The organism is Aquiflexum sp. TKW24L (genome assembly GCF_023502205.1).
GTDB lineage: Bacteria > Bacteroidota > Bacteroidia > Cytophagales > Cyclobacteriaceae > Cognataquiflexum.
This window is the reverse complement of the sequence record NZ_JAMFLG010000039.1, coordinates 1-40,703: the sequence shown is the minus strand read 5'-3', so window position 1 is coordinate 40,703 and position 40,703 is coordinate 1. Positions and strand designations below refer to the sequence as shown.

Annotated in this window: 40 protein-coding genes and 2 tRNA genes; 15 read left to right on the top strand and 27 right to left on the bottom strand. The window is 39.5% G+C overall.

Annotated elements, in window-relative coordinates; translation table 11 throughout:
* Positions 1 to 111: 111 nt before the first annotated feature.
* From lpxB to mutS, 16 genes are all read right to left on the bottom strand, one after another.
* On the bottom strand, positions 112 to 1,224 hold the full coding sequence (gene lpxB, locus M3O96_RS18740) for a lipid-A-disaccharide synthase (protein WP_249723072.1): 1,113 nt from the start codon (positions 1,222 to 1,224) through the stop codon (positions 112 to 114).
* 73 nt (positions 1,225 to 1,297) lie between these two features.
* A complete protein-coding gene (locus M3O96_RS18735; RefSeq protein ID WP_283774041.1) occupies positions 1,298 to 1,672 on the bottom strand; it encodes a four helix bundle protein in 375 nt (124 codons plus the stop codon).
* 146 nt (positions 1,673 to 1,818) lie between these two features.
* The gene (locus M3O96_RS18730) at positions 1,819 to 2,238 is read right to left on the bottom strand and encodes a 6-pyruvoyl trahydropterin synthase family protein (RefSeq protein WP_249723071.1); all 420 of its coding nucleotides are present in this window, start codon (positions 2,236 to 2,238) and stop codon (positions 1,819 to 1,821) included.
* A 110-nt stretch (positions 2,239 to 2,348) separates the two neighbouring features.
* Positions 2,349 to 3,017 carry a hypothetical protein gene (locus M3O96_RS18725; RefSeq protein WP_249723070.1) on the bottom strand — a complete coding sequence of 223 codons (669 nt, stop codon included), beginning with the start codon at positions 3,015 to 3,017 and terminating at the stop codon, positions 2,349 to 2,351.
* A 62-nt stretch (positions 3,018 to 3,079) separates the two neighbouring features.
* Positions 3,080 to 3,553, bottom strand: a complete 474-nt coding sequence (locus M3O96_RS18720; RefSeq protein WP_249723069.1) for a DUF4843 domain-containing protein — start codon at positions 3,551 to 3,553, stop codon at positions 3,080 to 3,082.
* Positions 3,554 to 3,566: 13 nt separating this feature from the next.
* Positions 3,567 to 5,087 (bottom strand): RagB/SusD family nutrient uptake outer membrane protein, encoded by a 1,521-nt coding sequence (locus M3O96_RS18715; protein ID WP_249723068.1) that lies wholly within the window; start codon positions 5,085 to 5,087, stop codon positions 3,567 to 3,569.
* Between the two features lie 13 nt (positions 5,088 to 5,100).
* Entirely contained in the window at positions 5,101 to 8,163 is a 3,063-nt protein-coding gene (locus M3O96_RS18710; protein WP_249723067.1) for a SusC/RagA family TonB-linked outer membrane protein, read from the bottom strand.
* Between the two features lie 549 nt (positions 8,164 to 8,712).
* A complete protein-coding gene (locus M3O96_RS18705) occupies positions 8,713 to 10,632 on the bottom strand; it encodes an OmpA family protein (protein ID WP_249723066.1) in 1,920 nt (639 codons plus the stop codon).
* A 3-nt stretch (positions 10,633 to 10,635) separates the two neighbouring features.
* Positions 10,636 to 11,265 carry a 7-carboxy-7-deazaguanine synthase QueE gene (locus tag M3O96_RS18700; RefSeq protein ID WP_249723064.1) on the bottom strand — a complete coding sequence of 210 codons (630 nt, stop codon included), beginning with the start codon at positions 11,263 to 11,265 and terminating at the stop codon, positions 10,636 to 10,638.
* 182 nt (positions 11,266 to 11,447) lie between these two features.
* On the bottom strand, positions 11,448 to 11,903 hold the full coding sequence (locus M3O96_RS18695; RefSeq protein ID WP_249723062.1) for a GNAT family N-acetyltransferase: 456 nt from the start codon (positions 11,901 to 11,903) through the stop codon (positions 11,448 to 11,450).
* Between the two features lie 130 nt (positions 11,904 to 12,033).
* Positions 12,034 to 12,519, bottom strand: a complete 486-nt coding sequence (locus tag M3O96_RS18690) for a methylated-DNA--[protein]-cysteine S-methyltransferase (protein ID WP_249723061.1) — start codon at positions 12,517 to 12,519, stop codon at positions 12,034 to 12,036.
* 198 nt (positions 12,520 to 12,717) lie between these two features.
* Positions 12,718 to 13,413, bottom strand: coding sequence for an XRE family transcriptional regulator (locus tag M3O96_RS18685; RefSeq protein WP_249723059.1), 696 nt, complete (start codon positions 13,411 to 13,413; stop codon positions 12,718 to 12,720).
* Between the two features lie 143 nt (positions 13,414 to 13,556).
* Positions 13,557 to 13,640, bottom strand: a tRNA-Leu gene (locus M3O96_RS18680).
* Between the two features lie 67 nt (positions 13,641 to 13,707).
* Positions 13,708 to 13,780: transfer RNA gene (locus tag M3O96_RS18675), tRNA-Gly, on the bottom strand.
* Between the two features lie 279 nt (positions 13,781 to 14,059).
* A complete protein-coding gene (locus tag M3O96_RS18670; RefSeq protein ID WP_249723057.1) occupies positions 14,060 to 14,860 on the bottom strand; it encodes a helix-turn-helix transcriptional regulator in 801 nt (266 codons plus the stop codon).
* Between the two features lie 65 nt (positions 14,861 to 14,925).
* Positions 14,926 to 17,538 carry a DNA mismatch repair protein MutS gene (gene mutS, locus M3O96_RS18665; protein WP_249723056.1) on the bottom strand — a complete coding sequence of 871 codons (2,613 nt, stop codon included), beginning with the start codon at positions 17,536 to 17,538 and terminating at the stop codon, positions 14,926 to 14,928.
* Between the two features lie 85 nt (positions 17,539 to 17,623).
* Here mutS and M3O96_RS18660 point away from each other — a divergent pair, with 85 nt between their 5' ends.
* Complete coding sequence (locus M3O96_RS18660) at positions 17,624 to 18,163, top strand: RNA methyltransferase (RefSeq protein ID WP_249723055.1); 540 nt, start codon at positions 17,624 to 17,626, stop codon at positions 18,161 to 18,163.
* Between the two features lie 60 nt (positions 18,164 to 18,223).
* Here the strand turns inward: M3O96_RS18660 and M3O96_RS18655 are convergent, their stop codons facing one another.
* The gene (locus M3O96_RS18655; protein WP_249723054.1) at positions 18,224 to 18,598 is read right to left on the bottom strand and encodes a hypothetical protein; all 375 of its coding nucleotides are present in this window, start codon (positions 18,596 to 18,598) and stop codon (positions 18,224 to 18,226) included.
* A 75-nt stretch (positions 18,599 to 18,673) separates the two neighbouring features.
* Here M3O96_RS18655 and M3O96_RS18650 point away from each other — a divergent pair, with 75 nt between their 5' ends.
* The gene (locus M3O96_RS18650; RefSeq protein ID WP_249723053.1) at positions 18,674 to 19,009 is read left to right on the top strand and encodes a tRNA-binding protein; all 336 of its coding nucleotides are present in this window, start codon (positions 18,674 to 18,676) and stop codon (positions 19,007 to 19,009) included.
* Positions 19,010 to 19,018: 9 nt separating this feature from the next.
* Here M3O96_RS18650 and M3O96_RS18645 read toward each other — a convergent pair whose 3' ends face one another.
* Positions 19,019 to 19,336: a Rieske (2Fe-2S) protein gene (locus tag M3O96_RS18645; protein ID WP_249723052.1), complete on the bottom strand. Its 318-nt coding sequence runs from the start codon at positions 19,334 to 19,336 to the stop codon at positions 19,019 to 19,021.
* A gap of 51 nt (positions 19,337 to 19,387) precedes the next feature.
* On the opposite strand from M3O96_RS18645, the gene M3O96_RS18640 reads away from it, so the two are divergent.
* A complete protein-coding gene (locus tag M3O96_RS18640) occupies positions 19,388 to 20,131 on the top strand; it encodes a DUF4488 domain-containing protein (RefSeq protein ID WP_249723051.1) in 744 nt (247 codons plus the stop codon).
* A gap of 102 nt (positions 20,132 to 20,233) precedes the next feature.
* Here M3O96_RS18640 and M3O96_RS18635 read toward each other — a convergent pair whose 3' ends face one another.
* The 3 genes from M3O96_RS18635 to M3O96_RS18625 are packed head-to-tail and all read right to left on the bottom strand — an operon-like array spanning position 20,234 to position 21,610.
* Entirely contained in the window at positions 20,234 to 20,830 is a 597-nt protein-coding gene (locus tag M3O96_RS18635) for a DNA-3-methyladenine glycosylase I (protein WP_249723050.1), read from the bottom strand.
* A 6-nt stretch (positions 20,831 to 20,836) separates the two neighbouring features.
* The gene (locus M3O96_RS18630; protein WP_249723048.1) at positions 20,837 to 21,301 is read right to left on the bottom strand and encodes a TspO/MBR family protein; all 465 of its coding nucleotides are present in this window, start codon (positions 21,299 to 21,301) and stop codon (positions 20,837 to 20,839) included.
* 3 nt (positions 21,302 to 21,304) lie between these two features.
* Positions 21,305 to 21,610, bottom strand: coding sequence for a DUF4286 family protein (locus M3O96_RS18625; protein WP_249723046.1), 306 nt, complete (start codon positions 21,608 to 21,610; stop codon positions 21,305 to 21,307).
* Between the two features lie 101 nt (positions 21,611 to 21,711).
* On the opposite strand from M3O96_RS18625, the gene M3O96_RS18620 reads away from it, so the two are divergent.
* The 9 genes from M3O96_RS18620 to M3O96_RS18580 all read left to right on the top strand — a co-directional run bounded on the left by M3O96_RS18620 (position 21,712) and on the right by M3O96_RS18580 (position 31,034).
* On the top strand, positions 21,712 to 22,404 hold the full coding sequence (locus M3O96_RS18620) for a carotenoid biosynthesis protein (protein ID WP_249723045.1): 693 nt from the start codon (positions 21,712 to 21,714) through the stop codon (positions 22,402 to 22,404).
* Positions 22,405 to 22,491: 87 nt separating this feature from the next.
* The gene (locus tag M3O96_RS18615) at positions 22,492 to 22,887 is read left to right on the top strand and encodes a sterol desaturase family protein (RefSeq protein WP_502798923.1); all 396 of its coding nucleotides are present in this window, start codon (positions 22,492 to 22,494) and stop codon (positions 22,885 to 22,887) included.
* Positions 22,888 to 22,893: 6 nt separating this feature from the next.
* Positions 22,894 to 23,790, top strand: a complete 897-nt coding sequence (locus tag M3O96_RS18610; protein WP_249723043.1) for a MerR family transcriptional regulator — start codon at positions 22,894 to 22,896, stop codon at positions 23,788 to 23,790.
* Positions 23,791 to 24,000: 210 nt separating this feature from the next.
* Positions 24,001 to 24,513, top strand: a complete 513-nt coding sequence (locus M3O96_RS18605) for an RNA polymerase sigma factor (protein ID WP_249723042.1) — start codon at positions 24,001 to 24,003, stop codon at positions 24,511 to 24,513.
* Positions 24,513 to 25,997 carry a bifunctional phytoene desaturase/3,4-desaturase gene (gene crtID / locus M3O96_RS18600; protein WP_283774040.1) on the top strand — a complete coding sequence of 495 codons (1,485 nt, stop codon included), beginning with the start codon at positions 24,513 to 24,515 and terminating at the stop codon, positions 25,995 to 25,997. The genes M3O96_RS18605 and crtID overlap by 1 nt, the downstream gene beginning before the upstream one ends.
* 24 nt (positions 25,998 to 26,021) lie before the next feature.
* Entirely contained in the window at positions 26,022 to 26,864 is an 843-nt protein-coding gene (locus tag M3O96_RS18595) for a phytoene/squalene synthase family protein (RefSeq protein WP_249723041.1), read from the top strand.
* A 102-nt stretch (positions 26,865 to 26,966) separates the two neighbouring features.
* Entirely contained in the window at positions 26,967 to 27,812 is an 846-nt protein-coding gene (locus M3O96_RS18590) for a 4-hydroxy-3-methylbut-2-enyl diphosphate reductase (RefSeq protein WP_249723040.1), read from the top strand.
* 23 nt (positions 27,813 to 27,835) lie between these two features.
* The gene (locus tag M3O96_RS18585) at positions 27,836 to 28,537 is read left to right on the top strand and encodes a fatty acid desaturase (RefSeq protein WP_249723039.1); all 702 of its coding nucleotides are present in this window, start codon (positions 27,836 to 27,838) and stop codon (positions 28,535 to 28,537) included.
* Positions 28,538 to 28,628: 91 nt separating this feature from the next.
* Positions 28,629 to 31,034, top strand: a complete 2,406-nt coding sequence (locus M3O96_RS18580; protein ID WP_249723038.1) for a TonB-dependent receptor — start codon at positions 28,629 to 28,631, stop codon at positions 31,032 to 31,034.
* Between the two features lie 73 nt (positions 31,035 to 31,107).
* Here M3O96_RS18580 and M3O96_RS18575 read toward each other — a convergent pair whose 3' ends face one another.
* The 6 genes from M3O96_RS18575 to panC all read right to left on the bottom strand — a co-directional run bounded on the left by M3O96_RS18575 (position 31,108) and on the right by panC (position 36,362).
* Positions 31,108 to 32,037: a helix-turn-helix domain-containing protein gene (locus tag M3O96_RS18575; RefSeq protein ID WP_249723037.1), complete on the bottom strand. Its 930-nt coding sequence runs from the start codon at positions 32,035 to 32,037 to the stop codon at positions 31,108 to 31,110.
* A 139-nt stretch (positions 32,038 to 32,176) separates the two neighbouring features.
* Positions 32,177 to 33,316, bottom strand: coding sequence for an acyl-CoA dehydrogenase (locus tag M3O96_RS18570; protein WP_249723035.1), 1,140 nt, complete (start codon positions 33,314 to 33,316; stop codon positions 32,177 to 32,179).
* Positions 33,317 to 33,420: 104 nt separating this feature from the next.
* Complete coding sequence (locus M3O96_RS18565; protein ID WP_249723033.1) at positions 33,421 to 34,107, bottom strand: zinc metallopeptidase; 687 nt, start codon at positions 34,105 to 34,107, stop codon at positions 33,421 to 33,423.
* A gap of 33 nt (positions 34,108 to 34,140) precedes the next feature.
* Positions 34,141 to 35,142: a lysylphosphatidylglycerol synthase transmembrane domain-containing protein gene (locus M3O96_RS18560; RefSeq protein WP_249723031.1), complete on the bottom strand. Its 1,002-nt coding sequence runs from the start codon at positions 35,140 to 35,142 to the stop codon at positions 34,141 to 34,143.
* A gap of 2 nt (positions 35,143 to 35,144) precedes the next feature.
* On the bottom strand, positions 35,145 to 35,492 hold the full coding sequence (gene panD / locus M3O96_RS18555; protein WP_249723029.1) for an aspartate 1-decarboxylase: 348 nt from the start codon (positions 35,490 to 35,492) through the stop codon (positions 35,145 to 35,147).
* 21 nt (positions 35,493 to 35,513) lie between these two features.
* Positions 35,514 to 36,362 (bottom strand): pantoate--beta-alanine ligase, encoded by an 849-nt coding sequence (gene panC / locus M3O96_RS18550; RefSeq protein ID WP_249723026.1) that lies wholly within the window; start codon positions 36,360 to 36,362, stop codon positions 35,514 to 35,516.
* Between the two features lie 126 nt (positions 36,363 to 36,488).
* Between panC and M3O96_RS18545 the strand changes: the two genes are divergently transcribed.
* The 3 genes from M3O96_RS18545 to glmS all read left to right on the top strand — a co-directional run bounded on the left by M3O96_RS18545 (position 36,489) and on the right by glmS (position 40,600).
* Positions 36,489 to 37,298: a glycogen/starch synthase gene (locus M3O96_RS18545; RefSeq protein ID WP_249723025.1), complete on the top strand. Its 810-nt coding sequence runs from the start codon at positions 36,489 to 36,491 to the stop codon at positions 37,296 to 37,298.
* Positions 37,282 to 38,637 carry a DUF4270 family protein gene (locus M3O96_RS18540; protein ID WP_249723024.1) on the top strand — a complete coding sequence of 452 codons (1,356 nt, stop codon included), beginning with the start codon at positions 37,282 to 37,284 and terminating at the stop codon, positions 38,635 to 38,637. Before M3O96_RS18545 ends, M3O96_RS18540 begins: the two co-directional genes overlap by 17 nt.
* A 121-nt stretch (positions 38,638 to 38,758) precedes the next feature.
* A complete protein-coding gene (gene glmS, locus M3O96_RS18535) occupies positions 38,759 to 40,600 on the top strand; it encodes a glutamine--fructose-6-phosphate transaminase (isomerizing) (RefSeq protein ID WP_249723023.1) in 1,842 nt (613 codons plus the stop codon).
* Positions 40,601 to 40,703: the final 103 nt, after the last annotated feature.

The following is a 40,703-nucleotide window of genomic DNA, read 5'->3' as shown; positions in this document are numbered from 1 at the left end:
CTTGGTCAGAGATTATTGATTTCAAAAATTAAATTGACCATATAAATCCTTTATTATTTTCTTCTAAAAATCTATGTGGGCTATGTGTCTATTTTGTAAGGTAAAATATCCTCAATGGTTAATCCCTAAACTGCCACAAATCATTTTCGCAGCTGTATCTGAAGCAGATTTGGTTCCTAATTTTTCTTTGATTTCGGTATAGCCATCCAAAATATCTGCCTTGTGAAGAATATTGGAAAGGATCAGGTTCAGTTCCTGACTGAGGTTATCAATGTTGTAATCATCTTGGATCAGTTCGGTTACCACTTTCCGGTCGGCGATCAAGTTCACCAAGGAGATAAACGGAACCCTGATAAGCCTTTTGGCGATGGCATAGCTGATACTAGAGGTCTTGTAAACGACCACTTGGGGAACTCGAAAAAGGGCTGTTTCCAAAGTGGCAGTCCCGGATGTAACAACAGCAGCATTGGCATGGTGAAGGAGGTCGTAAGTCTGATCGTATGTCACATTGATCCCGGCTTTGATCGCAGGTTCATAGAGCGCAGGGCCTAGATTGGTAACCCCTGCAATGACAAACTGCGCATTGGGAAACTTTTTGACTACCTGCAGCATGACCTGCATCATGTTGTCGAGTTCCTGTTTTCTACTGCCAGGAAGTAAGGCAATGATTGGACTGTAACTTAGGCTGTTCTTTTGATGGAAAAAGGGATGTGGTTCAAATTTGGCTATTTCATCCAACAAGGGATTTCCTACATATTCAATTTTAACTCCAAACTTCTCAAAAAATAACGGTTCAAATGGGAGAATTGAATATACCTGATCTGTGAACTCTTTTATTTTAAAAGCTCTTTTTTGGTTCCAGGCCCAGACTTTGGGTGGAATATAATAATGGACGGGGATGTTTTGCTTTTTCCCAAAAGCTGCCATTTTCATGTTGAAACCCCCATAATCCACTAGGATGAGGATGTCAGGTTTGGTGTCAAGAATATCTTTTTTGATCTGTGATAGGTATTTCAATACTTTTCTGAATCCAAACAATACCTCCACAAAACCCATGACTGCCACTTCATCATAATGGGCGCAGAGTGAAAGTCCTTCATTTTTGGAATAGTCTCCACCCATGCCACGAAAGGTAGCTTTAGGATCCAAGGCTTTGATGGCCCGGATAAGGTTGGAGGCATGGAGGTCGCCGGATCTTTCACCTGATATGAAGTAGTATTTCATTGTTGTGGTAAGAGGTGGGAGGTTAAAGGTGAGAGGTTAAAAGTTGAAGGTAAAAGGTGAGAGGTAAGGTAAGTTATTTGCAGAATTGGGAGGATTTATTGATAATTGAATTTAGCATTCTATTAATTGAAGCACAATCATTCAACACTTTGGTCAACTCTTCTTCTGATATCAGCTTAAGGTCGAATGCGATTTCGATCCAATGCTGTGTCTCCATGATTTCCGCATCAGCATCTGTCAACTTACTGATAAAATGTTTTTCATATCTTCTTTTGGCCCATGATTCTGCTATTTGAGCACCCACAGACCTTGACGACCTTCGGATTTGATCAGTAAGTGAATACATTTCCTCCTTTGGAAATTTTTTTGTTAACAAGAAAATATTCGAAGCCAAAGATCTTGACAAAATATAAACCTCCAGATTCTTGTAGTTGCTTACAAAGGTCATGAGCAAGTCTGTTAAATTAACTTATTAATTTAACAAAAAATAAAAGGATTCCAAATCAAAAAAAAATCTCAGATTCAGGGCTGACCCCACCTCTCACCTTTTACTTCTTACCACAAATAAAACTCAGCTTTTTACCAACCAAATTACTACTCCCCAAAGTACTCCACAAAATTTCTAGGGGTTTCGTAAAGAGTGAGTTTGTATAATTTTCCCCTAGGGACGATTAGGTTGACAGCGGGCTCAAGGATTTTCCAAAATTCCATGATGAGGTTTTCACAGCTTGCCATTTTGCCCAGCATAAAATCAACATCCACATTGAGGTTTTTGTGGTCCACTTTGTCTATGACCAATGTCCTGATCAAAGTGCTCAACTGCTTTAAATCCACCACAAAACCTGTCTCAGGATCGGGGAGACCTTTTACAGTGACTATTAGCTCAAAATTATGCCCATGCCAATTAACATTGGCACAAGGACCAAATACTGCTGTATTTTTTTCCTCCGACCAATTGGGATTCCAAAGCTTATGGGCTGCGTTGAAATGCTCTTTTCTACAAACGTGTACCATTCACAAATTCTAATGAGGTGCAAAAATACACAAAAAGTATAAGGATAGACAAATCTAATAAAGCATGAAAAAAACCCTTTCGGATCGAAAGGGTTTGATTTAAAAATTTATCAGGTATTGAGAAGTCTTACCAATCTGATGACATCTGATCTTTCTTTGATGTCCAAGGAATAATCCTTGATCAATTTGTTGACTTTCGGTGTGTCCGAACCAAAAGTTTCCTGTAGAAATTTCGGTTTGGTTTTCAACATGAGAGCATTACCATCTTTTACGACATATAGCTGCTCTACATTTTGGAATGCTTTGGACTTTTGGGAACCATACGCAGCATTGACGTCATCTCCCAAGGTTTTGAAATGGTGACTGATCAAAGTATATTCCCCATCTACCAAAATTTCAACAAATACATTCGATCCAATTTTAGGGATAGAATAACCCGATCTGAATTCCCGAGGTTTAGAACCTGTATTGAGAATAAATCCGGAAATTTTACTTGGAATAAATGCCAACAAGTTGCCGTCCATTTTCTGTTCTAAGGTGTTATCATACGCATTGAAGGCGATGATCATATTTTTTGCTGTATCCTTTTCCGAGAAAAGAATACTACCTACTTCAAAATCCAATAAGTAGGCAGACCCTTTGAATTCTGCATAAGGATTTGATGTTATAGGTCTCCCTCCTGAAGCATCATCTTTCAATAACTTCAACTGTGCCAATGCAGGATTACATAATCCAACAAAAAGCAATGCTATAATACTCTTTAAACTAAACTTCATCATTTTCAAAAGTAAAAAAAAAAGGCTGGTTCCCCAGCCTTTTTTCAAATTAATTTCAATTTTATTTAAGGTGCAGGATTAGGTCTTGTGATTCTAATCTGTACTCGTTTGTGATTCTCACTTGCAGGAATTTGAGCATTTCCCTCAAGTTCAAGCAATACGTCAACTGCTCCACCGATACGCCCTGTATTTGGGATGGTTACCACAGCGTTTGCAGTACTTGAACCGGCAGGTATTACAACAGATCCGGAAACTACAAAATCTGTTCCCGCAACACCGGTCGTTCCTTCAGGTACTATTTTATAAGTAATGGTTTCATCACTTGATTTATGCGCTGAAACTAGATTGACCTGAAGGTTGACAGTCCCTACTGTATTTGCTACAATAATCCTTGGATAGGTCACACCTGCCGCAGGAGCCCTAACTACGGCATCCTGAAATTCGACTACAGCTCCTGACCAAGTTGGGTAATTCTGCTCAATACAAGAGGAGAAGGCCAAAACCAAGGTAAATGATAATAATGCTAATATCTTTTTCATGTTCAATTCGATTTTAGTAGCCTCTGTTCTGGTTCAAATTAGGGTTACCATCAACTTCTCTTTGTGGGATAGGAGGAAGGATTTTGAAATCATCAAATGCCAAATTGACAACTGGCGTAGTTTTCACAACATCTCTACCATATCTTTTCAAATCAAACCATCTGTGGCCTTCAAATGCAAACTCTTTGAATCTCTCCAAAAGAATCTCATCCAATAATGCCTGACCTGTCAAAGCAACTGCAGGAAGACCTCTTAAACCTTTGAAAGCGTTTAATTCAGTCAATGCAGCTCCTTCGTTTCCAGGAATATGGTAGTTCGCTTCAGCCCTGTTCAAATGCATTTCAGATTTTCTGATCACAGGTACATTGTCTCCGTACGCAAATCCATTTTTGGAGGCAAATTTGATACTTTCGATCTGACGTCCTGCACCTCTTACAGTGTTTCCGGTGGTGTACAAGAAAGCCCTGATGTCTGAATTTCTAGTCACATCCCAGTTGTTATTATCAGTAGCAGGATTGCCAAGTTGAAGTTGAGTCAATCCAAAGAATCCTCTTACTCTTGCATTTGGGATAAAGTCACCCCAACCACCTTGAGAATTTTTGTTGGCAGTCAAGTTAAGAAGGGTTGTGTAGGAAGTTTGAAGAGACTCATTTACACCTATAGCTTCGGCAGGAATTGCAAACCTTACCTCAAACATAGACTCAGGATTTACTTCTGCTCTCCAGCCATTGATATAAGCTTGTCCAGACAAGACAGTTCCGACAGTACTTGCTAGCGCGGTAGTAGATTCAGCCACTGATTTTGCCCAATCACCTCTATATAAAGCTACCCTCGACAACAAAGCTGATGCTGCTGCAGATGAAGCAAAATAAGTACCTCTTGAAGTCAACAAAGTTTTAGCAGATTCAAGATCAGTATAGATCTGGGTATAAACCTGATCGATGGTTGCTCTTGAAGACTGACGGGACAATGCTGCATCAGAGGTAATTACTCCTTCTAATACCAAAGGAATACCGCCTTCGTCTGTTACCCCTGGGGTATAGATGGCAGTAGGGATGTAGGAATACACCTTAACCAAATCGAAGTAATACAAAGCTCTTAAGAACTTAGCTTCTCCTTCCCATCTTGCCAATTGTGCTGCAGATGCGCCTTGAACTGCCGGAAGAGCAGCAAGGATGAGATTGGCTTCATTGATTGCAAAATAACTGTTTGCCCAAAACCCTGCTCCAAAATGTGCATTGGGTTGGTTGTTATTTTCACCGATCAAACGACCAGAATTCGAAGTAGTCTGACCAACATCTGCTAAAGCATCTGAAAGCGCCAATAAGTCCCTACCATAATTAGAAACCGGTCTCAATCTCGCATAAACAGAGTTGAGTGCGGCTGATAGTGCATCGGGAGTATTCAATGCTCCGTTGGCATCGATAGATTGTCTTGGTTCAACTTGTAGTAGGTCATCGCAGGAAGTAAATAGGAAGGTTCCTGCAAAGACAAAGGATAAGACAATTTTATTTATAAATTTCATATTTTTCATTTCCTTAAGATGTTTAGAATCCGATTTGAACACCTATGGTATAGTTTTTAGTCATAGGAATCTGACCAGTACCTGCACCTACGAACTCAGGATCGTATCCCGGATAGTCTGTATAAGTCCAAAGGTTCAATCCCTGTGCATAAATTCTCGCTCTTGTCAATCCAAGATTTCTTACCAATGTCGGGCTGAAACTATAGGCAAATGTCAGCTGAGCTAATCTGATAAAGTCTGCTTTCAAAAGACCTGCAGAACCGGAATTTCGACCTGCACCTCTTGCCTCATTTCCTGCATTTGTAGTCAGGTTTCGAGGAATATCTGTGATCTGACCCGGAGTAGTCCATCTTCTGTCATGGACTTCTCTTAAAGCGTTCAAAGTAAGACGTGTACCATTTTCTCTTAAGAAAGAGTACTGACCGTCAGTGACTACAGCACCATATTCATAAGTAAAGAATGCAGTCAATTCAAATCCTTTATAGAAAAAGGTGTTGTTCAAACCTCCGAATGTGGTGGCCAAGTTAGAACCTTGATATTGTCTGTCAGCTGCCAATGGCAAATAGGTGATGTTTCCATTGATATCATACCACATTGGACGTCCTGTTGCAGGATTGACCCCGGCATAAGTCGCCGCAAAAAAGGAACCTGGTGCTGCAACGCCATCATTTTGAGGATTTCCAACAGGTTGCCCTACAGCAAGTCCCGGATTAGCAGGAAGGAATTGTAAATCATCATACAGGCTGATAATCTGGTTTTTGATATAGGTGAAGTTGAAGGAAGTGTTCCATCTGAAACCACCTTTGTCGATGTTGATGGTAGAAACTTCAAACTCAATACCTTTATTCTGCAATTCACCCACATTATTGGCTATGTCACTAAAACCATTGGTCCATATAATTGGCTGATCCAAAAGCAAATCTCTGGTTCTTCTGTCAAATACATCTAATGAACCTGTGATTCTGTTGCTTAAGAAACCATAATCAAGACCTAGGTTAAAAGTCACGTTAGATTCCCAACCGAGGTTAAGGTTAGCAAGTGAACTAGGTCTGATACCTGCCTGACCGGCATAGTTACCTCCACCACCGTAAAGTCCTCTAGCTGCGAAGTTTCCAATCTGATCATTACCGGTCTTTCCATAAGAAGCTCTCAATTTCAAGTCAGACACAGCCTCACTATTTTTCAGGAAGCTTTCCTCTACGATATTCCAACCTACTCTGATGGATGGGAACAAACCAAATTGGTTATTGGCACCAAATCTGGAAGATCCATCGTATCGGGCAGTAATTGTTGCCAAATATTTCTTCTTATAATCATAGCTTCCTGAGATGAAAGCACCAGCTCTTTTATAACCTGTCCAGAAACCCGAAATTGATTCCGGAGTGGCTGAGGATTGAATTGTTCTGAATTGGAATGTAGGAAAACCGATCCCTGCACCTGAAAGACCTTGTCTAGTCTCAGAAACATATTCCAAACCGAAGATCCCTGACACGTTGTGTACTGAATTGAAGGTTTTGTTCCAGTTCAAAGTCTGGGTAGTGATAAATCTTGTTCTCCAGTCAGACTGTTCAGAAGCTCTACCCACAACACCGGCACCATCAGGAGTCCTAGGATCCCTGTATGATTCACCCTGTAGCAACCTGTAATCCAGACCAAATAAGGACCTGAATACCAAGTTGTCTAGAATTTTGTAGTTAGCTACAATGTTACCAACCACAGTGTTGGTCCTTTGTAAACCTGAGTTATAAGCATTCACCAAAACAACATTTTGTCCCAAAACTCCACCTATTGCAGTGTTGAAAGTTCCGTCCTCGTTGTAGATTGGATTGTGAGGAAGCACAGCTGATGAGGAGAATGCAGGGTTACCTAAGAATGCACCACCTACGGCAAAAGGAATATTTTGTTGGAAAGTAGACAAGTTGATACTTGTTTCAATATTCAATCTTGGGGTGGCTTGATGTGACAATGCCAACCTTACTGTTCCTCTTTCAAAATCAACAGGCTTGAAAGATGATTCCTGGTAGTTGTATGAACCTGAAAGGAAGAAAGTAGTCTTGTCATCTCCACCTGAAACTGACAATTCATAATTTTGAATTTTTCCTGTTCCCATTACTTCTCTTTGCCAATCATAGGTTTGTAGTCCTTGACCAATAGCATCAAGATCAGCCGCAGTTAAGGTTTGCCAGTTTGCAGGCAAGCGGGCCATATTACTTAGGGTATTTGCTTCAGGAAGCGCATTACCTGAATTTATCCATGCTTCCTTCCTCATATTGTACCATTCGGAACCTCCCAAGACATCCAAATATTTCATCGGCTGTGTTTGGCCACCGAAGGCATTGAATTCAAATCTTGCTTTTCCCTGCTTTCCTCTTTTGGTTGTGATAATCACAACACCGTTGGCAGCCTGAGAGCCGTAGATAGCAGCAGAAGCAGCATCTTTCAGGATTTCCATTGACTCGATGTCATTAGGGTTTAAGAAAGCAAGCGGGTTGGATTGGGTAAATGAAGCATTAGACTGGTTGTTTAATTGAACACCATCTATAATAAACAATGGTTCATTACCAGCATTGATGGAGCCTACACCTCTGATACGGATATTGACCGCACCGCCCGGAAGACCATTTGCAGATCTTACCTGTACACCTGCCGCTCTACCTTGTAAGGCTCTGTCAAATGATTGCAAAGGAAGATTTGCAATCACATCTCCTTTTACAGAAGATACTGCACCTGTTACTTCCCTTTTTGGAGTGGTTCCATAACCGGTTACGATTACTTCTCCCAAACTCGAAATGTCGGGTTGCAATTCAATAACAATCTGAGTTCTATTGCCAAGGGAAATCTCTTGGTCAACAAAACCAGTGAAACTGATTACCAGGACATTTCTGCCATCTGGTACATTGAGTGAAAATTTACCATCCAAATCGGTGGCTGCACCGATTGTAGTACCTTTCACCAAAACTGAAGCACCTGGTAACGGCAGACGGTCTTCGCCGGATGTCACCGTTCCAGTCACTACACGACCTTGCGCAAATGCTGCTGCACCTACGAAAAGAAGCATTAGTCCTAGAAGTAAAACTTTCTTCATAATTTATTTTTTTGGTTTATAACGATTGTCCAATTTTATCCATTAACCTCGGATAATCCAAAATCATTTAAAAAATTTACATATGTGGCAACTGAACTATGGGTTAATAAAATTTTGATTTTTTACAAAAAATAAAATTTAAATTTATACAAATAGTATTTAACCCAATAGGTTAGGATATTTTGGGCTATTATCTGGGGGTTAACGAAATAAAATTATTTTTAACTTTTGTTAACATTATTTTCATAAGGATAAAAAAAGCATCGGTTCATTCTTTTATTTTCAATAATAATTAAAATGAGATAATATAAAATATAGTTTTGGTAATTAGGTAATAGATATACTTTTAATAATAAATTATAAAATTTTTCTAATTTTAACCTTTGTTTTAATAAAAGATTCTTTGTCAATATAAAATACCGAAAACTTACTCAAAACAGGTATTTATATCAAATTATCAAAAAATATCAAAATTTTAATAAGTCATTGAATCATTCTTAAAAATAATGTATAGACATATAACCTAAACATTACAAATCATATTAGTTATTATTTAATCGAGATGGTTACCCTCCTGTTGAGGGCCTTATTTTCAGCGGTATCGTTTGGACGTATCGGGATACGGTCTCCTTTTCCCTCCGTAGCCACCCGATTTTCGGGTACTCCTTTTTCAATCAAAAACCTTTTGACGCTTTCTGCTCTTCTTAAGCTTAGATTTTCATTATAAGCAGGGGTGCCTTGATTATCGGTATGACCGATGATGGTAATGACCACTTTAGGGTTTTCAAGCAAAAAATTATGAAGTCTTTTTAAAGAGCTGGAAGATTCAGGTTTGAGATCCGACTTGTCTAAATCAAAAAATATGTTTTCAAAAACGAATTCCTCTCCGGGAGCGATGGGCATCAAAGATACTTGAAGTTCTTTTTGGTTTTTGAGGTTATCTCTGTCCACGTTATAGATTTTTGGAAGGTATCCTTCTTTTTCTACATAAAGTCCGGAAAAAGATTTGTCAGGATAGAGCATCATAAATTCTCCTGTTTTGCCATCTGATCGGAATTCATAGAGGGTACTGTCATTGCTAAGGCTTACAAGCGATAGTCTAGCGTCTACCGGTTCGCCGGTTTTGCTGTTGAATACCTTTCCCTGGGTGACAATCAAGTTTTCACCGAGGGAAATTTCCTCAGGGAACTTGAATTTGTAGAGGTAGGAACGCTCCTCCTTACTTTCGTTGAAGGTGTTCTCTGTATAATAGGCATAATCTCTTTGGGCGGTAATAAAAAGTGAAAACTGATCCAAATGATCATTGATCGGATAGCCGAGGTTCTCGGGAGTGGTAAAAACTCCATTTTCCACCCTAGAAACAAAAATATCCTGTCCTCCAAAACCCCTGTGACCATTCGACGCAAAAAACAAGATTTCATTGTTGAAATATATAAAAGGAGAAACCTCATCTTTTGGAGTGTTAACCAAAGAACCAAGGTTTTTGGCTTCAGACCAACCCCCGTTTGGCATCCGTAGTGAATACCAAAGGTCCCTTCCTCCAAAACCTCCCCTTCTATTAGAGGAAAAAAACAGGATCCGTCCATCAGCAGATAAAGAGGGCTGTGAATCCCAAAATCGAGAATTCACTGATTTCCCCATATTTGAAGGTCTTTGCCAGGCATCATTGATCTTATAGGCGATATAGAGATCACAATCTCCCAATGAATCAGGCGTCTCGCAGGAAGAAAAAATCAGGATTTTCCCATCAGCAGATATGGTACAGGTTCCCTCATTGTAATTGGTATTGATGGTATTGGAAATACTTTCCGGTTCAGACCAAAGGCTGTCTTCTTCCGAAAACCGGCTGATGAATAAATCTTCGTGTTCGAAATTCTTCAGTCCGTCTCTCTTGACAAAAATAATTTTCTTGCTGTCGGCAGTCAGTACAGGAAAATACTGTAGTGAAAATTGATTTAAAGGTTCCGGAAGCTTTTCCTTTTTTATGGAAAGGGACTTTTCGAGTTGCTCTCCGATGAACCTCATCTGACTTTCTGTTTCCCTATAATCTATCCGCTGTTTGAAACTTTGGTCGAGCAGTGGATTTGCGCCCTCAAATTCTGCCAAAGCCTCTCCAAATCTTCCCATGGCAAGGTAGCAATGGACTTTGAGCCATTTGAATTCGCCTTTAATCTGGTTTTTTGCCTGACGGGCCCTAGCCTCTCCCTTTTCCGCCACTTCAATTGCTTCTTGGGGTTTTCCTTTGGTCAACAGGATTCTCCCCCATTTGATGTATGATTCCAAGAAACCAGCCTCCCTTTGGATGGAGGCTTTGTACTTTTCTAAAGCTTCGTCATACATCCGTTTCTGTACCAATTCATCGCCTTCCTGATGCATTTTGATCGCCTTATTGTCAATGATGGAATAGCCCTGACCAAATGATAGAGATATGAAAAAAAACAGAGCTAAACTAAGAAGGCTTATCTTCATGGGTTATGGGATATCCATAAATTTATGTGTTTGCAACGAGATTTTCCAATTTGGGTTGGTTTTTACATAGTCAATGACCCTATTTGTCATGGTTTCTCTTTTGCTCCACTCGGGTTGTAACAGTTTTTGACAGGTAGATTTTACCTTGGCAGCATGCTCCTCCGCAAATAAAAAATCCGAGTTATGATAGGCTATGACTTTCAATTCATCAGCTTTATCGTAAATACTTGGATGGGGTTTTTTGAATTTTTTTGGGGAAAAACAGACCCAATCAAATATTCCCGAAAAAGGATGTGCTCCCGATGTTTCTATGTGTATCCTGAATCCATTTTTCTTAAGCGTCGCAGTCAATGGACCGAGCTTATACATCAAAGGTTCTCCTCCTGTGATTACCACTGTTCGGCCGGGAAAGGTCATAGCTTGATTGACGATGGATTCCACAGAAAGTATAGGCCATTTTTCCGCTTCCCATGATTCTTTGACATCGCACCACACGCACCCTACATCACAGCCTCCGAGTCTGATAAAGTAAGAAGGACTTCCAGAAAACGTCCCTTCTCCCTGAATGGTGTAAAAAGCTTCCATTACAGGAAGCATCGTTCCTTCCGAAACTTGTAATTTGGTATTTTCCATAATTTTTGATGAAGCGGGTAATTGAACCGCTGGATTTATTATTGATTTTTGGTCTGCAAAGGTAGGGTAAAAAGGGAAGAATGCTAAGGATGAGAGAAATTGGAAGATTGGGGGATTGGAAGATTGGAAAATTGGAAAATTTTAGGTTTCTCTTAAATTGTCACCTCAAAGGATTTTTTCCATCACAAATCGATTTCCATTTTGATGTCGCACCTTCCATACTTTCCACATTCGGGAGGTGTTTCTTTGAATCCAAACTTCCGGTACAAGTTCAATGCAGCTTCCAATTTGGTATTGGAATAAAGGACGACCTTTTTGGCTCCCATAGTTTTAGCCTTATCCAAAATTGAGGTGGCTAGTAACTGGCCAACTTTTCTACCTTGGGCTTGAGGGATAACGGCCATTTTTATCATTTCAAATATTCCTTCTGCTGATTTGGAAAGCCCTACCGTACCTATTATTTCCTCTCCTTCCTTGGCAAAAATGATCGCTCCACCCTTATTTAAGATAATCTCTTGGGGGTTGAGGAGCTGTTCAATATCAAATGGTTCTAATGAAAAATACTTTTGAACCCATGCTTTATTGATTTTTTCAAAATAAGGCTGGAGGTCGGGGGAATAATCAATGATTTGGACCATGAATACTTGGCAATAGATTAGGAAGGATTAGAAAACTTAAGAATAGAATTATTGGGATAAAAATAAGAAAAGCCTGAAAGGTTTCCCAATCAGGCCTGAATGATACACTTCAATCTCAAAAACAAAATTATCAGAAATTGAGCTGTACTTGTTTTCCGATTTTATCTTTTTGTTCGAGTTCAAGTAATTTAGATTTTCTCCAAAGACCTCCTGCATATCCTGTAAGCTGACCAAACTGTCCAACGATCCTGTGACAAGGAAGCATAATCAAAATCGGATTTGCACCGACTGCAGTTCCTACTGCTCTTACTGCTTGTGGATTACCTAGGTTGTTTGCGATTTTTTGGTAAGAAACAGTCTGCCCAAAAGGTATTTTATTTACCTCCATCCAGACCTTATGTTGGAAGTCCGTTCCACCAAGTGCAACAGGAACGTCGAATGTCTTGAGCTTCCCTTGGAAATAAAGTCCAAGCTGAATCCAGACATCCATCAAAATCCCATCAAACGAATCGTCTGTGGGATCTTGATCAGAAAATTTTAAACTGACTAAATATCCGTCCCAGGCATCTGCCTTGACATTCCCAAGTGGGGTTTCAAATACCGCAAAGTCTCTCATATTTACTGATCGTTTAAGGTTATTACTCCATTAGTCAATAAACATTCCCGTAATCTTAGACATACAACGATTTAAATCCTGTTTTGTCTTACAAAATCCTCTTTTATTTAAAAAACAATTTAAAATTTGGGCGATATGAAATTTATAAAAAAAAGAAAATAAATGTGCACGTTTTTCAAAATAAAATCTTTAAAAGGTTCAGACAATCATCAGTCGGAACTTCCAGACCTCCCTAATTGACCTGAGATCGACCTCAAAAGGTTTGAATATCGGATTAGAAGAACAAAGTAATAATTTTTCATTTTCCTTAACAATATTGTAGGCAATTTTAAATGTTATGCCTTCAGAATCGGTCAAAACCACATATTTTTCTCCGTCCTTGATTCTCGTCCAGTCATCGACATATTCGCACACAATCCAAGCCCCATCAGGGATGGGAAGCATCGAATCCCCATCAATCTGAAAAACGCGGTATTTTTTATCCTGCGGCAAAAACGGTAATGTAAACCGTGGAAGCTCACCGATAAATTCCGGATCTGAAAATCCGGCGAGATAACTTGCTTTCACTTTTTGGGAAACCACTTCGATCAGTTCTTTTCCTTCAGCATCTACTGTTGTTGCTAATATTCTAAGGTTTTTACCTTTCAAAAAACGGTCGGTATCCAGCAATTCACGCAATTTAAATTCTGAAAGTTCTTCCAGATTTTTTCTCAAAAGCAAATCAATAGATACCCCAAGGTAATCCGCAATCATAAGAAGCGTTTCCAAAGGGGGGTTGATGTTCAGCTCATAGCCTGCAAGCTTGGACCTACTGATCCCGATAGATGCTGCCATCGTTTCCTGGGTAATGGATTTCTTCTTCCTCAGGATTTTTATGTTAGAGCTTAGATGCATCTTGATTTATTTTATCTGAAACCAAACATTGGGGTATATTTTCAAAAATACCCCTTTTGTTAAAATTATAAACACCTTAATGATGGTTATTTAAACAATTTGGAAAAAATGCAAAAAAAAAGCCCCGCTGAAAGCGAAGCTTGTACCAGGAGCGGGAATCGAACCCGCACGAGATTGCTCTCACAAGATTTTAAGTCTTGCGTGTCTACCTGTTCCACCATCCCGGCATTCTCTAACTTGTTAGAGATTTCAAAATTACCAAAAACAACAAAGCCCTTCTGCAAGGGCTTTTTGAGCGAGAGACGAGATTCGAACTCGCGACCCCGACCTTGGCAAGGTCGTGCTCTACCAGCTGAGCTACTCTCGCAATCAATATTTCAAATAAACGGTTTGTTCTCTACCTCCCGATAGCTATCGCGGATGAGCTACTCTCGCATTCAATTTTTCAAGTTAACGACCCATGTACTAGCTCGAAAAAGCTATCGGGTAAGCCACTCTCATTATTTCATTAAATCTGACAAAAACCTTACGCTTTTGTCTTTTGTGAGTGCAAATGTAAAGCAGTTTTCCAAAATAGCAAAAGTCCATCGTTAAAAAATTTTGTCTTTTACCTGTTATCATCTCATAAAAATTGATAATCAGGCATTTATTTCAATTTATTGGAGATGAGAATTTTCATCAAATCATTGGAGTTCTTCGCCCCCATTTTTTTCAATATTTTTTTTCTGTGGGTAAAGACCGTATTGATCGAAATGAACATCCTGTTGGCAATTTCCTGTGAATCAAGCCCCTCCAATAATAATAAGGCTACTTCTTTTTCTTTCTTTGATAGATCGAGGTCTTTTCTTTGGGGCGTATCCTTTTGATGCACCACTTTGGCACCATCATCCCTGACATAGGAATAGCTCCAATCGTATCCCTTCAGGTGCTCATTATTCGTGATCAAAAGTCCGATATGTAGGTCATAAATAAAGTTTCCCTTTTCATCAATCAGGTAAGGTTTGGCTTTGGTAAAAAACCAGATTTCCTTTTGACTGATCTTATGAATCCACCGAAGTGTATAGGACTGCTCAAAGGTTTTTTTCTCAGTAATGCTTGCCTGCTGGAAAACCTCCAAAAATAGATTATTAAATGCAACATGTTCTTTTGCATCTTCCGGGTGCAAGGCCGAAATCACTCCTGCAAGTCCATTTGCTCTCAAAAACTCTGCAGAATGTCCACTTAGATCCTCAATATTTTCAGTAAAAAACGGAAGACTCATATAGCGGTAATCAAAGCAGCCTATGATAATCCCCTCTTTCATTCCGATGCTGTTGCTGATTTTTTCCAAATCCCTTATAAGCCCATCCTCATCAGGGTGGGGGATGAATTCTCTGTCATTTTTATATGAAAAAAATTCCGATAACTTATTCTGATTTCTTAATTCTTCCAGTAAAGAAATATCCATAGTGCCCAAATCTAAAGCTATCTGTCTAATATTCGTATTTTAAATTACGCAAATCCATTTAAGTTTCAATTTCCTAACTTCTTCTTGATTTCATTCAGTTTGATCAATGCTTCAATAGGTGAAATGGTATTGATGTCAATAGCGGACAGCATTTCCTGTGCCTCCTTAAATTTAGGGTCAGCATCAAAAAGACTCAACTGGTAGTTGCTTTTGGGCATGTCTTTGATTCTGTCTTTGGGAGCATTCATTTCTTTGTCTTTTTCCAGATGCCCCATGATTTCGGACGCCCTCAATACAACAGGATTTGGCATACCAGCCATCTGTGCCACATGGATACCAAAGCTATGTTCGCTTCCTCCCTCCTTCAATTTCCGCATGAAGATCACCTTGTTCCCTACTTCTTTTACTGATACATTGAAGTTTTTGATCTTTGGGAAATCGTCTGCCAACTGATTCAATTCATGATAATGCGTTGCGAAAAGGGTTTTTGCTCTAAATTTTGGGTGATTATGCAAAAACTCAACTATCGACCAAGCGATAGAAATACCGTCGTAGGTGGATGTACCCCGGCCTATTTCATCCATCAATACGAGGCTTCTGTCGGAAAGGTTGTTGAGAATACTTGCTGTCTCAGTCATCTCCACCATGAAAGTGGATTCTCCCTTGGACAGATTATCCGAAGCACCCACACGCGTAAATACTTTGTCAATAATCCCAATCCTTGCATAGGAAGCAGGCACAAAGCTCCCCATCTGGGCCATCAACACAATCAATGCAGTCTGTCTTAAAAGAGCGGATTTGCCCGCCATGTTTGGGCCCGTAATGATAATGATCTGTTGGCTATCATTATCTAGGTAAATGTCATTTGGAACATATTCTTCCCCTATCGGTAGTTGGCTTTCTATCACCGGGTGTCTTCCATCTTTGATTTCCAAAGAATCAGTATCCGCGATTTTGGGCTTACAATAGTTGTTTCTTTTGGCGACTACAGAAAATGACAGCAAACAGTCCACCGAGGCTAATATTCTTGCATTCTGTTGAATCTGTGAGACATATTCAGAAGCATCCAATACTAGAGCAAGAAAATACCTTTGCTCAATCCCAAGCATGCGGTCCTCGGCATTGAGGATTTTTTCCTCATATTCTTTCAACTCCGGCGTGATATACCGCTCGGCATTTACCAATGTCTGTTTTCTGATCCATTCCTGTGGTACTTTGTCTTTATGTGAATTGGTGACTTCCAGGTAATACCCAAAAACTTTATTGAAGGCTACTTTGAGGGAAGATATACCAGTTCGTTGGGTTTCTCTCTGTTGAAGCGATACCAGGTAATCCTTTCCGGTATTTGCCAGGTTTCGGTATTCGTCCAATTCCTCGTCTACTCCCGACTTGATGATTCCTCCCTGATGGATCAGCATGGGAGCATCTTCCTGTAATTCCCTTTCAATTTTGTCCAATAGAAATTCGCAGGAACCGATCTGATCTGATAGTTTTTTGAGAGAATCGTTTTTGGAGTTTTTCAAAATCTCTTTGATAGGAAGCGTGTTTTTCAGCGCCCTCTTTAGCTGGTTCATTTCACGCGGATTGATTCTTCCCACGGCAACTTTTGAAATCAGCCTTTCCAAATCCCCTATATGCTTCAGATGTACCAAAATCTCCTCACACAAATCCGGTGATTCAAAAAAATATTCCACCACCTTCAATCTTTCCTCAATCGTTTCTCTCTCCTTAAGGGGCAGAACCATCCATTTTTTCATCATCCTTGAGCCCATCGGCGTTATCGTCTGATCAAGGATATTAATCAAGGGCACTCCTCCATCCTGTTGGGAATAAACGAGCTCAAGGTTACGGATGGTGAATTTATCCAACCATACATATTTTTCTTCTGCGATTCTGGAAATCGAAGAGATGTGTTTGACCTCTTTGTGTTCTGTTTCCTCCAGGTAATACAATATGGCTCCGGCGGAAATGATGCCATGTTCAAGATTTTCAATTCCAAAACCCTTTAGGTTAGCTGTAGCAAAATGCGCTGTAAGCTTTCCGTAAGTATAGTCTAACTGAAATACCCAATCTTCACAATGAAAGGTTGTAAACTGATCTTTGAGGATCTCAGCAGCCCTAGCTTTGGCTGCTTTAGAATAGATCACCTCGGAAGGACTGAAACTTTGCAGGAGCTTTTCAATGTAAGACTGAGACCCTTCAGAACACATAAATTCACCTGTAGAAAGGTCCAGAAAAGAGATACCCATGGTTTCTTTTCCGAAATAAACCGAAGCTAAGTAATTGTTCTTTCTTTTGTCAAGCACATTGTCATTGAAAGAAAGCCCCGGTGTCACAAGTTCGGTCACTCCCCTTTTGACAATTCCCTTTACATCTTTTGGGTCTTCGAGCTGATCACATATCGCAACTCTATTTCCTGCCCGTACCAATTTAGGCAGATAGGTATCCAAAGAGTGATGAGGAAATCCGGCCAATTCAATATGGGAAGCAGATCCATTTGCCCTTTTAGTAAGTACTATGTCCAGCACCTTGCTGGCTTTGATGGCATCTTCCCCAAAAGTCTCATAAAAATCCCCTACCCTGAAAAGAAGCAAAGCGCCAGGATGCTTTGCCTTGATGGCATTGTATTGTTTCATCAGAGGGGTTTCCTTCACTTCATTTTCCTTCTCCTTGGCCATATGGTCTCTGAATTGATTCTTTGTGTTAATTTTGAAATTATTAAAAGGTTGAAATTATAAGATATCAAAAGGGAAACAAAACCGCATGCGAAAATTAAACATGGAAGAGCTCAACCGGCTGACGGTTGAGGAATTTAAAGCTGAGGAAAAATCTCCGATTGTCATTGTTTTGGACAATGTAAGAAGTCTGAACAATGTGGGCTCTGCATTCAGAACCTCAGATGCCTTCCGTATAGAAAAAATCTATCTCTGCGGCATCACCGGGACGCCGCCACATAAGGATATCCAAAAAACAGCATTAGGGGCAACAGATTCTGTGATTTGGGAATATGCAGGATCGACATTGGATGCCATACAAAAACTAAAACAGGAAGGTTATACAATCTGTAGTTTGGAACAGGTAAGCAACAGTGTCATGCTGAACGAATTTGTGCCAAATCCAGATTCAAAGTTTGCCTTGGTTTTTGGGAATGAAGTTTTTGGGGTGGAAGATGAAGTAATCAAAGCGTCCGATTATATCATCGAAATCCCACAGCTTGGAACCAAGCATTCACTTAACATATCAGTAACGATGGGTATTGCTCTATGGGATTTTATGGTAAAAATGGGGGTTTTTAAAAAATAATGACAAAAAAAAAGAGACTAATCTAGTCTCTTTTTTTGTTTTAAAGTTTTGGTGTTTGCATTAATCTTCCTTAAATCTATCTACTATATAGAGGAACAGATTAAATGAGAGTGTAGATATTTCTTCTTTTTTAGAATCTTTTTCGCCTCCCTGCTTATACAAAAGGTTATCCTTTTTTAAGCCGTTGGCAGTTGTCGATTTTGTATCCTTGACAGGATTCAAATTGGTTTTTTGGGTGTTTTCCTGTTTAAATTCCATATTGGAAGATTCAGGACTTTCATATTGGGAAACAGCATCATTGTTTTTTGGCAAATCAGGGAAATTTCTTTCTCTGTCTGATTGTGCAAATGAAACAAAACTCATTAGTAAACCTAAAACAAAGGTCAGTTGAAGCTTTTTCATTCCCAGATTGGAGATTTTTGATACTTGCAACATTTATAATCGAGGTTTGAGTAGATTTAACTCTCCGTAATTGGAGAAAGTTTTCAAATATATAAAAATTCCTAATCAATGCAAACGATTGACATGACTGAATTTCAAAGTATTGATCTTAGAATTGGCACGATTGTACGAGCAGAAGATTTTGCTAAAACGAAAAAGCCGGCCTATAAGATTTGGGTAGATTTGGGAGATTTGGGAATCAAAAAATCTTCCGCTCAAATCACATTTCACTACCGACCAGAGGAATTGATCGGTAAGCAGGTGCTTTGCGTTTGCAACTTTGCGCCAAAACAAATTGCGGACTTCATGTCAGAAGTTTTGGTAACCGGATTTTCTGATATTGAGGGTCACATTGTCTTGGCCACGGGGGACAAACCCATCCCCAACGGTGCAAAACTACATTGAAATCTCAAATCACATCTGTATTTCAAGACCTTCGTCTGATAGTTGCACTTTGTATACTTTCAAGTCAGGGCATTGGCCCGAAAGTACGCTTCCCGTAACGAGGTCAAACCTGTAACTGTGCAATGGACATACTATTTCATTTCTGACAAGTGTCCCCTGATTCAAAGAAGCCATCCTGTGGGGGCAAAACTCTTCGAATGCAAAAAACAACTCCCCATTTCTGGAAATACAGATTTTTTCACTTCCTAGTTGCACAAGCTTTATACTTTTTTCAGGGATCATTTGGAATACCTGCTCTTTGCTTTGCCCAAGTGTAAAAGTTTTCATAAGCAAGTTTTTAATGGTAATTTGGAAGTCTAAACCTAATATAATCATACCATGAAAAAAATATTAATATTTCCCTTCCTCTTTCTCACCGGAGTGGTTTTTTCTCAAAATCTACAAGGAGCATGGAAAATGACCCATCAAAATGGGAAAGCCATGACCGATACCGAATACATCAAAATATATCAGGATGGTTATTTCTCATTTGGAGCTAAGGAAACTTCCACCAACAAATTTGTAAGTGCCGGAGGTGGGCCGTTTACGATCAAGGACAACTTATACCAGGAAATGATGGATTTCTATACTCTTAATCCTGAAATGGTGGGTAAAAAGACCGATTTCAGCTTGGATATGGTAGATGGAAAAATTGTGATATCTACAGAAATGGAGGGTAAACAATTGGTAGAAATATGGACAAAGGTGAGTGACTCAAAAGATGACCTGACCAATAATTGGGTAATCACAGGTAGAAAAAGTGACAATGAAACATCAAAAATCACTCCGGGAGCAAGAAGAACAATCAAAATCCTGAGTGGTGGAAGATTTCAATGGATTGCTTTCAATTCAGAAACCAAGGAATTTAGTGGCACAGGAGGTGGGACCTACACTGCAGAAAATGGCAAATACACTGAAAAAATTGAGTTTTTCTCAAGAGATGACAGCAGGGTTGGCGCAAGTCTTGAATTCACATATGAGGTCATTGATGGCGAGTGGCACCACAGCGGTCTAAGCTCTACAGGAAATCCGATCTATGAAATATGGTCTGCTTACAGCAAAGCGTATAACCCCGTCAAATAGGTTATAGATGATTGGATAGGAGTTTTTCACTTTCATTTAAAAACTCTATTGATAAAAAACACTAAAGCCAAGCAAATTGGAATCTCCCTATCCTTGGCTTTTTTATTTGCCCAAGGCTCTCACTTCTTGATACCTGAAACAATCGACCAAGTGGTCATTGACCAGACCGGTGGCCTGCATGTGGGCATATAATATGGTACTTCCCAAAAATTTGAAGCCTTTGGATTTCATGTCCTTGGCAAGTCTATCGGAGACGGCACTGGTAGCTGGAACCTCAGACATGGATTTCAATTGTTTTTGGATAGGCGTTCCATCCACGAAATCCCAGATGTAATTTCTAAAACTTCCATGTGACGCCTGGATCTCCATAAATCTTTTGGCATTGTTGATGGCTGCCCGGATTTTCATTTCATTCCTAATGATACCAGAATCCAACAATAACTCCTGTACATATCCATCCGGCAAATCTGCCACAACCTGGTAATCAAAGTCTGCAAAAGCTTTCCGATAACCTTCTCTTTTTTTCAAAATGGTGGACCAGCTTAATCCCGCTTGGGCACTTTCCAAAACCAAAAATTCAAACTGTTTTTGGTCATCGAAAACGGGAACTCCCCATTCTTCATCATGGTATTTCACATAATCTTCAAAACCCAGACACCACGGGCAGCGGAATTTACCGATTTCCTGTTCTATTGCCATAGCTTTTTAATTGAGATACCAAATACCGGCATTCAGTGCCGTCGCAAAACTTACCCAAAGCAAATAAGGAACCATCAGGTAAGAGGCAATTTTATTGATCGGGAAAAATACCCTGATGCAGACGACGATCATGATCCAAAGCGGAACAATAACCAATAATCCGAGGATGGGAGATTCCATACCAAAAAAAGCCGGAGACCAGATCCCGTTGAGGACAAGCTGGATTGCAAACAACCAAAGGGCCGTTTTCTTCATGGGATGGTTTGATTTCCAGATCAAAAACAAAGCAATCCCCATCATTAAATAGAGTGTCGTCCAAGCCGGTCCAAAAACCCAAGAAGGAGGTGTGAAAAATGGTTTGTTAATGGTCTGATACCAGCTTTGTACGGAGGAAATAGTGACCAAAGCGCCTAATCCTCCGACTCCCTGAGGAATTATTATTGAAATGATCAATTTGAATATATTGTTCATGGCTTATTCTACGGTTTCAAGTAAGGTTCTGAATACCACAAACCTATCTCTAAATTTCTGATTTACATCTTCCTGAAGCTTGGCAGCAAAACTTTGTTGGTATTCCATGATCTTTTCCATACTGTCGGTAAAATACTGCACCGAATAATTGGTCGATCCATCTTCATTGTCATGGAGGATTTTATAAAACCTGTTTTTCAAAAACATTCCTGTAGCCAAGACATCCGGAATGTGTGTTTCCTTCATCCAGCTCACCCATTCCATTTCAGATTCTTTATCAATATTGACTGTTACATTGTATAATATCATATTTCTCTACATTTATCTTTAATTTTGTGGCAATCCTTGCCCAACAAATATAAGTTCATGTTGTTAATCACCCGTGAATAATCCAAAATCATTTCGGCAGCATGCCCCCAAGTCTTTCAAATAAATCTGAATATTTACGCGTGATTGAGTCAATACAGGAAATCCAAAAGCATAGGATCAAACTTTTCAAAGGAGTGATTTCTGCATTTTATATCTTCGGAATAATCGGACTATCCATTCCTACGGTCAGTCCCTATTTTCAAATGGCAACACCATTTACCCTGATCCTGAGTTTGGGCATTTTGTTATTGTTTCATCAAGGTTGGAACAGCGCATTTGGAATTTTTGCTGTTTCGGCCATGGTTTTAGGATTTGCTTCAGAGGTAATGGGGATACATACCGGATTTCCATTTGGGAATTACACCTATGGAAAGACCTTGGGCCTACAACTATTTGAAGTTCCTTTGGTCATAGGAGTAAATTGGCTGCTTCTGGTTTACCTTACAGGAAATCTCTTTTCATCCAGAATACAAAACGATTGGTTGGCAGCAGTATTAGCTACTGCATTGATGGTGGCAATCGATGTCATCATAGAACCTGTGGCTATTAATCTCGATTTTTGGACTTGGGAAGGAGATGTGATCCCATTATCCAATTATATTGGTTGGTTTGGCGTTTCATTTGTCATCCAAATTGGATACAGAAAATCTGTTTTTTTCAAAGAAAATGCAATTTCTAGGTATCTTTTGTTCAATTTGGTGACATTCTTTACCATTTTGTATTTTATTGTCTAAATCCAAATTCATCTTAAACATTCTATTTCACTTAGAGTTATGACACTGATGTTTGCTGTAGTATTTATATTAGTTGGTTTCGCAATCATGGAATTTTCGGGGTGGTTTATCCATAAGTATGTCATGCATGGACCACTTTGGAATATCCACAAAACCCATCATCAGCCATCCAAATCATTTTTCGAACTCAATGATTTGTTTTCATTGCTCTTCGGAAGTGTTGCGATCATACTCATAATAATAGGAGTAGAAAATTTAGATTACAGATTTTGGATAGGAGTTGGGATCAGTTTATACGGATTACTCTATTTCATCATCCATGATGTGCTTGTACACCGAAGAGTAAAGTGGTTTGAAAGACCAAAAAATAATTTCCTTTTGGGAATATTCAGAGCGCATCAGGCACATCACGCCACAAACAAAAAAGAGGATGCCGTTTCCTTCGGCCTTTTCATAGTACCCAAGAAATACTTTAAACGCTAACCTACTGTGAGTACTTATTCAATCAAAGATCTGGAACAATTGTCGGGGATCAAAGCCCATACACTCCGAATTTGGGAACAACGATACAACCTGCTTCAACCGATGCGTACGGACACCAACATCAGATTTTATGATGATGCAAGCCTCAAACTGATTTTGAATGTAGCGTTATTGAACGACAATGGATTCAAAATCAGCAAAATTGCAAACATGACGGAGTCTGAAATGAGGGAGGAAGTAGTCAGGCTGACTGAAAAAACGCTCACCCATGATGATCAGATCCATGCATTGACGATTTGTATGATCGAGATGGATGAAGAAAGATTTGAAAAGGTACTTTCGGCCAATATTCTTAAGATTGGTTTTGAGCAAACCATGCTCAACATCATTTATCCTTTCATGTCAAAAATCGGAGTTTTGTGGCAAACTGGCGCAATCAATCCTGCCCAGGAACATTTTATGAGTAATCTGATCAGACAAAAATTAATCGTTGCCATCGACGGACAGATTTACAAGGGAGGGGGAAAGAAGTTTTTGCTTTACCTGCCGGAAGGGGAACTACATGAAATATCACTGCTTTTTGCAGCATACCTGATCAAGTTGAAAGGTCATAAGGTGGTTTATCTTGGACAAAATACTCCTGATGAGGACCTTCAGCTCGTTTATCGGTTGCACGAGCCTGAATATTTAATGACAGTCATTACCACCTCTCCGAGTAGCGAACAGATTCAAAATTATATTTTCAGCATTTCAGAAAGATTCCAAAAATCGGAGATCATTTTATCCGGTTACCAAATCGTAGGTCAAGATCTTGATTTTCCCAAAAATGTACGCGCAATGCATTATATCAAGCAAATGAAGGAATATATCGAAGAAATGGACCAAATGGCTCTAGAAAAATAGTTGATAGATAACAATAACTGCGTAAAGGGGAGGATGACCATTCGACCCTATTTTTTTTCTTCTAAATATAAATAATGCCAATAATCAGAATTACCAGTAGTCGTAAAGCTTCAATAATTTTTTTGTTTAACCTTTTTTAAAATATATTAGACAAAACACTTGCGGTTTGTTTAATAATTATTACCTTTGATTAAACAAAATCAAAAAGCCATGACAACTCTAGAATTCAGTTACTCGCTACAGAAGCTTTCAAGTTCTTTGAAGCCTTTTGCACTAAAGTTGACCCGAGACACAGATGATGCCAATGATCTTCTGCAGGACACTATGGTCAAAGCTTTTACAAATAGAGATAAATTTACCGAAGGTACTAACCTGAAGGCATGGCTTTATACGATTATGAAGAATACCTTTATCACCAATTACCAAAGGATGATAAGAAGGGGCACTTTTGTTGATACCACGGATAATTTACACTATCTTAATTCCGGGGATGTCTTGGTAGAAAATGGTGCTTATGGGGATTTTGCAATGAATGACATCCAATTGGCCATTGATAATCTCGAAGATGTGTATAAAATCCCTTTTATGATGCACTTCAGAGGTTTTAAATACCATGAAATAGCCGATAAATTAGAAATTCCGATCGGAACTGTAAAAAATAGAATACATATCGCAAGAAAACTTTTAAAAGACGACTTGCATATGTACAAACATAGAAATTAATGTCAATTAGCAAGAAAAATGTGGTTGTGATTGGGTCGGGCTTTGCCGGACTTTCAGCAGCCACACATCTGGCACAAGCCGGATACCAAGTAACAGTTTTAGAAAAAAATGATACCCCCGGGGGAAGAGCGAGAAAGTTCGAATCCGAGGGTTTTGTTTTTGATATGGGTCCCAGTTGGTATTGGATGCCGGATGTATTTGAATCTTATTTCGGGTTTTTTGGAAAAAAAGTCTCCGATTATTACCATCTGGAGCGACTTAGCCCTTCTTACACAGTAGTGTTCGGTGAAAATGATTTCATGGAAATCCCTGCCAACCTAAATGAATTCAAAGACTTATTAGAGTCATTGGAACCGGGTGTAGGTCCGAAAATAGATGAATTCCTGAAGCAGGCAGCCTACAAGTACAAAGTAGGGATAGAGGATTTGGTCTATAAGCCAAGCCGGTCTTTGACGGAATTCACCAGTCCAAAATTACTTATCGACGTCGTCAGGATGGACGTATTCCAGTCTATGTCCAAACATGTCAGGAAATTTTTCAAACATGAAAAAATCATCAGATTGATGGAATTTCCAGTTCTCTTTTTGGGAGGAACTGCGGACAATATTCCCGCACTTTACAGCTTGATGAATTATGCAGACATTGCTTTGGGCACTTGGTATCCTATGGGAGGCATGTTCAAAATCGTGGAGGGTATGATCAATTTGGCAGAAGAAAAAGGAGTAAAGTTCCAGTTGGGCGCTGAGGTAGACCATGTCAATGTCACCAATGGCATAGCCCGCAATGTGGTTTTGAAAAACGGTGAAAAAATCCAAATGGACATCTTAGTGGCAGGAGCAGATTATCACCACGTGGAGAGTGTTTTACTGGCTCCTGAATATAGAAATTACAACGAGTCCTATTGGGACAAACGAGTGATGGCACCTTCAAGCTTGCTATTTTATTTAGGTGTTGATAAAAAAATCGATAACATTACCCATCATTGTCTCTTTTTTGACGAGCCTATGGGACCACATGCGGATGCCATTTATACCAATCCAAGATGGCCGGAAAAGCCATTATTCTATCTTTCTGCTGCCTCCAAAACAGACCCAACCGTGGCACCTGAAGGACAGGAAAATCTAGTTATTCTCATTCCGCTTGCCCCTGATTTGGAGGATGGAGAAGAAATCCGGGAAAAATATTACCATATGGTGATGGACAGACTGGAAAAACTTACCGGCCAAGAAATTAGAAGCCATGTGATTTACAAACGCTCCTATGCCCACAGTGACTTCAAGGCCGATTACCATGCTTTCAAGGGAAATGCCTATGGATTGGCCAACACCCTATTGCAGACAGCCATATTGAAACCCTCCCTCAAAAACAAAAAAATCAAAAACATGTATTATACAGGTCAGCTTACCGTGCCGGGACCTGGAGTTCCTCCAAGTCTGATCTCTGGTCATGTTGTCGCTAAAGAAGTAATCAAGGAAAACAATTAGTAAATTAATTGGTATATTGAAGGTATGAATGCAAGGAGCCTTTTTGACAAGACCACTTTCGAATGCAGTAAATTGATCACGCAGCGGTACAGCACGAGCTTTACCATGGGCATAAAAACATTGGACAAAAAATTCCATTTGCCAATTTATGCCATCTACGGTTTTGTCAGGTATGCTGATGAAATAGTGGATACATTTCATGATAAAGATAAAAAGGCGCTGCTTGCAAGATTCAAAAGTGATGCATATGAAGCAATCGATGAAAAAATAAGCTTGAATCCTGTTCTCCATGCATTTCAGCTGATAGTTAATCAATATAATATCGACAAAGATCTTATTGAGGCTTTTCTAAAAAGCATGGAAATGGATCTTGATTTTAAAACATACAATGACTCCAGATATCATGAATATATTTACGGGTCAGCAGAAGTAGTGGGATTGATGTGCCTGAAGGTCTTCTGCGAGGGAAATAATGCAGAGTATGAAAGCCTCAGGTCACCTGCTTGTAAACTTGGAGCTGCATTTCAAAAGGTAAATTTTCTCAGAGATATAAAAAGTGATTTCGAAGAAAGAGGCAGGGTTTATTTTCCCGGAGTAGATTTTAACTCATTTGATAAATCTACCAAACAGCTTATCGAAGAAGATATTCAGAAAGATTTTGACGAAGCTTTGGTTGGAATCCGAAGATTGCCGTCAGGGGCTAAAATGGGAGTTAAAGTGGCTTACCTCTACTATCAAAAACTGTTTGACAAAATCAAAAGCTTACCTCCGGAAACCATTACACTCCAAAGGGTCAGAATTCCAAACAGCAAAAAATTGTCTCTGCTCCTAGGCACTTATTTCGAGAGCAAACTTGGTTTTAATTAATTTTGAAGAATACCTAATTTAAAAGGGAAAATGAAGGTTCCATTAGAGTTCATAGAATTAAAAGCTTAAAAAACATTTCTGTCAGTCCAAAGTTAATTACCTATGATGAATTTGAAAGTACAAATCGATCAGCATTCCGGTTTTTGTTTTGGAGTCGTCTATGCCATTGAAATGGCCGAAGAGGTCCTCGAGGAACAAGGTTATCTATATTGCTTGGGAGACATTGTACACAATGATGAAGAAGTAAACCGGCTGACCAAAAAAGGCCTAAAAATCATCGATCATGAGGAATTAAAGTCACTCTCCAATGAAAAGGTCCTGATCAGGGCTCACGGCGAACCGCCTTCAACTTATCAACTTGCCATTACTAATAATTTGACTTTAATAGACGCAAGCTGCCCTGTGGTGCTCAAGCTTCAGAATAGGATTAAGAATTCCTTTGACAAAGACGAAACGATTTATATCTATGGCAAGCACGGGCATGCGGAAGTGATTGGCCTTCTTGGTCAAACGAATAACAAAGCTGTTGTTTTCCAAGATATCAATGAACTGGATTTACCTTCGCTGCCAAAAAATCTGACTTTATACAGTCAGACTACCAAAAGCACCGACAATTTTTACAAAATCAATGAAACTTTCAAAGAAAGTGGCATTGAGGTCAATACCAATGATACGATCTGCAGACAAGTCTCGAATAGAGACAAGGAGTTAAGGATATTTTCAGAGAAATTTGACAGAATTATATTTGTTAGCGGTACCAAATCTTCCAATGGAAAAGTTCTTTACAATGTCTGTAAAGAAAAAAATCCCAATACCTATTTTGTATCTAACCCTGACCAAGTTGAAAAGGGTTGGTTTACACATAGTGAAACAGTCGGTATTTGTGGGGCTACCTCCACCCCGATGTGGTTGATGGAACAAGTAAAAGAAAGAATAGAGACTTTTTAGGCTTTCTTTCCTAAATTTGCCACGTGGTTTACGAAACAAAATCAGCAAGTCCCATAGGAAAAACCGGTGTAATCATCGCCTTGACAGTCATTACATTTTGGTTTGCGTCATTGTTATTCCTATTAAGTCGGGATATTTCTTGGACTAACCCTTTGATATATCTAGGAATCTTGATCCAAATGCACCTTTATACTGGTTTGTTTATCACTTCGCATGATGCCATGCACGGAATAGTATCAGATAACAAAAAGCTTAACCATACAATTGGCTGGATAGCAGCGATGCTTTTTTCTTATAACTTTTATTGGAGACTTTTCCCAAAACATCATGAGCATCACAGGTTTGTCGCGACTGACAAGGATCCTGATTATCACCCTTCGGGTTTATTTATAATTTGGTACCTGAGTTTTATAAAGCAATACGTATCAGTTTGGCAAATCCTCCTTATGGCGGTGACCTTTAACATCCTGAAGTTATTTTTACCAACCGAAAATCTTATTGTTTTTTGGATGATTCCGGCAATTCTTTCTACACTACAACTTTTTTATTTTGGAACCTATTTGCCCCATATGGGAGAATCGGAAAACAAACACCATTCCCGAAGCCAATCAAAAAATCATATTTGGGCATTCATATCATGTTACTTTTTTGGCTACCATTATGAGCACCATGACTCCCCCGGTACACCCTGGTGGAGACTTTGGAAGCTAAAGGAAGAAATGTAATTGGAGCTTACTAAACATTGATTAATATTTATCAATTGTTTGAACAATCCTGATAAAAATCAGATTAGTACTTGGAAACTAATACCAGCATATGAGAATATTCTTTACACTCATCTTACTTTCATTTACAATTTTAAGTTCTTTCGCCCAAGGTGGGGAAGTTCGGGGCAGGGTTTTCAATCCCGTAAACAACGAGGGAATTCCCTTCGCTAATGTGGTCGTTTTGGGTACTGACTTTGGAACTGTGACAGATGAAAATGGCAATTATATATTGTCAGCACTTCCTGCAGGACTTTACAATATCAGGGCGAGTTTTATAGGTTTCAGGGCAAAGACTTTTTTTGAGATCCAAGTGACTTTGGCAAGGGCTGTAAGGCTTGATTTTGACCTAAGAGAAGAGGCTTCTGAACTTACCGAAGTGACAGTTGATGCCGAATTCAGTAGGTCAGAAGAGACACCTATCTCTGTCAGAAGACTCAATACCAATGAAATCGAGCGCTATCCGGGCGGAAATAGGGATATCAGCCGTGTCATCCAATCACTTCCTGGTGTGGCAAGCACGGCAAGTTTCAGAAACGACATCATTATCCGTGGTGGTGCACCCAATGAAAATAAATTCTTCATCGATGAAATCGAAGTCCCTGTTATCAACCACTTTTCTACCCAAGGGTCTTCGGGTGGTCCGGTAGGAATCCTCAATGTAAACCTGATCAAAAATGTGGATGTCATCACAGGCGGGTTTCCTGCTGACAGGATGAACTCATTGAGTTCTTTCTTTGAGTTCCAATTGAAGGAAGGAAGAAAAGACAAAATGTTTACACAGATGACTTTAGGGGCGAGTGAACTGACACTATCCAATGAAGGTCCCATAGGCGAAAAAACTACTTATATTCTTTCAGCGAGAAGGTCATACCTACAGTTTCTATTTAGACAACTTCAATTACCATTTTTGCCAACTTTCAATGATTTTCAGCTGAAAACCACCACCAAACTCAACGCCAAAACTGAATTGACTTTTATTGGCGTAGGTGCAATAGATGATTTTGCACTGAACTTTGATGTTCCTGAAGATGAAACTCCGGAAGAAAGAGAGGAAAGGCTTTATACTTTAGAAAATCTCCCGGTTTCGACTCAATGGAATTACGCCACGGGTTTGAAATTGAAAAGATTCAGAGAAAATGGATTCTGGACTTTCATTTTGAGCAGGAATATGCTCAACAACAGGTCATTCAAATATGCCCAAAATGATAATAGCAATCCCGAAAACTTGATTTTCGACTATACCTCCCAAGAAAGTGAGAATAAATTCAGGGCAGAAAATTCAATATTCACCAAAGGTTTTAACCTTAAATATGGTTTGAATTATGAATATTCAAGGTATTTCATCAGTGAATTTGACAGGTCAACACTTGCTACCGAAGGTGAAGTAATAAGTATTGAAGCAGAAGCATTTTTTAATAGCTATGGAGGTTTTGTTTCCGCAAGTAAATATTTTAACAATGAGCGGCTTCTTTTGACAGGAGGGCTGAGAATGGATGGAGGTACGTTTGGAAAAACCGCACAAAATCCTCTCAACCAGTTAAGCCCTAGGGCATCCATCTCTTATCAGATCAAACCGCAACTCTTTTGGACTGCCAATGTTGGGGTCTACTACCAACGACCACCTTATACTGCTTTAGGATATAGAAACAGTGATGGTGAACTTGAAAACCAGCTCAACAACATCAGATTTATCAGGTCTACGCATTTTATTACAGGAATTGAAAAAGTGATTCCTGAGAAAAGCCGGAGATTCAGTGTCGAAGGGTTTTATAAACTCTATGCAAATTATCCATCTTCGATCAGAAACGGCATCTCACTTGCAAATCTTGGAGCGGACTTTGGAGTCATAGGAAACGAACCGGTCGCATCCAATTCAGATGGCCGCGCTTATGGATTAGAGTTCTTGGCTCAGCAAAGACTGTTCAATAATTTCTATGGAATTGCAGCTGTCACATTGGTAAGGAGTGAATTTACCAATCCAAACACTGAAGGTTTTATTCCTTCGGCATGGGACAACAGGGTAATTGTGAGTTTGACTGCAGGAAGAAGGTTTAAGAAAAACTGGGAAATCGGAGCGAGATGGAGGTATTTGGGAGGATTACCGTTTACCCCGGTAGATGTGGAAACTTCCTCTTTGAGAGAGGTTTGGGACCTGACGGGCCGAGCGGTTTTGGATTTCAACCAGATCAATAACCAAAGATTGGCAGCATTCAATCAACTTGATTTCAGGATTGACAAACGCTATTTCTTCAACAAATGGAATTTGAACTGGTATTTTGACATCCAAAACGCGTTTAATTTCAAGGCAGAACAACCTCCGGTTTTGATTCCAGTAAGGGAATCAGATGGCAGCATCAAAATTGACCCGAATGACCCGAGTCGATACCAAATGAAATTTATTAATAATACTGCAGGGACAATTCTCCCAACTATTGGGATCATCGTGGAATTCTAAGATAAAACTGTAAAAATGAAAAAACCGTCCTCCTGCTCAGCATGGGACGGTTTTTTGGTTAATTTGATTGGGTTTATTGTACGTTGATTAATGATTCTCTTCTTCTCATTTTTCCGGCAGGCAAGCCATACATCATCTTAAATCTTCTACAAAAATAGGCTGTATCTTTATAGCCCACGTCTTTGCCGATATCCCGGATACTCTTTTTGGACGTTCTCAACAGTTCTACTGCTGCTTCCATTCTTTGGTATTCAATATAATCCTGTGGATTGATACTTGTCAACATCTTGAAATATTGGCCCACATAATCCTCTGACACATTGGCTACTTTTGCCAAAACCTTATTAGAAAGGTCACCTCCAATATTCTTTTTGATATAATTGAACAAATCAATCAGTCTAGGATCTTTGAAATAAGTACTGTTCGTTGAAAGTTCTTCCACAAACAACCTATTTTTGAGAACGTGACGAACTATTTCAATTACAAGAAGTTCTGTATATAATTTGATCACCCTTTCTTTGCCGGGAGTATTTTGCTCAGATTCTTTAATGATATCTTCCACGATCGTTGCTACTCTGTCATTGAACCTAATGACAAACGGTGGAATCCCCAAAGAGTGAAAGAAGTTTACGACATCAAAAACTTTGGCTTCAAAATTCAGGATCGTAACACAATCTTCTTCTACACTTTTGATTTCCTTAAAAGAGATAGTCTGAAGGTATTTTCTTTTATTATCAACAAATCCTTCATTGTTTGTTTCTGTTTTTTTCCCTTGTTGCCCAAAGGAAATACTCGTCTTCCTACCAGCGGGTACAAAAAAGATCTCTCCTTCATTTACCAACTCCGTTTCCTCAGAAAATTTGAGAGAGCCCTGATGAAGTAAAAAAACGGTATTTTCAGTATCAGTATAATCAACAACTGTAACGGGTTTTTCAATTTTAAAATTGTTTCCCTTCAGAAATCTAACCCCGACAGATTCGATTACCTTATTGTAATATTCCATGAAAGCAGTTATTATAGGTTGCGGTGTAAAACTATCACAATTTTCTAAAAGCAAGGTGATAATTCAATATTTTTTTGCATAAAAAAGAAAAAAGGCATAAAAAATAGATTTTATGCCTTTTTCAATGAATTATATTTGATTATCTTATTATACTTCTTGATATGACTATTTTTTGAATTTCGCTTGTACCCTCATATATCTGAGTAATTTTTGCGTCCCGCATCAACCGCTCAACATGGTATTCTTTGACGTATCCATATCCTCCATGTACCTGAACAGCCTCGATGGTCACATTCATTGCCACCTCTGAGGCATAGAGTTTTGCCATGGCGCTTGCAAAAGCATAATCTTTTCCCTCATCCTTTAGCCAAGCAGCCTTTAATACGAGAAGCCTTGCAGCTTCAATCTGGGTTGCCATATCTGCCAATTTAAACTGAATGGCCTGATGTTGGCTAATTGGCTTGCCGAATGTTTTTCGCTCCTTGGAATACGCAAGAGCCAATTCATAAGCACCAGATGCAATTCCCAAAGCTTGTGCAGCTATTCCAATTCTGCCTCCGTTGAGTGTTTCCATAGCGAAGGTGAAACCAAATCCTTCCTGACCAATTCTATTGGAAATAGGAACTTTCACATCAGAAAACATCAAGGAATGGGTGTCAGAACCTCGGATGCCCAATTTATCTTCTTTTTTTCCAATTACAAATCCTTCTTGGTTTTTTTCTACAATGAATACCGAAATTCCCTTATGGCCCTTTGACGCATCAGTCTGTGCAATGACGAGATATACAGAGGCCGAACTCCCATTTGTAATCCAGTTTTTTGTGCCATTGAGGATATAATGGTCTCCTACCAATTCCGCCGAAGTCTTCTGTGAAGTAGCATCAGAACCAGCTTCGGGCTCTGATAAGCAAAATGCACCAATAATTTCTCCGGTAGCCAATCTAGTCAGGTACTTTTCTTTTTGTTCTTCAGAACCATATTTTTCCAATCCCCAACACACCAAAGAATTATTGACAGACATACACACTGACGCAGAGGCATCTATTTTTGAAATCTCTTCCATAGCAATCACATAGGAAACAGTGTCCATTCCGCCACCATTATATTTGGGATTTACCATCATGCCCATGAATCCAAGCTCTCCCATTGTTTTGACCTGTTCTTTGGGAAATCTTCCCTCTGTATCTCTGTCAATTACACCGGGTAAAAGTTCGATTTGTGCAAATTCCCTAGCTGCATCCCTCACTGCAATGTGTTCTTCTGTGTATTCGAAATTCATAAGAATATCTGGGTTAATTATTTCGGTTGGAATATATAAGAAAAAAAAATAAGGGACAATTTCTTGCCCCTTAATGTAAACTCATTTGATCAATTTAAGTTTCCTTAATCTCTGTTTCCAAAGAAAATGAAAATGTAGTAAGCCAATGTGGTCAGGGCTGCAAGAGCTGCTACCACATAAGTCATTGCTGCCCATTTCAAAGCATCCTTAGACATTTCGAACTCGGAAGGAGTGACAATATTTCTTTGTTTCACCCAAGCCAAGGCCCTATTACTTGCATCAAATTCCACCGGAAGTGTAACCAAGGTGAAAAGCGTCATGACACCATAAGAACCGACAACGATGTATCCGACAAATTCATAAGGAAGTCCCATAAACGCTCCTCCCAACAAGGAGGCTATCAAGACGATGTTTAATATTTTACCGCTTATATTTTGGACAGGCACCATTGCTGAACGGAGGTTGAGCCATGCATAAGAACGTGCGTGCTGCACTGCGTGACCACATTCGTGTGAGGAGACCGCAGCCGCTGCCGCATTTCTACCATAGAAAACGTCAGGGCTAAGGTTGACCGTTTTGTTCATTGGATTGTAATGGTCAGTAAGCTGACCTTCCACAGAGACCACTTTGACGTCGTGGATATTATTATCTGCCAACATCAATTCGGCAATTTCCTTACCTGAAAGATTTGCCATCAATGGAGTCTGTGAATACTTTTTGAATTTGCTTTTCAGCTTTGAGCTGACTACATATCCAAGTACTGCGAAGACAACGACAATTAGAATAATCATAGTTTTTTATTTTTTGCTTAGTGTTTACGAAATTTAAGAAGATTTGGGTTCTTTATTGGAAGTTATTTTAAAGAAAATACCGAGTGACACCAATCCCAAAACCACTATAGTCACAACCTGACTGCTATGGACGATTACTGCGAATATTTTCCCTTCTTCCTCACTCAAACCATATGCTATCAAAATAAAGGCCACCAATGCATGAAAGGTTCCAATCCCCCCCTGAACAGGGGCAACCATGCCAATACTTCCCATCACCATTACCATTAGGAGAGAACTCAGTGACAAGTTGGCAGTCGAAGGTATGGCCCAAGCCACCAAAACAAGGGTAATATAATAAATCACCCAGATCGCTAATGAACTTCCCCAAAATCCAGATTGATTTCTCACTTGTCGGATGCTGATGATGCCTTTTACCAAATCCCGGGCAAAGTGTCTCAATTTTTTAAAAATATTGCTTTCTCTGTATTTCAGAAATGCAAAATAAAAGAAAATGGCTAGTACCAATAGACCTCCAATTAGAAGTGGCAGGTTTTTGGTTATTTTATCTCCCAAAGTTTCTACAGATACTAGTTCTGAAAAAAGATGGATAAATATATTCCTTTCTATAACGAAGGCTAAGAATATGGTCAATACCAAAAAAAGAAGATCAACAGTTCTTTCCAAAATAACTGTTCCAAACAATTTGCCCATTTGTGCCCCCTCAGTCTTTACCAGAACCCCACAGCGAGCCAATTCCCCAGCTCTTGGCACGAGCATATTGGTCAAATAGCCAACCATCAACGCCCAAAAGGCCCTGGAAGTTGGAGTTTTATTTTTCCCCTCTGCATCGATGAGTAGTACCCACCGCCACGCTCGTAGCCAAAATCCAAGGATTGTAACCAAAATAGAAATGCCTATCAAAAGGAAGGAGGCCTCAGAAACTGAATTCAAAAGACTATCGAGACTGATGTCTTTGTACAAGAACCAAAAAATCCAGACAGCCACTATCAGCGATATTGCTACCTGTATCCATTGTTTGAGGTTTAACTTCACCTTTAGATCAGTTTATTATGGTCATCTGGAAACACGATGACCGGTTTGTGTTTTTTGGCTTCCTCAAAATCCATAGAAGCATAGGAAATGACAATGACAATATCACCAACCTGCGCTTTTCTAGCTGCAGGACCATTGAGACAGACCATTCCGCTTCCTCTCTCCCCTTTGATGATATAAGTCTCCATACGCTCCCCGTTGTTGATATTGACAATAGCAACTTTTTCATTTTCAATCATATTGGCTGCATCCAAGATGTCTTCATCAATGGTAATACTGCCGACATAATGTAATTCTGCTTGGGTAATTTTTACTCGGTGGATTTTTGATTTTAAAACCTGAATATGCATGTTGGGGAATTTTGCGCAAATTTAATCAAATATGGAAATGTTGTCGATCAACCTGATATCGGAGATATAAGCAGCTGCGCAGATTGAGACATTCCTTTCATTTCCGATACTATCTAATATATGAAAGGAATCAGAAGTTACCATTTCGAAGTATTCCAATTTCGCTTGTGGCTCAGATTCAAACATCTGGTTTACCTTTTTTCGGATGCTTAACCAAGAATTGCCTGCTAAAAGTTCTGATTTTGCAAAAAATAATGCCTTGGAAATAATCCTTGCTGATTGTCTCGATTCAGGATCAAGCCGGAGGTTGCGGGACGAAAGGGCCATCCCATCTTCTTCCCTCACTGTCGGGACGACATTGATTTTGACATCAAATGAAAAGTCCTCGACAAGCCTCTTTATGATTGCGACTTGTTGTAAATCCTTTTGCCCAAAGAAAGCAATATTGGGTTTAACAATATTTAACAGCTTGGAAACGACGATTCCTACTCCATTAAAATGGCCCGGCCGGAAAGATCCTTCCAATATTTTATCCAAATGTCCAAAATCAATGGAAAGCGTCGGTCTGGAAGGATATATTTCCACTGTATCAGGCATAAAAAGGTAATCTACCCCGGATTTATGCAACAATTCCAAGTCTTTATCCAAAGTTTTGGGGTACTTTTCAAAGTCTTCCTGATTGTTGAATTGTGTAGGATTTATAAAAATCGACACTACCACATACGCAGAATTTTGTTTTGCGATTTTGACCAATTCCAAATGTCCTTGATGTAACGCCCCCATTGTGGGTACTAAACCAATTGTTTTATTGCTTTTTGGGAGAATTTGAAGGTTGTAGTTTACCTCTTCTTTGGTCCTAAGGATATACACTATTTTTGTACTTTGCGAATGTAAAATAGAGGCAAAACTATGTTATTCCTTAGAAATACAATGGATTTACCGCTTTTTTTTTGTATATTTGTGCGTTTATTATCACTCAACAAAACTCAACAAGGTATGTCTAAACTCCGTATTCTCTACGTTGCAAGCGAAATCAATCCGTTTCTACAGACCTCAGAGGTGGCCAATTTCGTAAGAGCATTGCCTCAGGCTATGCAGGAAATGGGAATGGAAATCCGTATTCTTGTGCCGCGATTTGGGCTCATCAATGAAAGAAAGAACAGATTGCATGAAGTAGTGAGGTTGTCCGGGATCAACATTGCCGTAGGAGAGGAAGAGAAACCCTTGATTATCAAGGTTGCCTCCATTCCAAATGCCAAGCTTCAGGTATACTTCATTGATAATGAAGATTACTTCCAAAGAAAAAGTGTGTTTCATGACAAGCATGAAAAATTCTATGAAGACAATGACGAAAGAGCAATTTTCTTTTGCAAAGGTGTCATAGAAACAGTAAAAAAATTAGGTTGGGCGCCTGATGTTGTACATTGCAATGATTGGATGACGAGTCTGATTCCAATGTACTTAAAGACGACCTACAAAAACGAGCCACTCTTTAAGGATACAAAATCGGTGTTTGCTATTTACAATACCGGATTTACCCATAAATTTGGCGACGATTTGTTTGAAAAAGTTAAAATGGTGGATATTGATGATGCCATATTAGCACCACTCAAGTCAAAAGATTACGAAGGCTTCCTCAAGATAGGAATGGAATATGCCGACGTAGTGATCAAAAGTGAAGACATATCCGAAAACCTCAGCAAACTCATCGAGGAGTGCTCTAAAGAAAAACAGTGTGAGATTAACAGCGAAGAAGAGAAACTTTTTGAAAGTTATTACAACATCTATAATGACTTGGTCGGCTAAACTGACCGCTATATTATTCATTGTTCTTACCATTGCAACTTCCTGTGAGGATCCCTCCAATATTGGATTGGAACTAGATCCGGAAAACAATCAGATAGGGGTATTCTACATAGAAATACCCCTGTCTGCTTCTGTAGTCCTACAGGATTCCATAAGCACCACCAATAGCGGAGTGTTGGTATTTGGAAACGAGGAAAGTGATTTTTTTGGAAAAACTGAAAGTATTGGATACTCGCGACTCTTTTTTAATAGAGATATTGCTAGGCCAACGGCAACTGCTGTCCTGGACTCTGTCAGATTTCTAATCAATATGAGGGAAGTGCTGACATCCGATACCATAAATCCCAAGACCATAAATATCCATCTGCTTACTGAACAGATTCAGGATGTAAATTATTTCAATTTCAGCAGTGTTGCATACGATCCAAACCCTTTATTTAGCGCTTCTTTTGATTTTACCAACAGGCAGGACACAATCGTATCCACAAAAATCAACAATGCCTTGACTCAGGAAATTTTTTCAGAACTGAAAGACGGCAGGTATTTCCAAGACATATTTGCATTCAGACAATTTCTCCCAGGCTTGGCATTTAGAGCTGAAGAAGGGGAAAATGTTGGGTTCAGTACAAATGTGGGAAACAATACAGGTTTTATCTTCTATTTCAAAAACGAGGGGGATACCGTTTCCAGGTCTTATCCAATTGCGACCGGGATCAATTTCAATTTGGCGAGACATTTTAGCCAAGTCATCAACGACCCAAGCGGGACTCCATTGGAAGTGGTTACTGAAAAGAATCGGGCATATAAATTACCGGAGTTTTTGGGCTCAAAGGCAACGATGGGGCTTCAGGTTAAACTTGATTTAAGTCCTCTTGATATTTTTCTGGACACGTTATCCAATGTTAACTTTAATCAAGTGACGCTTGAGATGGGGCCATTAGTTGATTTTAGTTTAATTGAATCCCCGTTAACATTAATTCCCTATTTTACCAACGAATCCAACCGAATTCTGCTTAGAAAAGATGATTTTCCAATGATTGTACAACCTGATGGGGGTCCACAGGTTGATCCAGTTACTAGCGAACCTGCTTTTACATATAGTGCCGCCCACCTTTTTCTTACAAATACCCAAAACTCTTACAGCCAACAACTCACTTCTCATATTAATGCCGTTTATAGGAAAAAGATAAAACGTACTGATTATTTGTTGATACCGGGATTTGTAAATAGACAGACCCAAACAATTACACAAGATTTTAGAATAAATCTGAAAGAATATGTAGTCAGGCAAAACACCATCAAACTGAAAATCTTTTATTCGAGAAGCAGATCTTTGTAGAAGAATAGATTTTAAAGAAGTCTTGTGTTATTTCAGTTTATTTTAAGGAAGCTTATTTTTTTAGCAGGAATTTTTTAGATAATTCTAAAAATCATACATTTGAGATGTTAAATTTTTATCTATGTGTGGAATAGTCGCTTATGTAGGGCAACAAGAAGCCCTACCAATCATCATCAAAGGCCTTAAAAGATTAGAGTACCGTGGCTATGACAGCGCAGGCGTTGCTTTGCTCGGATTAGACGGTCTTAGTATCTATAAGAAAAAAGGAAAGGTTTCCGAATTGGAGAAACACCTTGGGTCTTTTGAAAATCTTAATTCTAAAATCGGTATTGGACATACCCGCTGGGCCACCCACGGTGAACCCAACGATGTCAATGCCCATCCCCATTACTCATCAAATGAGAGATTTGCAATGATCCATAATGGTATCATTGAAAATTATGATGTGCTCAAGACTGACCTGATCAATAAAGGATACAAATTCCAAAGCGAAACAGACTCTGAGGTTTTCATCAAATTCATTGAGGATATTTATACAAATAATTTTTGCAGCCTCGAAGAAGCTGTGAGATTGGCCTTGCATAAAGTGGTAGGTGCATATGCCATCGTCATCATGAATATTGAAGAACCAGATACGCTGATTGCAGCTAGAAAAGGTTCTCCCTTAGTAATCGGTGTGGGTGACAATGAGTATTTCCTTGCGTCTGATGCTACTCCAATTATTGAATACACCAATCAGGTGGTTTATTTGGATGATTATGAAATCGCAGTCATCCGTGACAACAAGCTTCAGATCAAAACCATTGAGAACGTTGAGACCAATCCATATATCAACCAACTGGAAATGGAACTCGAAGCCATCGAAAAAGGCGGCTATGAGCATTTCATGTTGAAAGAGATCAACGAGCAGCCAAGATCCATAGCAGATTGTATGCGGGGAAGGTTGGATGCTAAAAACGGCAGGTTGGTACTTGGTGGATTGAGGGATTACATGAACAAGTTCCAAAATGCCGATAGGATCATCATCACTGCTTGCGGAACCTCTTGGCATGCAGGATTGGTAGCGGAATACCTTTTTGAGGAATTTGCTAGAATCCCTGTGGAAGTGGAATATGCTTCTGAATTCAGATACAGAAATCCAGTCATTTCAGAAAAAGACTTTGTGATTGCCATTTCCCAATCAGGGGAAACAGCCGATACTTTGGCTGCCATCGAATTGGCAAAATCTAAGGGTGCTACCATCTTCGGAGTATGTAATGTCGTTGGGTCATCGATCCCTAGAGCAACACACGCCGGTTCATATACCCACGCAGGACCTGAAATCGGAGTAGCCTCCACCAAGGCGTTTACGGCTCAGATTTCTGTTTTGACGATGATGGCCTTGAAATTGGGTTATCAGAGAGGGACTTTGTCCGAAACGCGGTACATGCATTTGTTGAATGAATTGGCTACCATTCCATCCAAAGTCGAAAGGGCGCTAAAGCTTGACGATAAAATCAAAGTCATTGCAGCCGAGTACAAAGATTCCCGCAACTTCCTGTATTTGGGAAGAGGGTATAACTTCCCGGTAGCATTGGAAGGTGCATTGAAACTGAAAGAAATTTCTTACATCCATGCGGAAGGTTATCCTGCCGCAGAGATGAAACATGGCCCTATTGCCTTGATTGATGCGGAAATGCCTGTTGTGTTCATTGCTACCAAAGACAGTTCCTATGATAAAGTAGTCAGCAATATCCAGGAAGTGAAAGCCCGAAAAGGCAAAATCATTGCTGTGGTCACCGAAGGTGATACGACCGTAAGAGGCCTTGCGGATCACGTGATTGAAATCCCTGATACCGAAGAAGCCTTTGTTCCGTTGATTGCAGTGGTGCCATTGCAACAGCTTTCTTACCACATCGCAGTCATGAGAGGCTGCAATGTCGATCAGCCAAGGAATCTGGCGAAGTCGGTGACGGTGGAGTAAAGTGGTGAGAGGTTAGAGGAAATAGGTTAGTGGTAAGAGGTGAAAGGTAAAAGGTGAGTTCAGATTACCTCTTTAGATTTTGGTAAAAAAAATTGATATAAAA

Excerpts from the sequence above, each read along its gene's own strand:
- M3O96_RS18565 (WP_249723033.1), bottom strand. The coding sequence starts at position 34,107 with ATGATTATTCTAATTGTCGTTGTCTTCGCAGTACTTGGATATGTAGTC.
- M3O96_RS18575 (WP_249723037.1), bottom strand. The coding sequence starts at position 32,037 with ATGGAATATTACAATAAGGTAATCGAATCTGTCGGGGTTAGATTTCTG.
- M3O96_RS18710 (WP_249723067.1), bottom strand. The coding sequence starts at position 8,163 with ATGAAGAAAGTTTTACTTCTAGGACTAATGCTTCTTTTCGTAGGTGCA.
- M3O96_RS18705 (WP_249723066.1), bottom strand. The coding sequence starts at position 10,632 with ATGAAGATAAGCCTTCTTAGTTTAGCTCTGTTTTTTTTCATATCTCTA.
- panD (WP_249723029.1), bottom strand. The coding sequence starts at position 35,492 with ATGCATATTCAGGTTTTAAAATCAAAAATCCACCGAGTAAAAATTACC.
- M3O96_RS18635 (WP_249723050.1), bottom strand. The coding sequence starts at position 20,830 with ATGGCAATAGAACAGGAAATCGGTAAATTCCGCTGCCCGTGGTGTCTG.
- M3O96_RS18645 (WP_249723052.1), bottom strand. The coding sequence starts at position 19,336 with ATGAAAACTTTTACACTTGGGCAAAGCAAAGAGCAGGTATTCCAAATG.
- M3O96_RS18540 (WP_249723024.1), top strand. The coding sequence starts at position 37,282 with ATGACTTGGTCGGCTAAACTGACCGCTATATTATTCATTGTTCTTACC.
- M3O96_RS18590 (WP_249723040.1), top strand. The coding sequence starts at position 26,967 with ATGATGAATTTGAAAGTACAAATCGATCAGCATTCCGGTTTTTGTTTT.
- M3O96_RS18605 (WP_249723042.1), top strand. The coding sequence starts at position 24,001 with ATGACAACTCTAGAATTCAGTTACTCGCTACAGAAGCTTTCAAGTTCT.
- M3O96_RS18620 (WP_249723045.1), top strand. The coding sequence starts at position 21,712 with ATGCCCCCAAGTCTTTCAAATAAATCTGAATATTTACGCGTGATTGAG.
- M3O96_RS18545 (WP_249723025.1), top strand. The coding sequence starts at position 36,489 with ATGTCTAAACTCCGTATTCTCTACGTTGCAAGCGAAATCAATCCGTTT.
- M3O96_RS18690 (WP_249723061.1), bottom strand. The coding sequence starts at position 12,519 with ATGAGAGACTTTGCGGTATTTGAAACCCCACTTGGGAATGTCAAGGCA.
- M3O96_RS18650 (WP_249723053.1), top strand. The coding sequence starts at position 18,674 with ATGCAAACGATTGACATGACTGAATTTCAAAGTATTGATCTTAGAATT.
- M3O96_RS18625 (WP_249723046.1), bottom strand. The coding sequence starts at position 21,610 with ATGATATTATACAATGTAACAGTCAATATTGATAAAGAATCTGAAATG.
- M3O96_RS18660 (WP_249723055.1), top strand. The coding sequence starts at position 17,624 with ATGCGAAAATTAAACATGGAAGAGCTCAACCGGCTGACGGTTGAGGAA.
- M3O96_RS18570 (WP_249723035.1), bottom strand. The coding sequence starts at position 33,316 with ATGAATTTCGAATACACAGAAGAACACATTGCAGTGAGGGATGCAGCT.
- M3O96_RS18730 (WP_249723071.1), bottom strand. The coding sequence starts at position 2,238 with ATGGTACACGTTTGTAGAAAAGAGCATTTCAACGCAGCCCATAAGCTT.
- M3O96_RS18715 (WP_249723068.1), bottom strand. The coding sequence starts at position 5,087 with ATGAAAAATATGAAATTTATAAATAAAATTGTCTTATCCTTTGTCTTT.
- glmS (WP_249723023.1), top strand. The coding sequence starts at position 38,759 with ATGTGTGGAATAGTCGCTTATGTAGGGCAACAAGAAGCCCTACCAATC.
- lpxB (WP_249723072.1), bottom strand. The coding sequence starts at position 1,224 with ATGAAATACTACTTCATATCAGGTGAAAGATCCGGCGACCTCCATGCC.
- M3O96_RS18725 (WP_249723070.1), bottom strand. The coding sequence starts at position 3,017 with ATGATGAAGTTTAGTTTAAAGAGTATTATAGCATTGCTTTTTGTTGGA.
- M3O96_RS18735 (WP_283774041.1), bottom strand. The coding sequence starts at position 1,672 with ATGACCTTTGTAAGCAACTACAAGAATCTGGAGGTTTATATTTTGTCA.
- M3O96_RS18640 (WP_249723051.1), top strand. The coding sequence starts at position 19,388 with ATGAAAAAAATATTAATATTTCCCTTCCTCTTTCTCACCGGAGTGGTT.
- M3O96_RS18700 (WP_249723064.1), bottom strand. The coding sequence starts at position 11,265 with ATGGAAAATACCAAATTACAAGTTTCGGAAGGAACGATGCTTCCTGTA.
- M3O96_RS18655 (WP_249723054.1), bottom strand. The coding sequence starts at position 18,598 with ATGTTGCAAGTATCAAAAATCTCCAATCTGGGAATGAAAAAGCTTCAA.
- M3O96_RS18630 (WP_249723048.1), bottom strand. The coding sequence starts at position 21,301 with ATGAACAATATATTCAAATTGATCATTTCAATAATAATTCCTCAGGGA.
- M3O96_RS18695 (WP_249723062.1), bottom strand. The coding sequence starts at position 11,903 with ATGGTCCAAATCATTGATTATTCCCCCGACCTCCAGCCTTATTTTGAA.
- M3O96_RS18595 (WP_249723041.1), top strand. The coding sequence starts at position 26,022 with ATGAATGCAAGGAGCCTTTTTGACAAGACCACTTTCGAATGCAGTAAA.
- crtID (WP_283774040.1), top strand. The coding sequence starts at position 24,513 with ATGTCAATTAGCAAGAAAAATGTGGTTGTGATTGGGTCGGGCTTTGCC.
- mutS (WP_249723056.1), bottom strand. The coding sequence starts at position 17,538 with ATGGCCAAGGAGAAGGAAAATGAAGTGAAGGAAACCCCTCTGATGAAA.
- M3O96_RS18720 (WP_249723069.1), bottom strand. The coding sequence starts at position 3,553 with ATGAAAAAGATATTAGCATTATTATCATTTACCTTGGTTTTGGCCTTC.
- M3O96_RS18615 (WP_502798923.1), top strand. The coding sequence starts at position 22,492 with ATGGAATTTTCGGGGTGGTTTATCCATAAGTATGTCATGCATGGACCA.
- M3O96_RS18670 (WP_249723057.1), bottom strand. The coding sequence starts at position 14,860 with ATGGATATTTCTTTACTGGAAGAATTAAGAAATCAGAATAAGTTATCG.
- M3O96_RS18580 (WP_249723038.1), top strand. The coding sequence starts at position 28,629 with ATGAGAATATTCTTTACACTCATCTTACTTTCATTTACAATTTTAAGT.
- M3O96_RS18685 (WP_249723059.1), bottom strand. The coding sequence starts at position 13,413 with ATGCATCTAAGCTCTAACATAAAAATCCTGAGGAAGAAGAAATCCATT.